This is a genomic window from Streptomyces sp. NPDC002138, from assembly GCF_040296485.1.
In the GTDB taxonomy this organism is placed as follows: Bacteria; Actinomycetota; Actinomycetes; order Streptomycetales; family Streptomycetaceae; genus Streptomyces.
Map to the genome: position 1 here is coordinate 113,104 of NZ_JBEOXE010000008.1, position 55,328 is coordinate 168,431.

The 55,328-nt window shown below is 74.1% G+C and carries 51 protein-coding genes, 1 tRNA gene, 2 pseudogenes and 2 riboswitches (2 of these 56 only partly in view); of the genes and pseudogenes, 22 read left to right on the forward strand and 32 right to left on the reverse strand.

Translation table 11 applies throughout. From position 1 onward, the window contains the following. Together ABT084_RS07570 and ABT084_RS07575 are read left to right on the forward strand one after the other, a co-directional pair. Positions 1-8, forward strand: the 3' end of a protein-coding gene (locus ABT084_RS07570; RefSeq protein ID WP_351039123.1) for a N,N-dimethylformamidase beta subunit family domain-containing protein. The gene continues 1,624 nt to the left of window position 1, outside the view; 8 of the gene's 1,632 nt are visible here — the last part of the coding sequence; the start codon falls outside the window, past its left edge; it ends in the stop codon at positions 6-8. A gap of 130 nt (positions 9-138) precedes the next feature. Beyond that, positions 139-534: a VOC family protein gene (locus tag ABT084_RS07575; protein ID WP_351039126.1), complete on the forward strand. Its 396-nt coding sequence runs from the start codon at positions 139-141 to the stop codon at positions 532-534. 9 nt (positions 535-543) lie between these two features. On the opposite strand, the gene ABT084_RS07580 is transcribed toward ABT084_RS07575, so the two are convergent. The 7 genes and pseudogenes from ABT084_RS07580 to ABT084_RS07605 all read right to left on the reverse strand — a co-directional run bounded on the left by ABT084_RS07580 (position 544) and on the right by ABT084_RS07605 (position 5,803). Further along, the gene (locus ABT084_RS07580; RefSeq protein ID WP_351039129.1) at positions 544-1,332 is read right to left on the reverse strand and encodes an ABC transporter ATP-binding protein; all 789 of its coding nucleotides are present in this window, start codon (positions 1,330-1,332) and stop codon (positions 544-546) included. Then, positions 1,329-2,357, reverse strand: a complete 1,029-nt coding sequence (locus tag ABT084_RS07585) for a FecCD family ABC transporter permease (RefSeq protein WP_351039132.1) — start codon at positions 2,355-2,357, stop codon at positions 1,329-1,331. The genes ABT084_RS07580 and ABT084_RS07585 overlap by 4 nt, the downstream gene beginning before the upstream one ends. Further along, positions 2,354-3,367, reverse strand: coding sequence for an ABC transporter substrate-binding protein (locus ABT084_RS07590; RefSeq protein ID WP_351039135.1), 1,014 nt, complete (start codon positions 3,365-3,367; stop codon positions 2,354-2,356). The genes ABT084_RS07585 and ABT084_RS07590 overlap by 4 nt, the downstream gene beginning before the upstream one ends. Before the next feature lie 36 nt (positions 3,368-3,403). Continuing rightward, a riboswitch (cobalamin riboswitch) is annotated at positions 3,404-3,542 on the reverse strand. A gap of 237 nt (positions 3,543-3,779) precedes the next feature. Further along, positions 3,780-3,852, reverse strand: a tRNA-Trp gene (locus ABT084_RS07595). Between the two features lie 58 nt (positions 3,853-3,910). Then, on the reverse strand, positions 3,911-4,312 hold the full coding sequence (locus tag ABT084_RS37960) for an ankyrin repeat domain-containing protein (RefSeq protein WP_502968864.1): 402 nt from the start codon (positions 4,310-4,312) through the stop codon (positions 3,911-3,913). A gap of 27 nt (positions 4,313-4,339) precedes the next feature. Beyond that, positions 4,340-4,807: pseudogene (locus tag ABT084_RS37965) on the reverse strand (hypothetical protein); the annotation flags it as partial. A 69-nt stretch (positions 4,808-4,876) separates the two neighbouring features. Continuing rightward, positions 4,877-5,803 carry an NADP-dependent oxidoreductase gene (locus tag ABT084_RS07605; RefSeq protein ID WP_351039140.1) on the reverse strand — a complete coding sequence of 309 codons (927 nt, stop codon included), beginning with the start codon at positions 5,801-5,803 and terminating at the stop codon, positions 4,877-4,879. Between the two features lie 256 nt (positions 5,804-6,059). Between ABT084_RS07605 and ABT084_RS07610 the strand changes: the two genes are divergently transcribed. The 3 genes from ABT084_RS07610 to ABT084_RS07620 all read left to right on the forward strand — a co-directional run bounded on the left by ABT084_RS07610 (position 6,060) and on the right by ABT084_RS07620 (position 9,421). Next, the gene (locus ABT084_RS07610) at positions 6,060-6,638 is read left to right on the forward strand and encodes a DUF4352 domain-containing protein (protein ID WP_351039142.1); all 579 of its coding nucleotides are present in this window, start codon (positions 6,060-6,062) and stop codon (positions 6,636-6,638) included. Positions 6,639-6,785: 147 nt separating this feature from the next. After that, positions 6,786-8,120: a glycoside hydrolase family 18 protein gene (locus ABT084_RS07615; RefSeq protein ID WP_351039144.1), complete on the forward strand. Its 1,335-nt coding sequence runs from the start codon at positions 6,786-6,788 to the stop codon at positions 8,118-8,120. Between the two features lie 86 nt (positions 8,121-8,206). Further along, on the forward strand, positions 8,207-9,421 hold the full coding sequence (locus tag ABT084_RS07620; RefSeq protein ID WP_351039146.1) for a serpin family protein: 1,215 nt from the start codon (positions 8,207-8,209) through the stop codon (positions 9,419-9,421). A gap of 54 nt (positions 9,422-9,475) precedes the next feature. On the opposite strand, the gene ABT084_RS07625 is transcribed toward ABT084_RS07620, so the two are convergent. After that, a complete protein-coding gene (locus tag ABT084_RS07625) occupies positions 9,476-10,531 on the reverse strand; it encodes a PfkB family carbohydrate kinase (protein ID WP_351039149.1) in 1,056 nt (351 codons plus the stop codon). A 1-nt stretch (position 10,532) separates the two neighbouring features. Next, positions 10,533-11,174 carry a bifunctional 4-hydroxy-2-oxoglutarate aldolase/2-dehydro-3-deoxy-phosphogluconate aldolase gene (locus ABT084_RS07630; RefSeq protein ID WP_351039152.1) on the reverse strand — a complete coding sequence of 214 codons (642 nt, stop codon included), beginning with the start codon at positions 11,172-11,174 and terminating at the stop codon, positions 10,533-10,535. A 115-nt stretch (positions 11,175-11,289) separates the two neighbouring features. Here ABT084_RS07630 and ABT084_RS07635 point away from each other — a divergent pair, with 115 nt between their 5' ends. The 3 genes from ABT084_RS07635 to ABT084_RS07645 all read left to right on the forward strand — a co-directional run bounded on the left by ABT084_RS07635 (position 11,290) and on the right by ABT084_RS07645 (position 16,543). Continuing rightward, complete coding sequence (locus ABT084_RS07635) at positions 11,290-12,090, forward strand: IclR family transcriptional regulator (protein WP_351039154.1); 801 nt, start codon at positions 11,290-11,292, stop codon at positions 12,088-12,090. Between the two features lie 162 nt (positions 12,091-12,252). Then, positions 12,253-13,893: a sigma-70 family RNA polymerase sigma factor gene (locus tag ABT084_RS07640; RefSeq protein WP_351039157.1), complete on the forward strand. Its 1,641-nt coding sequence runs from the start codon at positions 12,253-12,255 to the stop codon at positions 13,891-13,893. A 190-nt stretch (positions 13,894-14,083) separates the two neighbouring features. Continuing rightward, positions 14,084-16,543, forward strand: coding sequence for a DEAD/DEAH box helicase (locus ABT084_RS07645; protein WP_351039160.1), 2,460 nt, complete (start codon positions 14,084-14,086; stop codon positions 16,541-16,543). Between the two features lie 60 nt (positions 16,544-16,603). On the opposite strand, the gene ABT084_RS07650 is transcribed toward ABT084_RS07645, so the two are convergent. After that, positions 16,604-17,500, reverse strand: coding sequence for a DUF1906 domain-containing protein (locus tag ABT084_RS07650; RefSeq protein WP_351039162.1), 897 nt, complete (start codon positions 17,498-17,500; stop codon positions 16,604-16,606). A 111-nt stretch (positions 17,501-17,611) separates the two neighbouring features. Beyond that, positions 17,612-19,030 carry a glutamate decarboxylase gene (gene gad / locus ABT084_RS07655; protein WP_351039165.1) on the reverse strand — a complete coding sequence of 473 codons (1,419 nt, stop codon included), beginning with the start codon at positions 19,028-19,030 and terminating at the stop codon, positions 17,612-17,614. A 268-nt stretch (positions 19,031-19,298) separates the two neighbouring features. Here gad and melC1 point away from each other — a divergent pair, with 268 nt between their 5' ends. After that, positions 19,299-19,688, forward strand: coding sequence for an apotyrosinase chaperone MelC1 (melC1, locus tag ABT084_RS07660; protein WP_351039167.1), 390 nt, complete (start codon positions 19,299-19,301; stop codon positions 19,686-19,688). Continuing rightward, positions 19,688-20,524 carry a tyrosinase MelC2 gene (melC2, locus tag ABT084_RS07665; protein ID WP_351039170.1) on the forward strand — a complete coding sequence of 279 codons (837 nt, stop codon included), beginning with the start codon at positions 19,688-19,690 and terminating at the stop codon, positions 20,522-20,524. The genes melC1 and melC2 overlap by 1 nt, the downstream gene beginning before the upstream one ends. Here melC2 and ABT084_RS07670 read toward each other — a convergent pair. Further along, positions 20,491-21,213 carry a response regulator gene (locus tag ABT084_RS07670; RefSeq protein WP_351039172.1) on the reverse strand — a complete coding sequence of 241 codons (723 nt, stop codon included), beginning with the start codon at positions 21,211-21,213 and terminating at the stop codon, positions 20,491-20,493. The genes melC2 and ABT084_RS07670 overlap by 34 nt on opposite strands. Next, a complete protein-coding gene (locus ABT084_RS07675; protein WP_351039174.1) occupies positions 21,210-22,793 on the reverse strand; it encodes a sensor histidine kinase in 1,584 nt (527 codons plus the stop codon). The genes ABT084_RS07670 and ABT084_RS07675 overlap by 4 nt, the downstream gene beginning before the upstream one ends. A gap of 105 nt (positions 22,794-22,898) precedes the next feature. On the opposite strand from ABT084_RS07675, the gene ABT084_RS07680 reads away from it, so the two are divergent. Beyond that, entirely contained in the window at positions 22,899-24,317 is a 1,419-nt protein-coding gene (locus tag ABT084_RS07680) for a cation:dicarboxylate symporter family transporter (protein WP_351039177.1), read from the forward strand. A gap of 277 nt (positions 24,318-24,594) precedes the next feature. Continuing rightward, positions 24,595-26,352, forward strand: a complete 1,758-nt coding sequence (locus tag ABT084_RS07685; protein ID WP_351039179.1) for a S8 family serine peptidase — start codon at positions 24,595-24,597, stop codon at positions 26,350-26,352. 34 nt (positions 26,353-26,386) lie between these two features. Here the strand turns inward: ABT084_RS07685 and ABT084_RS07690 are convergent, their stop codons facing one another. The 3 genes from ABT084_RS07690 to ABT084_RS07700 form a co-directional block, all read right to left on the reverse strand. Beyond that, a complete protein-coding gene (locus tag ABT084_RS07690; RefSeq protein WP_351039181.1) occupies positions 26,387-27,844 on the reverse strand; it encodes an alpha/beta hydrolase family protein in 1,458 nt (485 codons plus the stop codon). A 128-nt stretch (positions 27,845-27,972) separates the two neighbouring features. Beyond that, on the reverse strand, positions 27,973-28,647 hold the full coding sequence (locus ABT084_RS07695; RefSeq protein ID WP_351039184.1) for a (2Fe-2S)-binding protein: 675 nt from the start codon (positions 28,645-28,647) through the stop codon (positions 27,973-27,975). Positions 28,648-28,689: 42 nt separating this feature from the next. Then, positions 28,690-29,751, reverse strand: a complete 1,062-nt coding sequence (locus ABT084_RS07700) for an SIS domain-containing protein (protein WP_351039187.1) — start codon at positions 29,749-29,751, stop codon at positions 28,690-28,692. 177 nt (positions 29,752-29,928) lie between these two features. Here ABT084_RS07700 and ABT084_RS07705 point away from each other — a divergent pair. Continuing rightward, positions 29,929-30,117: pseudogene (locus tag ABT084_RS07705) on the forward strand (UTRA domain-containing protein); the annotation flags it as partial. A gap of 105 nt (positions 30,118-30,222) precedes the next feature. On the opposite strand, the gene ABT084_RS07710 reads toward ABT084_RS07705, so the two are convergent. Continuing rightward, complete coding sequence (locus tag ABT084_RS07710; protein WP_351039190.1) at positions 30,223-31,467, reverse strand: MFS transporter; 1,245 nt, start codon at positions 31,465-31,467, stop codon at positions 30,223-30,225. A gap of 384 nt (positions 31,468-31,851) precedes the next feature. Between ABT084_RS07710 and ABT084_RS07715 the strand changes: the two genes are divergently transcribed. Further along, a complete protein-coding gene (locus ABT084_RS07715) occupies positions 31,852-32,544 on the forward strand; it encodes a GNAT family N-acetyltransferase (protein ID WP_351039192.1) in 693 nt (230 codons plus the stop codon). 39 nt (positions 32,545-32,583) lie between these two features. Here the strand turns inward: ABT084_RS07715 and ABT084_RS07720 are convergent, their stop codons facing one another. From ABT084_RS07720 to ABT084_RS07730, 3 genes are read right to left on the reverse strand one after another with little or no spacing between them, the layout of a single operon-like run. Beyond that, complete coding sequence (locus ABT084_RS07720) at positions 32,584-33,612, reverse strand: TolB family protein (RefSeq protein WP_351039195.1); 1,029 nt, start codon at positions 33,610-33,612, stop codon at positions 32,584-32,586. Between the two features lie 25 nt (positions 33,613-33,637). Beyond that, positions 33,638-34,963 carry an MFS transporter gene (locus tag ABT084_RS07725; protein WP_351039198.1) on the reverse strand — a complete coding sequence of 442 codons (1,326 nt, stop codon included), beginning with the start codon at positions 34,961-34,963 and terminating at the stop codon, positions 33,638-33,640. Positions 34,964-34,965: 2 nt separating this feature from the next. Continuing rightward, on the reverse strand, positions 34,966-35,847 hold the full coding sequence (locus ABT084_RS07730) for an alkaline phosphatase family protein (protein WP_351039200.1): 882 nt from the start codon (positions 35,845-35,847) through the stop codon (positions 34,966-34,968). Positions 35,848-36,113: 266 nt separating this feature from the next. Between ABT084_RS07730 and ABT084_RS07735 the strand changes: the two genes are divergently transcribed. Further along, a complete protein-coding gene (locus tag ABT084_RS07735) occupies positions 36,114-37,442 on the forward strand; it encodes an alpha/beta hydrolase (RefSeq protein WP_502968859.1) in 1,329 nt (442 codons plus the stop codon). Here the strand turns inward: ABT084_RS07735 and ABT084_RS07740 are convergent. Further along, complete coding sequence (locus ABT084_RS07740; RefSeq protein WP_351039202.1) at positions 37,420-38,886, reverse strand: carboxylesterase/lipase family protein; 1,467 nt, start codon at positions 38,884-38,886, stop codon at positions 37,420-37,422. The genes ABT084_RS07735 and ABT084_RS07740 overlap by 23 nt on opposite strands. A 170-nt stretch (positions 38,887-39,056) precedes the next feature. On the opposite strand from ABT084_RS07740, the gene ABT084_RS07745 reads away from it, so the two are divergent. Beyond that, positions 39,057-39,389, forward strand: coding sequence for a hypothetical protein (locus tag ABT084_RS07745; protein WP_351039205.1), 333 nt, complete (start codon positions 39,057-39,059; stop codon positions 39,387-39,389). 114 nt (positions 39,390-39,503) lie between these two features. Next, positions 39,504-39,785: a chaplin gene (locus ABT084_RS07750; RefSeq protein WP_351039208.1), complete on the forward strand. Its 282-nt coding sequence runs from the start codon at positions 39,504-39,506 to the stop codon at positions 39,783-39,785. A 126-nt stretch (positions 39,786-39,911) separates the two neighbouring features. On the opposite strand, the gene ABT084_RS07755 is transcribed toward ABT084_RS07750, so the two are convergent. Then, positions 39,912-40,778 (reverse strand): tyrosinase family protein, encoded by an 867-nt coding sequence (locus ABT084_RS07755; RefSeq protein WP_351039211.1) that lies wholly within the window; start codon positions 40,776-40,778, stop codon positions 39,912-39,914. 66 nt (positions 40,779-40,844) lie between these two features. After that, entirely contained in the window at positions 40,845-41,219 is a 375-nt protein-coding gene (locus ABT084_RS07760; RefSeq protein ID WP_351039213.1) for a tyrosinase family oxidase copper chaperone, read from the reverse strand. A gap of 399 nt (positions 41,220-41,618) precedes the next feature. Here ABT084_RS07760 and ABT084_RS07765 point away from each other — a divergent pair, with 399 nt between their 5' ends. Both ABT084_RS07765 and ABT084_RS07770 read left to right on the forward strand, forming a co-directional pair. After that, complete coding sequence (locus ABT084_RS07765; RefSeq protein ID WP_351039216.1) at positions 41,619-42,038, forward strand: SRPBCC family protein; 420 nt, start codon at positions 41,619-41,621, stop codon at positions 42,036-42,038. A gap of 4 nt (positions 42,039-42,042) precedes the next feature. Next, the gene (locus ABT084_RS07770) at positions 42,043-42,471 is read left to right on the forward strand and encodes a MarR family winged helix-turn-helix transcriptional regulator (RefSeq protein ID WP_351039219.1); all 429 of its coding nucleotides are present in this window, start codon (positions 42,043-42,045) and stop codon (positions 42,469-42,471) included. A 69-nt stretch (positions 42,472-42,540) separates the two neighbouring features. Here ABT084_RS07770 and ABT084_RS07775 read toward each other — a convergent pair whose 3' ends face one another. The 3 genes from ABT084_RS07775 to ABT084_RS07785 are packed head-to-tail and all read right to left on the reverse strand — an operon-like array spanning position 42,541 to position 45,802. After that, on the reverse strand, positions 42,541-43,653 hold the full coding sequence (locus tag ABT084_RS07775) for an acyl-CoA dehydrogenase family protein (RefSeq protein ID WP_351039222.1): 1,113 nt from the start codon (positions 43,651-43,653) through the stop codon (positions 42,541-42,543). Further along, entirely contained in the window at positions 43,650-44,831 is a 1,182-nt protein-coding gene (locus ABT084_RS07780) for an acyl-CoA dehydrogenase family protein (protein WP_351039224.1), read from the reverse strand. Before ABT084_RS07780 ends, ABT084_RS07775 begins: the two co-directional genes overlap by 4 nt. Then, complete coding sequence (locus tag ABT084_RS07785; protein WP_351039227.1) at positions 44,828-45,802, reverse strand: NADPH:quinone oxidoreductase family protein; 975 nt, start codon at positions 45,800-45,802, stop codon at positions 44,828-44,830. Before ABT084_RS07785 ends, ABT084_RS07780 begins: the two co-directional genes overlap by 4 nt. A gap of 149 nt (positions 45,803-45,951) precedes the next feature. Between ABT084_RS07785 and ABT084_RS07790 the strand changes: the two genes are divergently transcribed. Continuing rightward, positions 45,952-46,965 (forward strand): SDR family oxidoreductase, encoded by a 1,014-nt coding sequence (locus ABT084_RS07790; RefSeq protein WP_351039230.1) that lies wholly within the window; start codon positions 45,952-45,954, stop codon positions 46,963-46,965. A 141-nt stretch (positions 46,966-47,106) separates the two neighbouring features. Here the strand turns inward: ABT084_RS07790 and ABT084_RS07795 are convergent, their stop codons facing one another. The 3 genes from ABT084_RS07795 to ABT084_RS07805 form a co-directional block, all read right to left on the reverse strand. Next, on the reverse strand, positions 47,107-47,679 hold the full coding sequence (locus tag ABT084_RS07795) for a DUF1707 SHOCT-like domain-containing protein (protein ID WP_351039232.1): 573 nt from the start codon (positions 47,677-47,679) through the stop codon (positions 47,107-47,109). A gap of 79 nt (positions 47,680-47,758) precedes the next feature. Next, positions 47,759-48,592 (reverse strand): enoyl-CoA hydratase/isomerase family protein, encoded by an 834-nt coding sequence (locus ABT084_RS07800; protein ID WP_351039234.1) that lies wholly within the window; start codon positions 48,590-48,592, stop codon positions 47,759-47,761. Positions 48,593-48,657: 65 nt separating this feature from the next. Next, positions 48,658-49,413, reverse strand: coding sequence for a PIG-L deacetylase family protein (locus ABT084_RS07805; protein ID WP_351039237.1), 756 nt, complete (start codon positions 49,411-49,413; stop codon positions 48,658-48,660). Between the two features lie 112 nt (positions 49,414-49,525). Here ABT084_RS07805 and ABT084_RS07810 point away from each other — a divergent pair, with 112 nt between their 5' ends. Then, positions 49,526-50,083: an MBL fold metallo-hydrolase gene (locus ABT084_RS07810; protein WP_351039240.1), complete on the forward strand. Its 558-nt coding sequence runs from the start codon at positions 49,526-49,528 to the stop codon at positions 50,081-50,083. A gap of 171 nt (positions 50,084-50,254) precedes the next feature. Here the strand turns inward: ABT084_RS07810 and ABT084_RS07815 are convergent, their stop codons facing one another. The 3 genes from ABT084_RS07815 to ABT084_RS07825 form a co-directional block, all read right to left on the reverse strand. Then, positions 50,255-51,580: an alpha/beta fold hydrolase gene (locus ABT084_RS07815; protein ID WP_351039243.1), complete on the reverse strand. Its 1,326-nt coding sequence runs from the start codon at positions 51,578-51,580 to the stop codon at positions 50,255-50,257. Positions 51,581-51,748: 168 nt separating this feature from the next. Further along, positions 51,749-52,834 (reverse strand): S-(hydroxymethyl)mycothiol dehydrogenase, encoded by a 1,086-nt coding sequence (locus ABT084_RS07820; protein ID WP_351039246.1) that lies wholly within the window; start codon positions 52,832-52,834, stop codon positions 51,749-51,751. 137 nt (positions 52,835-52,971) lie between these two features. Continuing rightward, the gene (locus ABT084_RS07825) at positions 52,972-53,976 is read right to left on the reverse strand and encodes a LysR substrate-binding domain-containing protein (RefSeq protein ID WP_351039249.1); all 1,005 of its coding nucleotides are present in this window, start codon (positions 53,974-53,976) and stop codon (positions 52,972-52,974) included. 72 nt (positions 53,977-54,048) lie between these two features. Here ABT084_RS07825 and ABT084_RS07830 point away from each other — a divergent pair, with 72 nt between their 5' ends. Next, positions 54,049-55,032, forward strand: coding sequence for a dihydrodipicolinate synthase family protein (locus ABT084_RS07830; RefSeq protein ID WP_351039252.1), 984 nt, complete (start codon positions 54,049-54,051; stop codon positions 55,030-55,032). Positions 55,033-55,315: 283 nt separating this feature from the next. Continuing rightward, positions 55,316-55,328: riboswitch (cyclic di-AMP (ydaO/yuaA leader) on the forward strand (it continues 202 nt past the right edge of the window).

Here is a 55,328-nt window from a genome sequence, read left to right on the forward strand (position 1 = left end):
GTTCGTGACGACTACGGGTGGACCGGGGTGGACCCGGACGGAATCGGCCCTTAAGATCGCCTGCACGTCATCGCGTGCCGGTCACCGTCCGGGTGAGGCATGGAGGTGGCCGTGAGGTGCCTTGCGGAGGCATTCACCATGTCAGTCCAGTTGAACCACACGATCATTTTTTCCCGGAACAGCCGGGAGTCGGCCGAATTTCTGGCCCACATCCTCGGGCTCGAAGTAGGCACCGAATGGGGCCCGTTCATCCCCGTCGACACCGCCAACGGCGTCCAGTTGGACTTCGCCACCGTACCGACGGAGAGCATCACCGCACAGCACTACGCCTTCCTCATCTCCGAGGCGGAGTTCGACGCGTCTTTCGCCCGGATCCGGGCGGCGGGGGTCACCTACTTCGCGGACCCGCAGCAGAAGCAGCCCGGCGAGATCAACCACAACGACGGGGGCCGGGGCCTGTACTTCCTGGACCCGTCCGGGCACGGGATGGAGATCATCACCCGGCCCTACGGCAGTGGCGCCACGCCGCGATAGACCGCCCGCTCAGGGCAGGTAGACGAGGTGCGGTGCCCCTGTGGTGGGGTGGGCGCCGATCCGCGCGCGTACGCCGTACACCTCGGCCAGCAGTTCCTCCGTCAGGACCGCCCCCGGCGGTCCTGACGCCACCACCCGCCCGGCGTCCAGGACGTACAGCCGGTCGCAGAAGGAGGCGGCGAGGTTGAGGTCGTGCAGCACCAGCAGGGCAGTGGCGGTCAGGTCCTGGACCAGGCCCAGGACGTCCAGTTGGTGCCGGATGTCCAGGTGATTGGTCGGCTCGTCGAGGGCCAGCAGGCCGGGATCCTGGACGAGCGCGCGGGCCACGAGGGCACGCTGGCGCTCGCCGCCCGACAGTTCGTCGAAGCGGCGGGCGGCCAGCGCTGCCACGCCGACCGTCTCCAGCGCCCCGGCCACCCGCCGGGCGTCACCCGGCCCGTCCTGTTCCCAGAACCGTTTGTGCGGGCTGCGCCCCATGGCCACCACCTCGCGCACGGTCAGCCCGAAGGTGCCGCTCGCGTCCTGCGGCACGACCGCGACCCGCCGGGCCCGCTCCTTGACGCCCAGCGAGGCCGCGTCCACACCGTCCAGCACCACCCGCCCGGCGGTGGGCCGCAGGGTGCCGTAAACGCAGCGCAGCAAGGTGGTCTTGCCGCTGCCGTTCGGGCCGACGACGCCGACCGTCTCACCGGGGCGGGCGGTGAGGTCGACGCCGTGCAGCAAGGTGTTCCCGTCGATCTCGTAACGTACGGCCTCGGCCCGCAGTTCCACGGCGCCCGTCCTCTCCGGGGCGGTCATCCGGTCACTCCTTCGGTGCGGCCGGAACGCCTCAGCATCCACAGGAAGAACGGGCCGCCGACCAGCGCGGTGACCACTCCGACCGGAATCTCCTCGGGCGCGGCGGCGGTACGGGCGACCAGGTCCGCCAGCGTCAGGAACACGGCCCCGCCCAGCGCGGCCACGGGCAGCAGCGCCCGGTGTCCGGCGCCGACGACCATCCGGGCGGCGTGGGGAACCATCAGCCCGACGAAACCGATCGCACCGCTGTAGGCCACCAGCACCCCGATGACAAGCGATGCCAGCACGAAGCCCGCGGCCCGGAAGCGGCCGGTGTCGAGCCCGAGCGTGTGCGCGTCCTCCTCCCCCGCGAGCAGCAGGTCCAGCGGGCGTGCGAGGCCGAGCAGCAGCCCGGTCCCGACGGCCAGGACGGCGGCGGGCAGGGCCAGTTCGTCCCAGCGGGCCCCGCCGAGCCCGCCGAGCGTCCAGAAGAGGATGGAGCGGACCTGCTCGGCCCGCGCGGACAGGACCAGCACCAGGCTGGTCAGCGCGGACAGGACGTACTGGACCGCGACCCCGGCGAGGATCAGCCGCCCGGTGGTCATGGTGCCGCCGCGCCGGGCCAGGGCGTACACCGTCACCAGGGCGCCCAGCGATCCGGCGAAGGCGGCCAGGGGCAGGGTGACGCTCGTCGCGACGCCCGCGCCGACACCGAGCACGGTGACGGCCACGGCGCCCGCCGAGGCCCCGGAGGACGCGCCGAGCAGGAACGGATCGGCCAGTTGGTTGCGTACGAGGGCTTGCAGCACCGCGCCCGTCACGGCGAGCCCGGCCCCGACGACCGCGGCGAGCAGCACGCGCGGCATCCGCACCTCCCACACGATGGAGGCGAAGGCACCCGGGCGCGGGCCGTCCAGGACGATGTCCAGCACCTGGCCGGGGGCGATCCGCACCGGCCCCAGGGCCAGGCCCGCCACCGCGCCCGCGGCGAGCGCCGCGGTGAGCAGGGTGAGGACGAGCGGGGTCCGGCGGCGGTCCGCCCTCACGCGGCGTCGGGGTGCAGCTGGCGGGCGAGGGACTCGACGGCGTCGGCGACGCGGACCCCGAGGACGGCCGAGGACAGCGGCAGGACGACGAACCGCCGGTCCCTGATCGCGGGAACCCGGGCGAGCGCCGGGTCGTTCAACAGACGCTGCTTCTTGGCTTCGACGCCCGTCCCGCCGTAGTCGTAGATCAGCACGGTCTCCGGCTTGCGTTCGATGACCTTCTCCCAGGACACGTCGCCGAAGGTGTCCTTGAGGTCGGCGAACACGTTCGTCCCGCCCGCCAGCGAGACGATCTCGTTGCCGATGCCGTTGCCGCCCGAGGTGAAGGCCGCGGTCTCGCCGGAGTCGTAGACGAAGACGGCCGGACGGGGCTTGTCCTTGACGCGTGCGGTGACGGCGTCGATGCGGCGCTGCTCGTCCTCGATCAGCCGCGCACCGCGGTCGGGCACTCCGAAGGTGCGGGCGACCTCGGTGATCTCGGTCTTCAACTGGTCGATCCGGACCGGTCCGGGGGTGCAGTACTCCACGCTGAGGCGGGTGTTGATGCCGCTCTTGCGCAGCCCCTCGCGGTCGCGGCCCTGGGACGCGTCGAAGGCGCTGGAGTACCCGCCGTAGACGAAGTCGGGGTTGGCGCCGAGCAGCAGTTCCTTCGACGGGTACTCCTTGGCCAGCACCTTGATCTTGTCGTAGGCCGGCCGGTAGGCGGGCAGGACGGCGTCGTCGATGTAGGCGGTGCCCGCCATCCGGTCCCCGAGGCCGAGGGCGAGCAGTACCTCGGTGGCGTGCTGGTTCATGCTGACGGCGCGCCGGGGCGGGGCCTGGTACGTCGTGGTCACACCGCAGTTGGTCACGGTGTACGGGAATCCCGCGCCCCCGGCGTCGGCCGCCGGCCGGGCGGCGGCGTCCCGGGCGGGCTCGTCCGGGGTGGCGCCGCAGGAGGTCAGCGATAGCAGCAGGGGCAGGGAAGCGAGCGGGGCGAGCGCGCGCAGGGCGGCACGGAAACGCGGCATGGCGAAGCCTCTCCGGGGGATCCTCGTCCCCTGGTCGAAGTGAAGAGGCGGCGCGTCAGTGTCTGACTCCCGGGACCCGCGAGGGGAAACCGGTCACAGTGGCGGGACCGTACCGGTTTCACACCGGTTTCCTGGTTCGCGCCGCCTGGGGTAACCCGGACAAGTGTGCCAGATCGGCCGTGCCGGGCTCGCGGGGCGTGCCCGGCGGGCGTTGTCAGTGGGGGCGCCTACCGTGAACTCCGTTCCCATTCGCGCTCGCTGGCTGCGGCGCTACTCGGGTGCCGCCCGTCGGACCCCCCGGGGACAGCGACCGACGGGCGGATTCCGCGCGTACACGCGAAAACCCAGGGGGAGATGACTCCCACCTGGGTTTTCGACGGACCGTTCGCCGGGCGTCCGGCGGACTCTCTTGCAGGGGCGGCAGGACTCGAACCTACGACATTTGGTTTTGGAGACCAACGCTCTACCAACTGAGCTACGCCCCTCCGCTGTCACCAGTCTGGCATGCGGCGGACGGATGATCCAATCACTTCCAGCATGTGGTCACCCGATGAGATCAGCTGCCGCGTGCGCACCGCGTTCCCACAACCAGTCCGTCACCTCGCGGGCGCCGCCGGTGTCCTGGGAGCGCGCGATGTCCAGCGGGGTCATGCCGTCGTAGCCGATCCAGTCGAGGTCGGCGCCCCGGGCGAGCAGGTAGCGGGCCGTCTCCGGGCGACCGCCGTGGCAGGCGCCCCAGAAGGCGCTCGTGATCTCGTCCGGGCCGGGCGGGCGGGGCGCCGTGAGGAACTCCTCGACCCGGTCGAGGAGTCCGAGGGCGGCCGCGTCCTGGAAGTCGGCGCGGGCGCCGTGTTCCAGGAGGCGCCGGGCGGCCCGCCACTGACCGAAGGCGCGCGCGTCGGCGAGCGGGGTGCCGCCGCCGATGACCCCGCCCGTGGCATCCACCGCGGCACCGCAGGCGACGAGGGCGTCGACGGCGGCGACGTCGTCGTTACTGGCGGCCCAGTGCAGCGGGGTCTCCTCGTGCGCCCCGACGAACCGGGCCGCCGGTCGGCGCCCGCCTCGACGAGCAGCCGGATGACGTCGGGGCCGGCCGGGTGGTGGCCCGGCCAGTCCGTGGCGATGTGCAGCAGGCTCCGCCCGCCCGCGGCCCCGCCGGCCTTGACGATGGTTTCGCGGGCCAGAGCGGGATGCGCGGCCAGGAGTTCCCGCAGCCGCGGCAGGTCCCCGGAGCGGATGGCGGCCGTGACGGCCACCGCGATCGGGTCCTCGGAATCCATCGGGCCTGCCTTCCGCCGCGCGCCGCCGCCGTGCCGGGACCAGGCTAGCGAGTCGCCCGCCGGTCACACGAGCAGAGAACGGCCCGCCCGGGGCCCCGGTTCCGTCCACCCGGGCCGGACCGCGGCCAGGACCGGCGGACCGACGGACCGACGGGCGCACGGACCAGCGGGCGCACAGACCAGCCGGCGCACGGACAGACGTACCAGCCGGTCAGGCCGGTCAGGCCGGTCAGGGCACGAGGACGATGCGCCCGCGCAGGCCGCGTGCGGCCAGGGACTCGTGGGCCGCGGCGGCTTCCGCGAACGGCATCGTCCGGGCCACCCGCAGGGTGAGACCGCCGACGTCCGCGAGCGCGGTCAGCTCGGCGAGCCGCGCCGCGTCGCTGTGCACCCGGATCTGCGAGACCCGGATCCCGCGCTCCGCTCCCGGACCCGCGCCGAGAACGCTGACGAACGCACCGCCGTCCCGCACCGCACCGATCACCGACCCGCCCAGGGCGGCCGCGTCGATCAGCCCGTCGACTCCGCCGGGAACGGCCGCGCGGATCGCGGCAGTGGGGTTCTCGGAGCGCGCGACGAAGACGTCGGCCCCGAACTCGCGCACCAGCTCCTCGTCCTGCGGCGCGGCGACGGCGACGGCCCGCAGACCGCGCGCGACCGCCAGTTCCACGAGGTAGCCGCCCACGGCGCCCGCCGCACCGGTGATCGCCACCGTGGCGCCGTCGGCCGCGCCGAGCAGGTCCAGGGCCTGCCAGGCGGTGAGTCCGTTCAGCGGGAGGGTCGCCGCCTCGACCGGACGTGCGCGGCGGGGCGCGGCGGCGACCGCCGTGGCGGGCAGGACGACGTACTCGGCGTGCGTGCCCGCCTGGGTGTCCGGCCAGTCCGACAGGCCGATCACGGCGTCGCCGACCGCGAAGCCACTGACACCGGCGCCCAGGGCGTCGATGGTGCCCGCGACATCGAGACCGGGAATGTAGTAGTCCCGTACTGGGACGCGCGAGGCCAGGGCGCCGGACCGGATCAAGGCGTCGGCGGGGTTCAACGCGGCCGCCGCGACCCGGATGCGGATCTGACCGTCCCCCGGCTCGGGGACCGGCACTTCGGCGACGCGGAGCACCTCGGGGCCACCGTATTCGGACACGATGACAGCACGCATCTTGACGTCTTCTCTCTGAAGGTGGCCTGACCGGGCCGGTCCCGGAAGGCTGTCCCTGGAACCTGTCCGACCGGCTTCTCATTCCGTCGGAGCGGCATGAGAACCCGTCATCTCGGCACCGCGACGCCGGACCGGCTCATTCCGGGCCGGGGCCCCGCCCCCGCCCCCGCCGGTGGCGGGGCGGCGCCCGGAGGGGGATGGTGGGAGGAGCCCCGCGCGTGCGGGGGGCGTCCTGTGTGCCCCGGGAGGTGGAGGCATGCGTCGTCTCTGGGCTCCGCTGGCCACGCTCGTTCTCGTCGTACCCGCCGTCCTCGGCGCGGGAAGCGGCACCGCAGACCACACCGCAGACCGCACCGGAGGTGGCACCGCGGCCGGAACGCCCACCGCGCCGGCCGCGCCGGCCGAGCGGCGGTACGTCGCCGGGCCCACCGGAGAGACCATCTCCCTGCGCGGCGACCTGCCCGGCGAACTGCTCGACGTCACCCTCCTCGCCGTGGCCGATCCGGCGGCCCCGCGCGACGCCGCCGCCACGCCGGCCCCGGACGGGCGGCTGGTCGCGGTCGAGTTCCGCCTGGAGAACACCGGTACGGCCGCCTACGCCGACGCCCCGCGCAGCGGCTCGTACCTCCTGGACACCGGCGGGGAGCGGTACTCCGGCGTGGCCGTGGCGACGACGGCCGGGGCGGGCTTCCCGGACGGGCGCTCGCTGGCGCCCGGCGCTTCCTCCACCGGCTGGGTCACCTTCCAGCTGCCGGAGGACGCCCGTCCCACGGCCGTGCAGTTCGCGCTGAACAGCGGGTCGGCCGACGACATCGGCCAGTGGAACCTCTCCTGAACGGACCCTGCGGCCGGAGCCCCTGCCTGCCCGCCGCCCTCCCGCCGCCCCCTTGACCCCGCTGGTCCAGACCAATACCTTCCGGATGCACAGCACGCGCACAGCACGGCTCAGGAGCACCACTCCCCGCATCCGCAAAGGAAGCCCATGCGCCGCAGCACGCTCGGCAGGCTGGCCGTCGCCGCCTGTTCCTTCTCCCTGCTGGCGGCCTTCGCGCCCGCCGTCGGCGCCGCCACCGCCCGTTCCGACGGCGACCTCGGCCCCGGACGCGCGTACCACCGCGTCGGCTACTTCACCCAATGGGGCGTCTACGGCCGCGACTTCCAGGTCAAGAACCTCGAAACCAGCGGCGCCGCCGCCAAGCTCACCCACATCAACTACGCCTTCGGCAACATCGGCGCGGACGGCAAGTGCTTCACCGGCAACGTCCCCGGCGAAGCCGACGCCTGGGCCGACTACGCCCGGCCGCTCGACGCCGCGGGCTCCGTCGACGGGGTGGCCGACACCTGGGACCAGCCGCTCGCCGGAAACTTCAACCAGCTGCGCGAACTGAAGGCCGAACACCCCGGCCTCAAGGCACAGATATCGCTGGGTGGTTGGAGCTGGTCCACGCACTTCTCGGACGCGGCCCGCACCCCCGCCTCGCGCAAGGCCCTCGTCCAGTCCTGCATCGACCTCTACATCAAGGGCAATCTGCCGCAGGACGGGACCCGCGGCGGCGCCGGTTCGGCCGCGGGTCTCTTCGACGGCATCGACCTCGACTGGGAGTGGCCCGGTTCCCCCGGGGACACCGACACCACCTACCGGCCGGAGGACAAGCGCAACTTCACGGCCCTGGTGCAGGAGTTCCGCAGCCAGCTGGACGCCTACGGCCGGACCCAGAAGAAGAAGTACCAGCTGACGGCCTTCGTCCCGACCGCCCCCGCCAAGATCGACGCGGGCTTCGACGTCCGCAGGATCATGCGGGACCTGGACTTCGTCACGCTCCAGGGCTACGACTTCCACGTCTCCGGCGAGAAGACCACCGCCCAGCAGTCGGCCCTGTACGCGCGGGACGACTTCAGCGTCGACGGGACGGTGGACGCCTGGCTGCGGCGCGGGGCGCCGGCGGGCAAGCTCGTGATGGGCATGCCGTTCTACGGTCAGGGGTGGACCGGGGTCACGGGCGGCGGGACCGGCATGGGCCGCCCCGCGACGGGCCCGGCCCCCGCGACCTGGTCCCCGGGTTACGAGGACTACAAGGCGCTGAAGAAGCTCGCCGATTCGGGGGCGTACACGCTCCACCGGGACCGGCGGGCGGGCAGTGCCTGGCTGTTCGACGGGACGACCCTGTGGACGTACGACGACCCGCAGGTGCTGCGCGGGAAGACGGCGTACATCCGCGAACACGGCCTGGGCGGGGCGATGTTCTGGTCGCTGGACGGGGACACCGCGGACGGCGAGCTGATGACGGCCGTGGACCAGGGTCTGCGCGGCCACTGACCCCGGGCGCCCCCGCGCCGTCCCGCGCTCGCGCCGGCGCGGGGGCCACCCGGGCCACGCACCTTCCACGCGGGGAGAATCGGCCCATGGAAGATGCGCTCATGGACAACACGACGGTACGCGCGGTCAACCGGCTCACCGAACGCTGGGCCGCGGTGGTGCGCCCCGAGGCGCGGGGCACGGTGTTCACCGCCGCCGGGGTCTGGCCGCTGCTGGCCCTGCTCGCGGACGGCGCGGACGGACCCGCCCGCGAGGAGCTGGCGCAGGCCCTCGGCATACCCGCCGGGGACGCGGCCGTGACGGCTCGCGAAATGCTGGAGGCGCTCGGCCCGATCCGCGGCCTCGAAGCGGCGGTCGGCCTGTGGACCCGGGCCGGGCTGCCCCTGGAGGAGGGGTGGCTCTCCCGGCTGCCGCAGGGCGCTCGCGGGGTGCTCACGGGAGATCCGGGCACCGATGGTCCGGTGCTCGACGGGTGGGCGTCGGAGCACACCGCCGGGCTGATCGAGCGGATGCCGGCGACCGTCACGCCCGAGGTGCTGCTGGTCCTCGCCTCCGCGCTCGCCCTGCGGGTGACCTGGGCCCGGCCGTTCGAGCCGTTGCCGATGACCGTGGGCGAAGGCCCGTGGTCCGGGCGGACGTTGCTCGGCCTGTACCGGCACACCTCCCTGCTGGACCAGGTCGGGGTGGCGCAGTCGGCCGCCGGCGCCGTCACGCTGCTGGAGGTGGAGGGCACCGACGCCATCGACGTCCACCTGGTGCTCGGCGGTCCCGCCGCGACGCCCGGCGAGGTGCTGGGCGCGGGGATCGCGGCGGTCACCGGGGCCGTGGCCGCCGTGGCCGGCAGCGCGCTGCCCGAGGGAAGTCCCGGGCCCGGCCTGGACGTGCGTACCGTGGCGGCCACGCGCCCGGAGCCGTCCCTGACGGTGAAGACGATGGCCTTCGACGTGAGCGCCGAGCACGATCTCCTCGACCACCCGCACCTGTTCGGGCTGGACACCGCGTCCGACGCCGCCTTCGGGCACTTCCCCGGGATCAGCGCCTCCCCCCTGGCCGTCGGCTCGGCGCGGCAGTCCGCGCTGGCCCGGTTCCACGCGAAGGGGTTCGAGGCCGCCGCCGTCACCGCGGTCGCCATGGCGGCGGGCAGTGGGCCGCCCGCGACTCCGTACCGCGTGCGCCACGCCGAGGTCTCGTTCCTGCGGCCCTTCGGCTTCCTCGCCGTGCACCGCCCCTCCCGTCTCGTGCTCGCGGCGGGCTGGGTGAACGAGCCCCTCGCCTACGAGAGGCCCGAGCCCTCCTGGTGAGCGCCCCCCGGGCGCGGGGCCCCTCCAGTGGAGGCCCTTCGAACAAAGGGCTCTTCAGACGGAGGGCCCCGCGCTCCGGGAGGCGCCGCCGCCGCGGTGTGCGGCGGCCAGCGCCGCCGTCTCGGTGAAGGCCGGAACGCGGCCGGTGCCGCCCCGGCCGGACACCGAGAGGGACGCGGCCGCCGCGCCGTACGCGACGGCGGCCGCGAGGGTGTCCCCCAGGGCGAGCCGGGCGGTGGTGGTGCCGGTGAAGCAGTCCCCCGCGCCGGTCGCGTCGACCGGCCTCGGGTTGACGGGGACGGAGTGGTACGCGGCCCCCGTACCGTCGTGCAGCAGCAGCCGGTCCGCACCCGCGGTGACGGCCACCGCGCGGGCTCCCAGGGCGCGGTAGCGGTCGGCGGCGAGGAGCGGGTCGTCGGTGTCGACCAGGGCCCGCGCGTCGGCCGGGCAGGAGGTCTTGAGCAGCCCGGTCAGCGGGGCGATCCGGGCCAGCAGCTCCCGCGCCTCCCGCCGACCGGTCAGCCGGGAGCGGAAGTTGGGATCGTAGGAGACGTGCCCGCCCGCGCCGTGCACCGCCGCCGCGGCGGCCAGGACCGCGTCGCGGCTGCCGGGTGAGAGGGCGCCGGTGATCCCGCTGGTGATCAGGGACTTCGCACCGGTGAGCAGGGCGCGCCAGGAGTCGACGTGCCCCTCGGAGAGGGTGGATCCGGCGCTGTGGGTGCGCCAGTACACGAACTCCCGGTCGCCTTCGGTGTCGGCGGACAGCAGGTAGGCGCCGTTCGGCCGGGGCGCGCGCCGCACGTGGGCGGTGTCGATGCCGAGGGCCGCCGCCCGCTCCAGGAGGGGCACGCTCAGCTCGTCCTCACCGACGACGGCGAGCAGCGCCGTACGGGCTCCGGCGGCGACGGCGGCCGCCGCGGCGTTCAGGGCGTCGCCGGAGTAGGAGATACGGGCGCGCGTGCCGTCGGCCGCACCGCGCAGGGCGGTGTCCGCGTGGATCTCGACGAGGACCTCCCCGAGGACGAGGACGTCGTACCCGGCGCTCCCTGCGGGGGCCGCGGCGCCCGCGCCGGTGCCCGCGCCCGCGCCCGTGCCCGTGCCCGCGGCCATCTCAGCGCTCGCCTTCGCAGTCGGCGCACGGCACGGCCAGGTCGGCGAAGACGGCCGCCAGCTCCGCCGGGTCGTCCGGGAGCCCGCTCCCGATGCCGACGGCGGTCGCACCCGCGGCGAGCCACTCGCGCACCTCGGCGGGGGCGATGCCCCCGGTGGGGACGATCACCGCGTCCGGGAGGACCGCCGTGAGGGAGCGGAGGAAGCGCGTGCCGCCGACGTGGGCGGGGAAGACCTTGGCGGCGCCCGCGCGGCGGACGGCCGAGGCGATCTCCGCCGGGGTGAACCCTCCCTCGACGAAGGCGGCGCCGTGCCGGTCGGCGACCGCGCGGACCTCGGGGGCGGGATAGGGGGAGACGAGGAAGGCGGCGCCCGCCGCGAGGGCCGCCTCGGCCTGCCCGGCGGTGGTCACGGTGCCGACCCCGATCAGGGCGCGGCGGCCGCGGGCGTCGGCCAGCGGCGCGGTGCGGGCGACGGCCTCGGCCCAGCCCGGGGTGGTGGTGGTCAGTTCCACGACGCGGCAGCCCGCCGCGAGCAGGGCCCCGGTCCGCCGGACGGCTTCGTCCGCGCCGGCGTCGCGCAGCACCGGCAGCAGGCGCTGGGCGGCCATCGCCGCGTACGGATGGCAGGACGAGGGGGGCACGGGGGGCAGGGGGCGCACGGGATACAAAGGACCCTCCCATTTGTTCCACGTAGTGGAACGAGGTATCGTGTACCGGAACTTCCTGTCGCGGACTGTACACATTCCTGGAGATCGCTTGTCAACGTCGGCCCAAGGAACAGACGGACCGGCCCGCGGCGGCGTCGGCGGGCGCACCTCCGCCGCGGGCACGGCCCTGGAGAAGTCGATGCGCGTCCTGGAGGCCGTGGCGACCCCGGGCGGCCCGCACCGGCTCACCGACGTGATGGCGGCGGCCGCGGTCCCGAAGTCGAGCACGCACCGGATCCTGGCCTCGCTGATCGAGCAGGGCTTCGTCCGCGGGGAGGGCGACGGGCGCTACGGCGTGGGCCCGCGGCTGCGCGGCCTCGCCTCGATCGTCAGCGGCGGCGAACCGCCGAGCATCGGCCGCACCCTGGCCGAACTCCAGCGGGCCACCGGCGGCCACGCCGTCCACCTCGCCCTGCACAGCGGGGAGACGATCACCTACATCCGGAAGCTGGAGAGCGACCGTCCGTTCCGGACGGCCTCCCGCGTCGGCATGCGGATGCCGCTGCACACCACGGCCATCGGGAAGAGCATCCTGGCGGGGCTGCCCGCCGAGGAGGTGCGGGAGCTGATCGCGGCCACCGGTCTGCCGCGCCGCACCCCGCGCACCCTGACGACCCCCGAGGCGCTCGCGGCGGAGCTGGACGTGGTCCGCGCCCGGGGGTTCGCCCTGGACGACGAGGAGAACGAGCCCACCATCCGCTGCGTCGGGGCCGCGGTCCTGGACCCGGCGGGCCGCCCGGTCGGCGGGGTCAGCGTCACCACCGTGACCTTCCTCGTCACGCGCGAGGAGATCGAGGCGTACGCCCCGGCGCTGCGCGCCGCGACACTGGCCCTGGCCCCCCTGCTGTGAGCCGCCACCGGAGGACCGTTCGGGGGGGCCGGTGCGCCCCCCGCCCCCTTGTGCGAGAGAGTGCTCACGGATAAGTGTTCCGATAAGTGTTATCGGGGCCCCGCTCGGCGGTCTCCCAGGTATTGGGCACCATCGACCGCCGGTACGGACAGGGATCAACACATGAGTACTCAGCACACCGCAGAGCTGGTGTCGGCCGCCCGCGCGGGCGACGCCCGGGCGCAGGACGAGCTCGTCGGCGCGCACCTGCCGCTCGTCTACAACATCGTCGGGCGGGCGCTGAACGGCAGCGTGGACGTGGACGACGTGGTCCAGGACACCATGCTCCGCGCCCTCGACGGGCTGGACGGGCTGCGCTCCGACGACAGCTTCCGGTCGTGGCTGGTGGCCATCGCGATGAACCGGGTCCGGGCGCACTGGCAGGCCCGCAGCACCGGCCCCGACGCGAGCGGCCTGGAGGCGGCGCGGGAACTCGCCGACCCCGGCGCCGACTTCGTGGACCTGACCGTCGTCCAGCTGAACCTCACCGGCCAGCGGCGCGAGACGGCCCGGGCCACGCGCTGGCTGGAGCCGGACGACCGGGCGCTGCTGTCGCTGTGGTGGCTGGAGTGCGCCGGGGAGCTGACCCGGGCGGAGGTCGCGGCGGCGCTGGAGCTGTCCCCGCAGCACACCGCGGTGCGCGTGCAGCGGATGAAGGCGCAGCTGGAGTCGGCGCGGGTGGTCGAGCGGGCGCTGGACGCCCAGCCGCCCTGCGACGCGCTGCGGTCCGTGGCGGCCGGCTGGGACGGGCTGCCGTCGGCGCTGTGGCGCAAGCGAATAGCCCGGCACGCGCGCGAGTGCCTGCGCTGCGCCGGGCTGTGGAACGGTCTGGTCCCGGCCGAGGGGCTGCTGGCCGGGCTGGCCCTGGTCCCCGTCTCGGCAGCGGTCCTGGCCGCGGTCCACGAGGCGAGCGCGGCGCCGGCCGCCTTCGCGTACGACGCCCCCGCGCCCGGCGCCGGCAAGGCCCCCGGGGCCCACGCGGCCGGTGCCCACGCGGCCGGTGCCCGCGGTGACGCGGGCCGGGGTGCCTCGCGCAAGCGCCGGCGCACGCGCCGCAGGGTCATCGCGGGCGGCGTGGTCGTCGCGTGCATGGCCGGTGGCGGGGCGCTCTACCTCGGGATGCCGGGGTCGGGCGAGACCACGAGCACCGCCGCGGCTCCCGGAACGCCGCTGGCCGCGCTCTCCACGGCCGGGGCGGCCACCCCGTCCGCCTCCGGCTCGCCGTCGCCCTCCGCGTCGGCGTCCGCGTCGCCCTCGCCGTCGGCCTCCGCGTCGCCTTCCGCCTCCCCCTCGCCCTCCGCGTCGAAGTCCGCGAGCGCGGACGACGAGAGCGCGAAGCCCGCTCCGCGTTCCTCCGCTCCGCGTCCGGCGGCCGCCGCGCCCCAGGGGACCGTGGCCCAGGTGATCGCGCTGGTCAACAACGAGCGTTCGGCGGCCGGGTGCGGACCGCTCAAGGACAACTCCCAGCTGCGCGCCGCCGCCCAGAACCACTCCGACGACATGGCCGACCGGAACTTCTTCGCGCACACCAACCCGGACGGCGCCGACCCGGGGCAGCGGATCACCGCCGCCGGGTACAGCTGGTCGACGTACGGCGAGAACATCGCGATGGGCCAGCAGACGCCCGCCTCCGTCATGGACTCCTGGATGAAGAGCCCGGGGCACCGCGCGAACATCCTCAACTGCTCGTTCAAGGAGATCGGGGTGGGCGTGCGCCAGGGGGCGGGCGGACCGTGGTGGACCCAGGACTTCGGCGCCCGGTGACCCGTACGGCGTAGGACGGGAGCAGGACAGGCGCAGTACGGGCGCAGTACGGGCGCAGGACAGGAGCAGGACGCCGCTCGAAGACCGCTCGATGACACCCCCCGCGCGGGCACTGAATGCTTCAATCTCGGGGCAGGATAGTGACTGGAGCCAAATGGGCTGATCAGACGGGGCGAGTGGAGTAGAGCGGATGGCACGGAAGGTCCTGCGCCCGCATCAGCGCGAGGCCGTCGACGCCGTCGTGCGGGCGTTGGAGCTGCCCGCGGACGGGCCGGTGCCCGAGGCCGGGCTGCGCACCCAGGTCATCATGGCCACCGGTTCCGGGAAATCCCTCGTGGCCGTCCGCTCCGCCGAGGCGCTGGCGGCCGACCGGGTGCTGGTCCTGGTGCCCTCGCTCGACCTGCTGGTGCAGACCGTCGCGGCCTGGCGGGAGGGCGGTCGCACCGGGCGCTTCCTCGCGGTGTGTTCGCTGCGCGGGGCGGAGGCGGGCGTGCCCAGCACCACCGATCCGCGGCGGATCGCCGAATGGTGCCGGCCGGTGCGGCGCGTCACGGTCTTCGCCACCTACGCCTCCCTGGGGCTCGGCATCCTCGAACGGGCACATCTCGCCGGACTGCCGGCCTGGGACCTGATCGTGGTCGACGAGGCCCACCGTACGTCCGGACGGATCGGCAAACCGTGGGCCGTGGTGCACGACAACACCCGGATCCCGGCCGTCCGCAGGCTGTACATGACCGCGACGCCCCGGATCTGGCAGGACCCCGAGAGCGAGGGGGAGAGCGGGGAGGACGAGGGCACCGAGGGCGCGGCCGGGCCCCGGCGCGCCCGCGGCCGGGGGCCCGGCGGGGCGCTGGTCGCCTCGATGGAGGACGACCCGGACGGGCCGTTCGGCGCGCGCTGCCACACCCTGACCCTGTCCGAGGCCATCGACCGGGGCATCTGCGCCCCGTACCGGGTGGTGTGCGTCGACGTCAGCGATCCGCAGTTCCAGGCGGCGGTGCTGCTCGGGCCGCAGGGGCGCTCGGACGCGGTGCGCGGGGCCCGGCTGGCCGCGCTGCAGACCGCGCTGGTGAAGGCGGCCGCCGACCAGGGCTTCCGGCGGACCCTGGTCTTCCACCACCTGACCAAGGAGGCCGAGGCGTTCGCTGCGGGTCTGCCCGCGGTGGCGGCGCGGCTGCGGATGGCGAGCCGGGCCCCGCGCCCGGTGTACCCGCGGACCGTCTGGGCGGACTGGCTGGGCGGGCAGCACCCGGCGGCGCACCGGCGGCGGGTGCTCGACGCCTTCGCGGCGGACCGGATCGCGGAGAAGGCCTTCCTCGGCAGCGTCCGGGTGCTCGGCGAAGGGGTCGACACCAAGGAGTGCGACTCCGTGTACTGGGCGGACGTGCGCGACTCGATGCCGGACCTCGTGCAGGCGGTGGGGCGGGCGCTGCGGATCCGGCCGGGCGAGGGGAAGGTCGCCTCGCTGGTGGTGCCGGTGCTGCTGGGGCCGGACGAGACGCCGGAGACGATGCTGACCTCGCGGGCCTACGGGAGCCTGGCGCGGCTGCTGGAGGCGCTACGGGCCCACGACAGCAGGCTCGTGGAGGCGCTGGCCCAGCCGCAGCGGCCGAGCAGGGCGCCCGGCCCGGCGGGGACGGCCGCGGCGGGCGGGGCGGCGGGGGGCGGGGCCGCGGGGCTGCTGAGCTTCTCCACTCCCCGCGATCCGGCGCTGCTGGCCGCCTTCATCCGGCTGCGGGTGCTGCATCCCGAGCACGAGCACTGGCGGCGCGGGATCGCGGCCGCCGGGATCTACGCGGCTTCGACGGGCGACCTGAAGGTGCCGTTCGGGTTCAGGGCGCCGGCGGCCGGGGGCGAGTGGCCGCCGGGGCTCGCCCGCTTCCCGCTCGGGCAGTGGATCTCGGACGCGCGGCGCGCGTACCGCCGGGGCGCCCTGGGCAGGCAGCGGACCGCGGAGCTGGACGCGCTCGGGATGGTGTGGAGCGCCTTCGACGTGGCTTTCGAGGAGGGGCTGGCCGCGGCCCGCGCGTGGGCCGCGGCGCACGGCCATCTCCTGCCGCCGGTGGACGCCACCTGGGAGGGCTCCCCGGTCGGGGTCTGGGTCAAGAACCAGCGTGCCGCGGCCCGTCGCGAGGGGCCGGGCGCGCTGTCCGAGGAGCGCCGGGAGGCGCTGGAGGACATCGACCCGGGCTGGTGCCCTGACTGGGACATCTCCTGGCAGCGGGCCTACCGGCTGACCCGGATGCGGCTGGAGGCGGGCGGCTCGCTGCCGATGGCGCCCGGGGAGGCGCGGGTGCAGGGCGAGGACCTCGGGCTGTGGGTGCGGACCCAGCGCCTCGGCTGGGACCGGCTGACCGGGGCGCAGCGGTGGCTGCTGGAGCACACCCTGGGGACGGGCCCGGCCGATGAGTCCGAACGCCCCCGGCCGCGGCGGCCGCACGGCGACGCGTGGGCGGCGAACCTGGCCGCCGCCCGCCGGTTCCGCGAGCGGGAGGGCCACTTGCGGGTACCGCGCACCCATGTCGAGCCACTGGGCGGGGAGGCGGTGCGGCTGGGCTCGTGGATCGCCAACCAACGCTCCCGCGCGTCCTCCCTGACGCCGGAGCGCCGCTCGGCCCTGTCGGAACTGGGCATGCGCTGGGCGTCCTGAGCGGGGCCTGCCCCGGGCGCCCCCGAGTCCGGCCCGCGCCGCGCGCCCCGCGCCCGGTGGTCACCCCCGTGGTGGGGCCGCGACCGGGGCGTCCACCAGGTTCCGGTCGATGGTGAGGGTGACGCCGCCGTGCGTCTCGCGGACGTTGCCCCGGTACTGGTGGATCCGCCGGTGGCCCGGCCACAGGTCGCCGGCCAGTGCGCCGCTGTCCGCCGTGTCCGCCCGCAGGTCCCAGCGGGCGTACCAGACCGCGTCGGGCAGGGGCGAGGCGCCGGCCCGGGCCGCGGCGGCCAGGTCGGCCAGGCCGGAGCCGAGGCTGGAGTAGTACCCCGCCCGGTGCCCGGCCCGGTGGAGTTCCTGGGTCCAGCCGCCGGTGAAGTCGACCACGGCCCGCGCGCACCCCGGGTCCGCCGGCCGGTAGGCCTCCATGTCGAGGTAGACCGGGGCTCCGTCGCCCAGGCCCAGCGCCCGCAGCCCGGCCAGTGCCTCGTCCGCCTCGGCGCGGCCCTCCTCGACCGCCCGCGCCGGATCGATGCGGCGCGGCTTGTGCGCGTACGACGTGCACGGCGCCTGCCGTCCGATGTGGACCGGGATCAGCCGCCAGCCCATCGCCCGCACCCGGCGGACCCAGTCCGCCGTGAGCCGCGGCTGCGCGCAGTGCCGCTGGCTGCCGCTGGTGTAGATGCCCACGGCCCCGTACGGCGAGTGCTCCCACCAGGCCCGCATGGCCTCCACCGAAGGCGCGGCGCAGGCGTCGAATCCCTCGCCCCGGAACACCTCGGCCGCCCGCCGCGGCGGCCCGTGGTCGGGCAGCACCCGCGGGGCGAGCCGCCGGGGCGCGGCGGGCCCGGGGGCCGGCCCGGGGCCCCCGGCCGCCCCGGCCGGGGCCGCTCCCGGACCGGACAGCACGAGGGCGACGGCGAGGGCGGCGAGCGCGGTCACACGGAATCGGGTCACGCCTCCCACGGTCCGCGCGCGGCTCCCGCCTCCCGGGCAGCCCGCGCCGGGCGGCGGCCAAGTTCATCCGTGCGCGGGGTCCGTCAGGGGGAAACGCGCACGCGGGGGGCGTCAGTGGTGGAAGCCCGACTGCGGGGCGGCCGCGACGGGCGGCGGCGCCTTCGTCAGGTGCTCCACGGCCCGGCGCATGTCGGCCACCAGCAGGGCGATCTGATCCCGGGTCACCCCGTGCCGGATCAGGACGCGCTGGACGACGGTCTCGCCCCGGTCGGCGGGCAGCGGGTAGGACGGCACCTGCCAGCCCCGCATCCGCAGCCGGTCGGAGAGGTCGTACAGGGTGAAGTCCGTCGCCCCGGGGTCGGCGAGGGCGTAGCAGACGGCGGGGAGGCCGCCCTGGCCGTCGTACAGCAGGGTGAAGGGGCCCATGTCGGCGATCTGGCGGGCCAGGTAGCCCGCGGTGTCGGCGCAGGCCTGCTGGACCCGCCGGTAGCCGCCGCGGCCCAGGCGCAGGAACAGGTAGTACTGGGCGATGATCTCGCCGCCGGGGCGAGAGAAGTTGAGGGCGAAGGTCGGCATGTTGCCGCCGAGGTAGTCCACGTTGAAGACGAGTTCGTCGGGGAGCAGGTCGGCGGTGCGCCAGACGATCCAGCCGACGCCCAGCGGGGCGAGCCCGTACTTGTGGCCGGAGGTGTTGACCGAGGCCACCCGGGGGAGCCGGAAGTCCCAGACCACGTCGGGATGCAGGAAGGGGGCGACGAACCCGCCACTGGCCGCGTCCACGTGGAGGGGGACGTCCCAGCCGTGCTCGGCCTGGATCCGGTCGAGTTCGGCGGCGATGTCGGCGACCGGCTCGTAGTCGCAGGTGTAGGTGACGCCGAGGATCGCGACGACCCCGATGGTGTTCTCGTCGACGTACGCGGCCAGCTGGTCGGGGCGCAGGCCGGTGGCGCCCGCCTCCAGGGGCACCTGGCGCAGCTCCACGTCGAAGTACCGGGCGAACTTCTCCCAGCAGATCTGCACCGGTCCGCAGACCAGGTTGGGGCGGTCGGCGGGCTTGCCCTCGGCGCGGCGGCGGGCGCGCCAGCGCCACTTGAGGGCGAGGCCGCCCAGCATCGCGGCCTCGCTGGAGCCGGTGGTGGAACAGCCGGTCGCGGCGCCGCCGGGCGGGGCGTTCCAGAGGTCGGCGAGGATGTTGACGCAGCGTGCCTCGATCTCGGCGGTCTGCGGGTACTCGTCCTTGTCGATCATGTTCTTGTCGATGCACTCGTTCATCAGACGGCGGGCGCCGTCGTCCGACCAGGTGGTGCAGAAGGTGGCGAGGTTCTGGGCCGCGTTGCCGTCGAGCAGGAGCTCGTTGTGGAGCAGCGAGTAGACGACCTCGGTGGGCGAGTGCTCCTCCGGCATCCGGTACTTGGGGAGCACCTGGCCGCTGAGCGCGGACGCGAACACGTCCGTGGCGACGTCGTCGGCGTGCTGGTCCCCGGGGCGGGCGGCCGCGGTGCGTACGTCCTTCATCTCATGAAGTGCCATATCGGGACTATAGGCCGCAAGACTCCACTCGACGTCACCCTATGGGTTCCGGTCGAGTACACGGTGTGACGCTTTACATACCCACCCCCCTCCTCCGGAAATATTCCTGTCACATATGCTCCTGGCAGGTGATCTTCCTGTTCGGGCCATTGGAGACGGTTCGGACGGGAAGATCGCCGATCTGGTTTTCTGCACAACATATCCATAGATGTCCGGATCGCGGTCTGCCGGTTGAACGGGCCGCACCGCGGTGATGATCCTTCCTCCCATGAAGCAGATCACCCGCCGCCGGGCCCTCGGGACCACCGCCGGCGCACTCACCGTCCTCGGTCTCGCCGCCACCGCGCACGCGGCCACCCTGCCCGCCACCGCGGCCGTGCCCACCCCCCGCGCGGGCGACACCCTCGACGAGGTGTACCAGGGCCGCCGGATCCGGATAACCGCCGCGCAGGGCGGTGGCCACCACGGCGGCCACCACTCCCCCGGCACCCCGACCGTCCGCATAGACGACGCCGAACTGCACGTGATGCGCAATGCCGACACCAGCTGGATCAGCGTCGTGAACCACTACGAGACCTTCCCCGACCTGCCCTCCCTCGCCCGGGCCGCAGTGCGCGAACTCCAGGGCGCCGCCCTCGTCCCGATGGGCGGCATGTGATGACCGTGCGCAAGAACCAGGCGACCCTGACCCCCGCCGAGAAGCGCGCCTTCACCTCGGCGCTGGTGGAGCTCAAGCGGACCGGCGCCTACGACCGGTTCGTCACCACGCACAACGGTTTCATCATGGCCGACACGGACACCACCGACCGGGTGGGCCACCGCTCCCCCTCCTTCCTGCCCTGGCACCGCCGCTTCCTCGTCGAGTTCGAGACGGCCCTGCAGAGAATCGACCCGTCCGTGGCCCTGCCCTACTGGGACTGGACGGCGGACCGCACTTCCCGCTCCTCGCTGTGGGCCGCCGACTTCCTCGGCGGCACCGGCCGGGCCCGCGACGGCCAGGTCATGGACGGGCCCTTCGCCTACTCCGCCGGGAAGTGGCCGGTCAACGTCCGCGTCGACGGACGCAACTACCTGCGCCGCGCGCTCGGCACCGGCGTCGCCGAGCTGCCGACCAAGGCCGAGGTGGACTCCGTGCTGGCCCTGTCCGTCTACGACGCGGCCCCCTGGAACAGCTCCTCCAACGGCTTCCGCAACAACCTGGAGGGCTGGCGCGGCGTCAACCTGCACAACCGCGTGCACGTGTGGGTGGGCGGCCAGATGGGCACCGGGGTATCGCCCAACGACCCGGTGTTCTGGATGCACCACGCCTACGTCGACAAGCTCTGGGCCGAGTGGCAGGCCAAGCACCCGCAGTCCCCGTACCTGCCCGGCGCGGGCACCGCGGACGTGGTGGACCTGCACGACACCATGCGGCCGTGGAACGACGTGACCCCGGCCGACATGCTGGACCACCGGAAGTTCTACACCTTCGACACCGAGCCGGCCGCGGTCTGATCACCGGAGGCCAGCCAGCGGTAGTGCAGTTCGGGGCGGCCGACCTGGCCGTACCGGGGCGTGCGGGCCGCGCGCCCGGTGTCCACCAGGTGCTCCAGATAGCGCCGGGCGGTGATCCGGGAGGTGCCCGCCGCCTCGGCGGCCCCGGCCGCGGTCAGCCCCTCGGGGGCCGCCCGCAGCAGCGCGGCCAGCCGGTCCAGGGTGGCCGCGCTCAGCCCTTTGGGCAGCTCGGCGGGCCGGGGCGGGCGCAGGGTGGCGAGCGCCCGGTCCACGTCGTCCTGGCCGGCCGCCTCCCCGGCGGCGGCGCGGAAGTCGGCGTACCGCAGCAGCCGTTCGCGCAGCGTGGGGAAGGCGAAGGGCTTCAGGACGTACTGCACGACGCCGAGCGAGACGCTCTCGCGGACCACCGCGAGGTCCCGGGCCGAGGTCACCACGATCACGTCCACGGGGTGTCCCGCGGCGCGCAGGCCGCGGGCGAAGCGCAGTCCGTTCCCGTCGGGCAGGCCGAGGTCGAGCAGCAGCAGGTCGACCGGGGTCCGCTCCAGGGCCCGGGTGGCCTCCGCGAGGGAGTGGACGGCGGCGACGGCGGTGAAGCCGGGGACCCGGCCGACGTAGAGCGCGTGCGCGGCGGCGGCGACCGGGTCGTCCTCGACCACCAGGACCCGCACCGGCGCGGCGTCGCCGGTCATCTCCGCGCTCCCGCGGCGAGCGGCAGGCGTACGGTGAACTCCGCGCCCCCGCCCGGTACTTCGGCGGCGCTCACGCTGCCGCCGTGTCGGTGCGCCGCCTGGCGCACGAGGGCGAGGCCGAGCCCGCGCCCGGCGCCCTTGCCGGACCAGCCGCGCCGGAACACGTCGGCCCCGGCGGGCAGCCCCGGCCCGTTGTCGGCCACCCGCAGCAGCAGCTCGCCACCCTCGGGGCGGACGGTCACCCGAACCCGCCCGCCCGGGGTCCCCGTCAGCGCGTCCACGGCGTTGTCGATGAGGTTGCCCAGCACCGTGACCAGGTCCCGGGCCGGGGGCGCGGCGTCCGCGGCGGCGAGCGGCCCGCTGTCGGGGGTCATCACCAGTTCCACACCGCGTTCGTGCGCCTGGGCCGCCTTGCCCAGCAGCAGGGCGACCAGGACCGGCTCGCCGACGGCGGTGACCACCTCGTCGGTGAGGGCCTGGGCCAGCTCCAGTTCGGCGGTCGCGAAGTCCACCGCCTCCCCGGCGCGCCCGAGTTCGATCAGGGACACCACGGTGTGCAGGCGGTTGGCCGCCTCGTGGGCCTGCGAGCGCAGCGCCTCGGTGAAACCCCGTTCGTGGTCCAGCTCCCCGGTCAGCGACTGGAGTTCGGTGTGATCACGCAGGGTGACGACCGTGCCCCGGCGGCCGCCGCCCGCCACCGGTGAACTGTTGACGACGAGGACCCGGTCGGCGCTCAGGTGCACCTCGTCCACCCGCGGGCGGTCGGCGAGCAGGGCGCCGGTCAACGGCGCGGGCAATCCCAGCGCGTCCACCGCCCGGCCCCGCACCTCCCCGCGCAGGCCGAGGAGCTCCCGGCCCGCGTCGTTGATCAGGGTGACCCGGCGCTGCCCGTCGAGCATCAGCAGCCCCTCGCGGACCGCGTGCAGCGCCGCCTGGTGGTAGTCGTGCATCCGGCTCAGCTCGGCCGCGTTCATGCCGTGGGTGTGCCGGCGCAGCCGGGCGTTGACCACGTACGTTCCCGCGCCGCCGAGCGCCAGGGCGCCCGCCGCGACCCAGACGAGCGCGGCCAGCTGTCCGCCGAGCCGGTCGCTGATCGCGCGGACCGTGATCCCCGCGCTGACCAGGGCGGTCACCCGGCCGTCCGCCATGACCGGGGTGACCACCCGGATCGAGGGGCCGAGGGTTCCGGTGTAGGTCTCGCTGAAGGTCTCCCCGCGCAGGGCGGGGGCGGTGTTCCCGAGGAAGCGCTCGCCGATCCGGTGCGGATCGGGGTGGGTCCAGCGGCGCCCGTCCGGGGCCATGATCGTCACGAAGTCCACGCCCGTGTCGGCGCGCACCCGCTCCGCGTAGGGCTGGAGCGCGGCGGACGGATCGGGGCCGCGCACCGCCTCCCGCACCGAGGGCGAGTCGGCGACGGCCCGGGCCGCGGCGCCCGCCTGGCGTTCGGCCGCGTCCTCGGCCTGGCGGCGCGCGGTGGCGTACGCGAAGACCGCGCATCCGGCGACGACGAGCGCGACCAGCACCACCTGCATGGCGAAGAGCTGGCCCGCGAGGCTGCGCGGACGGGGGAAACGGAACATGACGCTCAGTGTGCACCCGGCCGTGAACTCAATGAACACAAGGGTGACCGGGGTCACAGGGTGGGCCATGGTCGGCGCGGGACGTATTCATCTTCAGGAGGCGACGTGGCCGCCAAGCGCGACAAGACCCATTATCTCTACATCGCGGTGATCATCGCGGTGCTGCTCGGCATCGCGACGGGCCTGGCCGCGCCCGGCACGGCCGTCGAGCTGAAGCCCCTCGGCACGGGCTTCGTGAATCTGATCAAAATGATGATCTCGCCGGTGATCTTCTGCACCATCGTGCTGGGCATCGGTTCGGTGCGCAAGGCCGCCAAGGTGGGCGCCGTGGGCGGCCTGGCCCTCGGCTACTTCATGGTCATGTCGACGGTCGCGCTCGCCATCGGGCTGCTCGTGGGCAACCTGCTGGAGCCCGGCAGCGGGCTGCACCTGACCGAGGCGGTCCGGGGCGCGGGCGAGGCGCAGGCGAAGGCGGGCGGGGCGCAGAGCACCGCGGACTTCCTGCTGGGGATCATCCCGAAGACGATGGTGTCGGCCTTCACCGGGGGCGAGGTGCTCCAGACGCTGCTGGTGGCCCTGCTGACCGGGTTCGCGCTCCAGGCCCTGGGCACGGCGGGCGAACCGGTGCTGCGCGGGATCGGGCACCTGCAGAAGCTGGTCTTCCGGGTACTGGCGATGATCATGTGGGCGGCGCCGGTGGGCGCGTTCGGCGCGATGGCGGCGGTGGTCGGCGCGACCGGCATCGACGCGCTGAAGTCCCTCGCGGTCATCATGATCGGCTTCTACACGACCTGCCTGCTCTTCGTGATCGTGGTCCTGGGCACCCTGCTGCGGGTGTGTACGGGCGTCAGCGTCTTCTCACTGCTGCGCTACCTGGGCCGCGAGTTCCTGCTGATCCTGTCCACCAGCTCCTCCGAGTCGGCGCTGCCGCGGCTGATCGCGAAGATGGAGCACCTGGGGGTGTCGCGGCCGGTGGTCGGCATCACGGTGCCGACGGGGTACTCCTTCAACCTCGACGGCACGGCGATCTATCTGACGATGTCCTCGCTCTTCATCGCCGAGGCGATGGGCAAGCCGCTGGCGCTGGGCGAGCAGATCTCGCTGCTGCTGTTCATGATCATCGCCTCGAAGGGCGCGGCCGGGGTGACGGGCGCGGGCCTGGCGACTCTGGCGGGCGGCCTCCAGTCCCACCGGCCCGAGCTGGTGGACGGGGTCGGCCTGATCGTGGGCATCGACCGGTTCATGAGCGAGGCGCGGGCGCTGACGAACTTCGCGGGGAACGCGGTGGCGACCGTACTCATCGGGACGTGGACCAAGGAGTTCGACCGCGAACGGGCCGGGGAGGTGCTCGCGGGGCGGCTGCCGTTCGACGAGGCGACGCTGATCGACGACGCGCACGGCGACGCACAAGACGACGCACAAGACGACGCGCCGGAAGGCGGCCGGGACGGCGGCCAGAAGGACACCCGGTCCGCCCCGATGCCGGGGCAGCCGGCCGGGGGCAAGGACGGCGTACCGGTATAGAACGGGCCACTCCGGTACGCGCGTCGGACCGGCCGGGCAGGGCTCTTCCCCCATGGTGCCCAGCCCGGTCGGGACCGACACCCGTGACCAGGGGCGATTTTCAGCCAACGCTCCGGGAACTCGCCTGCGGTAAAAGGTACTTCCGTATAGGGGCACGTGTCTGACATCTTGCGTCCACCACTCGTTTCGTACGGCCCGGTAGGTACCACCAGCACCACCGGGCCCTTCGGAGGACGCATTGATACCCCACATATCCAGCCGACCTCGACGTACCCTCGTGCTGGCCGCCGCCCTCGGCGCCGCACTGACCTTCGGGGCCCCCGCCGCGCTCGCCGGCACGGCCCCCGTCACCTCGTCCGGGGCCCCCGCCCCGGCTCCCCGGGCCGCGGCCCCGGCTTCCCAGAGTGCGACCTGGGCTGCCGGCACCCGTGCCTACCTCGTGATCACGGCTCCCGGTGACAGCTCGGCCGTCCGCTCGGCCGTCACGGCCAACGGCGGCACGGTGTTCTCGAACTTCGACGCCATCGGCGTGATCGTCGCCCACTCCGCCTCCGCCTCCTTCGCGTCCACCATGCGCGGGGTCAGCGGGGTCCAGCAGGTCGGCGCCACCCGTACCTCGGACGTTCCGGCCGATGCCTACAACCCGGCGCTGCCCGCCAACCCGGCGCAGGCCACGACCGCCGCGGGCGAGCCGGTCCGCGCGGACATGAGCCAGATCAAGGCGGACCAGGCCTGGGCCGTCAACCCCGGCTCGGCTTCGGTCAAGGTCGGCATCCTGGACACCGGTGTGGACGACCAGCACCAGGACCTGGCGCCGAACTTCAACGCGGCCGACTCGGTCTCCTGCGCCTACGGCAAGCCGGACACCCGCACGGGCGCCTGGCGTGACGTGGACACCCACGGCACCCACGTGGCGGGCACCATCGCCGCCGCCAAGAACGGCAAGGGCGTCGTCGGCGTGGCCCCGGGCGTGAAGATCTCCGCGGTCCGCGTCGCCGAGCCGGGCAACTCGTTCTTCTTCGCCGAGAACACCATCTGCGGCTTCGTGTGGGCCGGTGACCACGGCTTCAAGGTCACCAACAACAGCTACTACACGGACCCGTGGCAGTTCAACTGCCCGGACAACATCGACCAGGCCGCGATCATCGAGGGCGTCAAGCGCGCCCAGGAGTACGCGGAGGGCAAGGGCTCGCTCCAGGTCGCCGCGGCGGGCAACGAGGACTACGACCTCGCCCACAAGACCACGGACTCGGCGAGCCCGAACGACTCGACGCCCACCACCCGCACCATCACCAACGCCTGCCTCGACATCCCGACCGAGCTTCCGGGCGTGGTCACCGTCGCGGCGAACGGCACGGGCACCACGAAGGCCTCGTTCTCCAACTTCGGCGCGGGCGTCATCGACGTCGCGGCCCCGGGCAGCGACGTCTACTCCACCCTGCCGGGCGGCAAGTACGGCACCAAGAGCGGTACGTCGATGGCCACTCCGCACGTCGTGGGCGTGGCCGCGCTCCTCGCGAGCGCGAACCCCGGCATCACCCCGGCCCAGTTGCGCGACAAGCTGGCCACCCAGGCCAATGACGTGCCCTGCCCGTCGGACAGCCGGTGCACCGGGACCGCCGCGAACAACGCGTTCTTCGGCGAGGGCCAGGTCGACGCGCTGAAGGCGGTCGGCGGCTCCGTCCCGCCGACCGGCAAGTACTTCGAGAACCTCGCGGACTTCGCGATCAACGACAACGCGACGGTGGAGAGCCCGATCACCGTCAGCGGAGTCACCGGCAACGCGCCGGCCACCCTCAAGGTGGGCGTGGACATCAAGCACACCTACATCGGTGACCTGAAGGTCGACCTGGTCGCACCCGACGGAAGCGTCTACACCCTGTCCAACCGGGCCGGCGGCGGCACGGACAACATCATCCAGACCTTCACCGTCAACGCCTCCTCGGAGGTCGCGAACGGGGTCTGGAAGCTCCGTGTGAACGACAACGCCAGCGCCGACACCGGCAAGATCGACGCCTGGAACCTCACCTTCTAGCGGGTGCGCCGCCTTCCTGCCCGCGGCCCGGTGCCTAGCGGTGCAGGATGTCGGCGAGCCAGTCGAAGACGACGTCGCAGTGCTGTTGCGGGGCCATCGGGGAGCAGTGCAACTGCGCCCCGGTGGCCCCGGTCGGTTTCACGTATTCCCGCCGGGCCCGCAGCAGGTCGTACACCTGGCGGGGCTGGCCGGGGTAGAACTGCTCGCCCTCGTAGTCCAGGACCAGGGTCGGCGTCCTGATCTTCGCTACCAGCGCGGTGACGTCGAGGCCGATCACCCGCTGGGCCGGGGTCCACAGGTCCTTGAAGACCCGGCCCGCCCTGGCCTCGCGCAGCGCCTCGCGGGAGAAGATCTCGAACCGCTTCTTGACGGCGAAGGCGAGCTGCGGGGAGAGGTCCGGGACCACCTCCTCGTTCCAGTTCCGGTTCGTCTCCTCCTTGTCGGCGGTGACCACGTCCCGCAGGGTCTTGTCGAAGGCGAGCCAGGGACTGGCACAGCCCGGCATGCAGACCACGGCCGCCAGCCGGTGCTCGAAGGCGGCCGCCCGGGCCACCAGGTTGCCGCCCATGCTCAGACCGGTCAGCGCGATGCGGCCGCTGTCCACGTCCTTGCGGCGGTCCAGCCAGTCGATCAGCGGGGCGACCACCTGTTCCCAGCGGGTGGTGAAGGGGATCTCCTCCACGAACAGCAACTGCCCCTGGCCCGGCCCGTCGTAGACCAGCGCGTTCCAGCCCCGGTCGAGGGCCGCGGACACGCCGTAGGTCCACATGTCGACGTTCTGGCCGTCGCTGCCGTTGGTGAGGATGACGGTCGGCCGCGGTTCGACCGGGCCGTCGGGGCGGAAGAACCACACCGGCAGACGCGTCCGCTCGTACGGGACCCCCGCGCGCACGGCGGGCGGCGAGCACAGCGAGGTGAAGGTGTCCCAGGCCTCCCGTCCGGCCAGGTACACCGCCTTCTCGTCGGCCGGCTGGGCCGTGCCCAGGACGTAGAACAGGCTCTGGGCGTAGTACTGCGCGGCCCGCAGTGAGCGGAAGCGGCGGGTCTGCGAGGGGAGTTCGTGGCCGTGGCGCCCGGCGGGCGGGGGCGCGGCGAGCTTCCGGCCCCAGCCGCGGAAGGTGTCGCTGAAGGTCTGCTCGGAGAGCCCGGCGGTGTTGATGGCGTTCACGGCGGTCAGTACTTCGCCGACCTCCGAGGCCCCCATGCCCGCCGCGCCGAGCGCGAGGAGGCCGGCGAAGTTGAATCCGGGGTCGGTGAAGAGCTTCATCGCTCCGGGCGCCGGCTCCGGCTCCGCGGCGCCGGTGGCCTCCGCTGCCTCGACGGCCAGGGGCTCTCCGGCCGCGGCGCTCGCCGGGGCGGCGGCCAGGACGCCGCCGGCGGCGAGGGCGCCGGCCCCCGCCGCGATCCCGGCCAGGGCCGTGCGGCGCGAGAGGACGGACGGCGGCAGCGGCGCGGGGGGCCGCGGGTGCGGGGTCGTGCGAGCGTGCGTCATGGTCCGGACGGTAGGAGGCGCCCCGGGCGGGTCGCCCCGCGCCACACCCGCCACTGCTCCGAACGGAGCTGCTCCGGCGGGCCGCGGCCGCACCCCGCCCACCCCGGCCGCGGCCCGCCCCGGGCCCGCTACCGGGTGCGCAGCACGCAGTCCCCGCACAGGCCACCGCCGGGCGCCTTGTAGTACAGGCAGCAGCTACGCCGTACGAAGGCCACCCCGAGGCCCTCCTCGTGCACGAAGGTGCCGGTCCCGGCCAGCGGTCCGGCGTCGGCCAGCAGGTCCGCGGCCAGGGCGACCGCACGGTCGGCCGGGACCCGGTCGATGAGCACCCGCAGCGCTCCGACCAGCCCGGAAGCGGTGTTCCCGCGCAGCACCTTGGGTGAGAGCGCGAAGCGTTCCCGCAGCCCGGCGTCCAGCACGGCGAGGTTCCCGAGCACGGTGGCCCCGAGCTCCTCCCCCGGCAGGTCCACCGGCCCGGGCAGCCACAGCTCGAGCGACCCCGCCTCCGGCAGCCGCCACCACAGCCGGTCGGGGGCCAGGTCCGGCACCCGCCCGGACAGCGCCGCGCAGCCGAGCCCGAGGGACCACAGCCGCGAGGCGAGGCCGAGCTGCGCGGTGGAGGCGGCCACCCGCCCCGGGCCGGTGCCCATCCGGCGGCCCACCTCGCCGACGTACTCCCCGAGCCGGTCGCCGTACAACTCCGTCAGCGGCCGGAATCCCGGCCCGGGCGGTTCGACGGCGTACGGCACGGTGAAGAACGGTCCGACGGAGGCCAGCCGCCGCAGTACGTCGTCCAGATGCATGGCCCGATGATCCCAGGCGGCCCCCGGCGACCCGGGGCGGGGTCAGCCCTCCGGGGAGAACGCGGCCACCTCGAAGTCGGCCATGTCGAGTCCGCCTTCCTTGGTGTCGTCGTTGGCGAAGACGAAGGACTCGATGGGCACGCCGCGTTCGGCGCTGAGCTGGGCCACCAGTTCCTGCAGGACCACGGTCTCCAGGACGACCCGGACGGCGTCCGCGCACCGCGGCAGGCGGACCACGGCCAGCTGCCCGGCCGCCTCGACGTCGGCGGTGGTGAGCAGCAGGGTCAGGTGACCGGCCCCGGACAGGGAGCGGGCCAGCTCGATCTCGCGCCCGTCGCCGAAGACGAGGTGGAGGGTGTTGCCCGCCGACTCCATCTCGCCGTGCAGGTAGTTGCGGGTCACCGAGGCGGCCGCGGTCATCCGGACGACCTCGCGCAGCAGCAGCGCGCCTTCCTCGGCGGAGGCCCGGGACGCGCCGGCGGCCACGGCGTCGGCGGCGATGCAGCGGGCGCCGCGCTCCCGCAGACCGGCGATGACCTCGATGGCCTGCCGGTGGACCGCGGTGGTCCGCTCGGCGATCCGCCGCCAGGGGTCCTCGGTGTCCGGCCGTCCGGTGAGGGCGCCCGCGATCAGGTCTAGGGCGACGACGGTGCCGGTGTAACCGATGGTCGAGGCGTAGGAGTCGGGCTCGCCGCCCAGGTCCACGGTGAGGTCGGCGAGGTCGCCCAGCGGGGAGGCCGCGACGTTGAGCAGCGCGGTCTTCGTGGTGCCGGGGGTGGCGCGCTGGAAGGCGGCGAGGGTCTCGCAGCTGCGGCCGCCCTGGGAGACGGCGATCAGGCAGTCCGTGTCGAATCCGGTGGTGCCGGTCTCGATCTCGCTGGAGAGCACCCGCTGGGTGACCACCCCGGCCGCGCGCAGGTGCTGCACGGGGACGGCGAGGGCCGCGTAGGAGGCGCCGATGCCGGTGAAGAGGGGGCGGCGGGCGGTGCGCAGGGCGGCCGGCTCGGGGCCGGCGAGCCGGGTGCGGACGCGGGCGGCGATGCGCTCCAGCGCCGCGCCCTGGCCGGCCTGGCCCTCGAGGAAGGTGATGCGGGATCCGGACATGGTGGGGTGCCTCTGCTTTCTGGGTGCGGTGGGCCGGTCAGGCGTCGGTCGTGGCGCGGGCGGGGCCGTCGGGCGCAGCGTCCGCTTCCGGGTCCCGTTCCCGGCCGGGGGTGGGCAGGTCGAACCTGACGATGGCCCAGCGGAAGACGACGTAGTAGAGGGCGGGACGCCTCCCTCTTCGAGGAGCTGCGCCGCTGGGGCGTCGAGCCCGACCGCGCGGAGGCGACCATCGAGGTGCGCTCGGCGGACGCGGAGCTCGCCGGGCACCTGGGCATCGCCGAGGGAGCGCCCGTCCTGGTCCTCGACCGGACCGTCTACGCGCGGGACCAGCGGCCGCTGCTGCTGTCCACGGTCGAGTACAGCGGGGACCGGTACCGGCTGCGCACGACCCTCCAGACAGACCGACACGCGCGCGGGGGCCGCCCCCGCGGCATCGGACCCCCGTGGGGGCGACCAAAGACCCGCCGTGTGTCAGGTCGCCCGTACGACGGCCGGCGCGTCCCCGTCGGCCCGCTCGGCGGTGCCCGCCGCCCAGCGCACGGCCGGGCCCATCGCCCAGGAGGCCGCCAGCAGCACGGCCGCCAGCAGCAGCCAGCCCGGGATCCCCCACAACAGCAGCAGCGAGGTCAGCAGCAGCGGGCCCAGGGTGCGCGCGACCGGCACCCCGGTGCCGAAGAAGCCCTGGTACTGGCCGATCCGCTCGGGCGGCGCCAGCGAGAAGCTGATCTGCCAGGACCCGGCGGACTGGCGCATCTCCGCGTGCACCTGGAGCACGGCGCCGAGCACCAGCAGCCCGGCCGCGGCCCAGGCGCCGGCGGGCAGCGCCGACAGCGCGAAGACCACGCACGAGGCGGCCATCATCAGACCCGAGGAGCGCACGGCGGTCCGCGCGCTGCCCAGGTCGCTCACCGGGCGGGCCATCCGGACCTGGAACAGCATGACGGCCACGGTGTTGAGCACGAACAGCGCTGACACCAGCCAGCCCGGCGCGTGCGTGCGCTCCACGATCCACAGCGGGATGGCCAGGCTCAGCAGCGGCATCCGCAGCAGCAGGACCGCGTTCAGCAGGGTGACCAGCGCGTAGGGCCGGTCCCGGAGCACCGCGAGCCGCGGCTCCCCGGCGCCGCGCCCGGGCAGCGGCGCCACCACGGGCAGCCGCAGCAGCACCCCCGCGCAGACCAGGAAGCTCACCGCGTCCAGCACGAAGACCAGGCGGTACGCCGGCCCGGTGTCCGCGCTCAGCGCGAGCCCGCCGACGGCCGCGCCGAGCGCCAGCCCGCCGTTGAGCATCGACTGGAGGTGGGCCAGCACCCCGGTGCGCTCCCCCGGGGCCACGAGCCCGGCGAGCAGCGCCTGCCGGGCCGCGGCGAGCCCGCACTGGGCGGTCGCGTACACGCAGGCGGCCAGCAGGAACGGCCAGAACGAGGAGATCAGCAGGAACGAGGCGACCGCGGCGGCGGTGGCCAGGGCCAGCAGCACCGAGGTGCCGCGCGGGCCCCGCCGGTCGGCCAGCGCCCCGATGGGCACCCCCGCCACCGACCCGACCGCCCAGGCGAGGGTGAGACCGAGGCCGATCTGCGCGGGCGACAGACCGACCACTCGGGTGAAGTAGAGCGCCGAACACACGTAGTAGGCGCCGTCACCGACGGAATTGCTCAGCTGGGCGGCGGCCAGGCGGCGCGGCGCGCCCGGCGGCGGCAGGATCCGTATGTTCATCCGACCATTTGATCAGTGATCCGCTCCCGGCGGAGGCCTCAATTGACGACAGGCCCGGTGGGCCGCTTGTCACCACCAACAGATCCGGCGGTTTCAGGCCTCCCGGGGCGCTCCGGCAGCGCCCCGCCCAGGGGCTCCGGGAGCCCTGGAACGGGTGTCCGCGGGCCCCGGAAACGGGTGCTCCGGGGCGGCGGCGCGGGCCCTCGGAAATCGGTGTCGCGCCGTTGCCGAAAGGGGGGTTCATATAGGGACTTTAAGGAGCTACATTGAGCCACTCGCGTTCACCTGACAGCCCGTTGCCTTTCACTCGCGTTTTGCGCGGGGGGTGACGTCAGGAGCGCAGACTGTGCAACCACCCCACCGCCTAGAAGGACCGAAGGCTCCGTGCCCGTACCCGTACTCCTCGCCGGCCGCACCGTGCGGCTCGAGCCCCTCGCCCCCCGCCACACCGAGGCCCTGGCCGTGGCCGGGGCCGAGGATCGTACGACTTACGCCTTCACCCCCGTACCCCACGGGCTGCAGGCGTCCCACGAGTACATCGACCGTGCCCTCGCCGATCAGGCGGCGGGTCGATCCCTCCCGTTCGCGGTGGTCAGAGCCACCGACGGCCGGGTGGTGGGATCGACCCGGTTCCTGGAACTCGACTACTGGCAGGGCCCCCTGGTGTGGCCCGCTGTGCCGGGAGTCCCCTACGGCGACCCGGCCACGGCGATCCCGGATGCCGCGGAGATCGGGAACACCTGGCTGTCGCCGGGTGCCCAGGGAACCGGCATCAACACCGAGGCGAAGCTGCTCATGCTCCGCCACGCCTTCGAGACCTGGGGGGTCCGCCGGATCTCGCTGCGCGCCGACGCCCGCAATACCCGCTCCCGCGCGGCCATGGAGCGGCTCGGGCTGACCTGCGAAGGGGTCCGCCGGGCCCATTCGCGGGGGCTGGACGGAGCGGTGCGCAGTACGGCCTTCTATTCGGTGCTCGACGAGGAGTGGCCCGCCGTGCGCTCCGTCATCGAGCTGCGGATCTCGGGCCGGCGGCCGCGCCGGTCCCGGCGCCCCGCCGGGTCGCTGATCCCGGCGTAAGGATCCTGCGCTCCCCCGCCCCGCCCTCCTCGACGGCGCTCAGCCGAGGAAGGCCGGGGCGAGGGCCGAGGACATGAGCCGGGCCGGGGCGCCGCCGCCGTCGGCCGGAACCGCGTACAGGTCGGCGCCGAAGTCGCCGGGCAGGGAGTAGACGACCGTGTGGTCGTCCGTCCACACCGCCTGGTCGTCGACGCTGCGCGTCTCGGCGAGCGCCGTCTCGGTGCCGGAGGCCAGGTCGAGGGCGTAGAGCCGCCAGGGCGCGTCCGCGGGCGCTCCCGGTACGCGCTTCTTGAAGACGACGCGGGTGCCGTCGGGCGAGAGCGAGGGGCATTCGACGTTCTCGTGGACCGTGGTGAGGGTGCGCGCGGTGAGGTCGCCGTGGACCAGGTAGGTCGCGCCCCCGGTGGCGAGGGTCGCGTAGAAGTACCGCTCGTCCGCCGCGAAGGTCACGCCCCAGAAGTTCACGTCGGCCGCGTGGTACGCACGCCCGTCCTTGAGGAGGGTGAAGTCCTCCAGGGAGGCGTCGTACCTCCCGGTGCGGGTGTCGAGCACCGAGGTCCGGGTGGAGAAGTTGGTCCCGGCGTAGGAGTCCCCGCCGACGAACACCGTCCAGGCGACCAGGTGTCCCCCGGGCGAGACCCGGGCCCGGGTCGGGATGCCGGCCAGCGGGTGGCTGGAGACCTCCTTGAGGCGGGAGTCCAGCACGACCGCGCGGTAGCTGTCCTGCACCCCGCCCTTGACCGAGCGCAGGCAGATCCCGGTGCCGGCGGCGGCGTGGAAGCGCAGGCAGGAGACCCCGGAGGCGGTGCGCTCGCCCTCCGGCGCTCCGGCGGGCACGGTGGCCAGCTCGTCGCGGTGCGGCCCCCAGGCCATGTTGCGGAACACGATCCGCCGCCCTCCGTCGCCCGGGGTCAGCGAGACGTGGCCGGGGGTGATCCGCGGGCCGCCCGCCTGTTCCCGGTTCTTCTCGTCCGCGCGGGAGGAGGCCCGTACGACGGCGGCGACCCCCACTCCCGCGAGCAGGAGCACGGCGGTGAGCAGGATCAGGATCCGGCGCTGGAGGGTCATGGGCGGGGGCCTTTCGCGGGGGGCTTCAGAGCGTGGCCGTGGCGGCGGGTGCGGTCTCGTCGTCTTCGGTCTCTTCGTCGGGGCGCAGGCGGGCGCACACGGCGGTGGAGACGGCGAGCAGGACGGCGGCGGTGATCAGCGCGGGCCGGGCGCCCCAGGCGGTCCAGGCCGCGCCGAAGGCGAGGGAGCAGAGGAAGCGGGCGAGGGCCTGGCCGGTCTGGACGAGGGCGAGGCCGGCGCCGCGCTGCTCCTCGGGGACGGTGCCCGCGGCGGCGGCCATGAGCACCCCGTCGGTGGCGGCGTAGAACGCGCCGTGCAGGAGGAGGACCGCGTAGGGCAGGGCGGGCTGACCGCCGCCGGTCAGCAGGAGTCCGTAGGCCGCCAGCAGGGCCACGTGCCCGCCGAGGAAGACGCGACGGCGCCCGGTCCGGTCGGCGAGCCGGCCCAGGGGCAGGGCGAGCAGGAAGAACGCGGCGGCGGTGCCGAGCGGCAGCAGCGCGAACCAGCGGTCGGCGATCCCGGTCGTGCGCTGGAGGAGCAGGAAGACGAAGGCGTCGCTGACGGTGCACAGGCCCAGCAGCAGGGCGCAGACGCTGATCCGGCGCAGTGCGGGGCGGCGCAGCAGGTGGACGGAGGCGCGCAGCGAGGGCCGCCCGGCGGGGGCGTCGCCCTTCCCCGCCGCGGCGGCGGGGGCGGAGGGGGCGTGCCGCGGCACGAACAGCACCAGGACGAGGACGCCGAGGGCGGCGACGCAGGAGCTGACGGTGAAGACGGCGTCGTAGCCGTCGGCGGCGCCGCGCAGGATCACGAAGGCGAGCACCGGTCCGATCAGCGCGCCCGCGGTGTCCATGGCCCGGTGGGCGCCGAAGGCCCGGCCGCGGTTCTCGGGCGTGCTGGCCAGTGAGATCAGCGCGTCGCGCGGGGCGGTGCGCAGGCCCTTGCCGGTCCGGTCGAGCGCGAGGACCGCGCCGATGGCGGGGAGGGTGTGCGCGAGGAGGAGCAGCGGCTTGCACAGCGCGGAGAGGCCGTAGCCGAGTCCGGCGAGCAGTTTGTGACGGCGGAAGCGGTCGCCGAGGTGGCCGCCGGTGAGCCGTACGAGGGCGCTGACCCCGTTGTAGAGGCCGTCGAGCAGGCCGAACCCGAGCGGGGAGAGACCGAGTCCGGCGACGAGGTAGAGGGGCAGCACGGCCGTGACCATCTCCGAGGAGACGTCGGTGATCAGGCTGACCGTGCCGAGGGCGAGGACCGTGGGGGCGAGCGCGGCGCGCCGCCCCGGGCGGATGCCCGGGGCGACGGCCGGTTCGGTGGTCACGGCGGGCGCGGGGGTACCGCGGCTGTCCGCAACGTACATCGTCAGCTCGCCCAGATCCCCGTGATGTCGTGGGCGGTGGCGGCGTTGCCCGCGTGGGTGGTCAGGCCCGCCAGGCCCTCCAGGGTGCGCAGCACGTCGTAGTGGTTGTAGGTGGTGGCGGAGGAGGAACCGGGGGTCACGGACTGGCCGTAGAGCACGGTCGGGATCTTGTTGCCCGCGAGCCGGTTGTCCTCGTCGAAGGTGACGACGAGCAGGCTGTTGTGGGTCTTGGCCCAGTCGGCGTAGGCCTTGAGGTTGGTCTTGAGCCAGGTGTCACCGGTGCCGACCGAGCAGTCGTGCATGTCGCTGCACAGGTTCGGGACGACGAAGGAGACCTGGGGCAGGGTGGTGTAGTCCGTCGGGAACTGGGCCATGGTCTTGGCCGAGCTCGTCGGGACGTTGGAGAAGCCGAACCAGGGGTTGTGCTTGCGGGCGTACTTGCCGCTGCTGCAGGTGGTGGAGCCCTGGCTGGGCAGGGTCTCGTTGTAGCTGCCCCAGGTCTTGCCCGCGGCGATCAGCTCGGAGGCCAGGTTGGGCGCGGAGCTGAAGCCGGGGGTGTAGCAGCTGTCGTCGGTGATCCCCTGGTTGGAGCCCGAGAAGAGCTGCATGTAGTTGGGCTGGCTCGGGTGGGTGACGCCGAAGGACTGGGTGAGGTTGGCACCACCCGTCTTGAGCGAGTTGATGTAGGGGGCGCTGGAGCTGCCGATGACCTGGTTGTAGGCGTGGTTCTCGAACACCACGACGACCACGTGGTCGGGGGCGGGCAGCGACGCCGCGTGGGCGGGCTGGGCAGCGCCGAGCGAAGTCCAGAGGGCGGCGAAGGCGGCGGTGAGGCCGATCGCGGACGCGAGGGCGGTGGTGCGGCGGGGCCGTGACAAGGGCATGCCGAACACGGGATGTACCTCCGACTGAGTGGGGGGGTTCTGGGGCGGCGCGGACGCACCATACCGACGGGCATGTGCAGGGGCCAGAGACCGTGGGCCAACGGAAGGAGAACGCGCGCTGCACGCTGGGAGCCGGGTAAGGAAGTGCCCTGGCGGAGATCAAGAAAAGGAAAAATTAGGAACCTGGGGGCTCTGTCGTTCATCCTTCGAACGGAAGAGGACCATCCCGCACGAGCGGGACCGCAACAATTCGGAGAGCTCCGCACATGTCGTATTCGCCCGACGGGCAGTACCAGCCGTACCAGCCGTACCCGCCCGAGGGCCAGCGACCCGACGGGCCCTACCGGCAGCAGCAGCAGGAGTCGCAGCACACCCAGCAGCTGCCGCGCCAGCAGTACCAGGGCCAGGCCGCGTACCAGGGTCAGGTCCCGAGCCAGTACCCCGGCCAGCGCCAGGGCCCGGGCCAGGACCGTCACCAGGGCGTGCAGCCCGGCGAACTGTGCCCGACCTGCGGGCACGTGGCTCCGGAGGCGGACGGCGGAGGGCGCCGCCCCTCGCGGGTCAAGCGCTGGGTCATCGGCGGTGGCACGGTGCTCGCGCTCGCGGGCATCGCGGCCGTCGTGATGTACCACTTCGAGATACCCCCGTTCACGGACAAGGGCAGCGCGGTCTCCTTCGGCAAGCCCGCGGGCGGCGAGGCGGGCGCCGCGCAGCAGGCGGCCAACTCCAAGGCCCTGATGCCGACGGGCCCCAAGGCCGACTTCAAGAACTCCATGACCCTGGACGACGGCACGCACGTGGCCGTCACCACCATCGAGGGCAAGAAGTCCGGGTTCAAGGGCAAGGTCTGGGTCTGGGCCCCGAAGGAGTACTTCGACCCGAAGTACGCCAAGAGCGGCTTCCCGGTGATGATCGCCCTGCCCGGCGGCGCCGGATTCCCGAACAACTACTGGATGGGCACCGACCTCGGCCTCCAGACCAGCATCAGCAAGTGGTCCGCCGAGGGCAAGGGCAAGCCCTTCATCCTCGCCATGCCCGTGCTGAACCCGGAGCCCGACGACAAGGGCATCTACTGGGACGGGTCCGACATTCCGGGCCAGCCCAAGATGGGCACCTGGCTCACCGACGACGTCCCCGACCTGATGCGCGAGAACTTCCGCACGATCAAATCGCGTGACGGCTGGGCCTTCATGGGCTCCTCCACCGGCGGCTTCGCCGGCCTCAAGGCCGTGCTGAAGTACCCGGAGAAGTTCAAGGCCGTGATCGCCTCGGGCCCGGACGTCGTGCCGGACTCGCCGCTGTGGAAGGGCCACGACCAGGAGAAGGCCGCGAACAACCCGGAACTCCTGGCCAAGGAGCTCATCGCCAAGAAGGGCCCGGACGTCTACCTGGCCTTCCAGGTGGGTGACAACGAGAGCAACAAGAAGACCCTGCCGGACGTGCAGAAGTTCATCGCGAACTACACCAAGGGACCGATCCACACGAGCCTGCGGGTCATCCCGGGCGGCCAGCACAACGCCAAGACCTACGTGCCGAACATGGGCGAGGGCCCGATCCAGTACATCAGCAAGGTCATGGAAGGACCAGTGGAGTAGCGGCCTCCCGCCGCGCTTCCCCCGCTTCTTCCGGCTCCGGCCCGCCGAACGTCCTCGGCGGGCCGTTGCCGTCCCAGGGCTCCCAGCCCGGGCTGCCGGTGACCGCGAAGCGGACCCAGGCCGCGTGCATCTCGTCGGCGAGCGCCTGCGGGGCGTCCGGTCCGGCCAGCCAGGTGCTCTCGGGCACGCCGAGGGTGTCGAACACGAAGCCCAGCTCCAGCGCGTGGCAGGCGCCGAGCCCGGGCACCCCGGACGGCCAGCCGAACTCGTACAGGTAGCTCGGCGCCTCCCGCCGGGTACCCGCCAGCCGGCGCAGCGGCTCGCGCAGCAGCTGGTCGGTGAGGAGCCGCCCGACCAGGTCCGCCGGGCTCACCCCGGGCAGGGCCTCGCGCAGTTCCCGCACCGCGAGCCGGTCCTTGCCGCTGCGGTGCCGGGCCAGCGCCACGGCCAGCGGGCCCAGCTGGTCGAAGAGCCGCATCGCCCCGCTGGGCGCGAGCCACAGCCGGTGCTCCTGCGTGGTCCAGCCCACCAGTAGGGGTATCTCCCGCGCCGCCCGCCCGTCCGCGACCGCGTCCAGGGGGTCCTCGGGCAGCGATTCCGGGTCGGTGACCAGGGCGAAGGCGGGCCCGCCGAGCAGCGGTCCCGAGCGGCGCAGTACGGAGGCCTGGGCGGCGAGCAGGGCCCCGGGCTCCACGGCGGCGAAGGCCGCGGCGGTGGCGGGCACCTTCAGCAGCGAGGCCATCCGGCGGACCATGGGGCGCACCCGGTCGCGGGGGTAGACCTCGGGGGCGCCGCTCTGCAGGACCGCCCGCGCGAAGAGCCCGGCGGCGCGGGGCGCGGCCAGCAGGGCGCCGACGCTGATGGCCCCGGCCGATTCGCCGAAGAGCGTGACCCGCTCCGGGTCGCCGCCGAACTCCGCGATGTTGTCCCGTACCCACTCCAGGACGGCGATCTGGTCGAGCAGACCCCGGTTGGCGGGGGCGTCGGGGAAGAGCCCGTAGCCGAGTACGCCGAGCCGGTAGTTGGCCGAGACCAGGACCACGCCGTCGCGGGCGAAGGCGGAGCCGTCGTAGACGGGCACGGCGGCGGAGCCGCGGGTCAGCGCGCCGCCGTGCAGCCACACCATGACGGGCAGCCGGTCGCCGGGACCGGAGCCGGGGGTCCAGACGTTGAGGTTCAGGCAGTCGTCGCCGGGGATCTCGGGGTCCGGGAGCAGCGCGGCGAACCGCTGCGGGTAGGGGACCTTGGGCGCCGTCGGTCCGTACGCCCCCGCGTCCCGTACGCCCTCCCAGGCATCCGGGGGCGCGGGCGCGGCGAACCGCAGCGCGCCGACGGGCGGAGCGGCGTACGGGATGCCCCGGAAGACCGAGAGGCGCCCCTCGGCCCGTCCTTCGACCACGCCGTGCCTGGTCGTGGCCCTGGGGCGGGCTTCCGCAGCGCTCATCGCATCCTCCTGGTTCCGCCTGTTTCCGCTCCTGGGCGCACGGTCGCACAGCCACCTACGGGTGACAAGGCGTGACCCCGGGCGGGTCCGGGCCGGTTGGACCCCGGGCAGGTGCGTCCGCACCGGCCGTTCACACCCGTTCCAGACGTTCCCCGAGGGGCGAGACCTCCATGCGCATCCACCACACCATCCGGGCTGCCATCGCGCCTGCCCTGCTGCTGGCCGGGGCCGCCGCCGCGGCGGCGGGAGCAGCGGGCCCGGCGCAGGCCGCCGGAGCCGGCTTCCAGTACGTCGGCCAGGACGACAAGCCCCACGCCGTTCCGGCGGTCCAGGGGTGCCACGCGGCGGAGGGCGGCGGGTCCCGGGGCGTGGTGAACCAGACGGACCTGCGGGCCGCGCTGTACCGCGACCCGGGCTGCAAGGGGGAGCCCGTCGCCTACGTACTGCGCCGGACGAGTGCCCCCGTAACCGCCTATTTCGCCTCCGTACGGCTGTCCGGGTAGTACGGACCCCACCAGGTGGGCGCAACGGCCGTGACTCCGGAGCGGTCCCGGCGTTGTACGCCATGTCAAATGCCGCAGATTCTGCGGCGCCCCCCTTTTCTCGAGGAGATCTTGATGTCGCGTATCGCGAAGGCACTCGTCGTCACCGCTGCCGCCGGTAGCGCCCTGGCCGCCGGCGCCGGTCTGGCCGCGGCCGATGCCGATGCGCACGGTGCGGCGGTCGGCTCCCCCGGTGTCCTCTCGGGCAACCTGCTCCAGGTTCCGGTCCACATCCCGGTCAACGTCTGCGGCAACACCGTCAACGTGATCGGTCTGCTGAACCCGGCGTTCGGCACCACGTGCGTCAACGCGTCGGGCCACGGCGAGCACCACACCGAGGGTGGCTACGGCGGCTGATCGCTGCCCCGCACATGACCGAGGCGCCGTGAGGGCCGAGGTTTGTGAGGAAGGCCCCCGCCGGTCGGCGGGGGCCTTTCCGTGTGTCCGGCGCGCGTGTCCGGACCTGTCCGGACCAGGTGCCCGTCAGGTCTCGTAGCGGTAGATCCCCTCGTGGCCCAGCATCGCGCGCGGCGGGATGCCCCAGGGCGGCATCGGCTCGTCCAGGGCGATCACCCGGCCGTGCTGGAGGTCGTACTCCGGCGGCGGGGTCGCGGGCAGGTAGCCGGACGCCGGGTGGCGCTGCTGCCAGCGGTCCCAGACGAGGTCGATGAAGGCGTGGTGCAGCCAGAACACCGGGTCGTTGGGGGCCGTGCCGCCCGTCATGTGGCCGCCGACCCACTGGTGGACCTTGTTGTGGTTGCGCCAGCGCTCGCTCTTGGGCGCGGCCCAGCCCTCCAGCTTGTTGCGGAAGCCGCCCGCCCGGGCCGTGGAGTCCCAGGGGTCCGTGTCGTAGACCGGGTCGTCGAGCGCCGTCCGCAGTTCGGCGGCGGTGGGCAGCTTGATGGGGTTCTGCGGTCGGCCGAGGTTGCGGGTGAGGAAGCGGGACTCGGTGAGGCCGACGGTGACCGTCCAGTTGCCGTGCCCGTACGCGAAGGGGCCGGTCATCACCTGGTGGTCGCCGTCGCGGCCGGTACCGCCGAGGAAGTCCTCCGCCCAGAGCGAGGAGACCGGGCTGTTGTCGGTGGTCCAGTCCCAGTACGGGATGGAGACGCCGGGGTCCAGGGCGCGCAGTTCCTTCTCGAATTCCAGCAGGTAGCGCCGGTGCCACGGGAAGAACGACGGTGACATGTGACCGACCCGCAGTTTGCGGTCCCGGTCCGGCACGAAGTACTTGTCGTGGGTCCGCACGAACGCGTCGTAGGTGCCATTGCGCTTGAGCTCCAGCACGGCGGCCGTGAACCGCTTCTTCTGCGTGCTGGTGAGGTTCTTCTGGTTCTGCCGGGTGTACACGCCGGTTTCCTCCCCTTTCCCGTGGTCCCGTCGGGTGCCGGCCGTCCGGTCCGGCCCCGCCGGGCGTCAGCCGTGGTGCGGGACGCCCGCGGCGAGCGCCAGTTGGGCGGTGCCCAGTTCGTCGACGGCCGCGCGGGCCAGTTCGAGGGGCGTCGCGAAGGACTCGAAGTGGTTGATCCCGCTGAGGTAGCTGCCGTCGGCCCGCCGCATGACGTGCAGGGGCCGGCCGTCGATGTGGATCCCGGCCCGTGTCACGGCGATGTGCCGCCCGCGGTACGTCTCCTCCGCGAGCGGGGCCGGGGTCAGCGTCTGCACGGGGCGCCGGGCCCGCAGTACGGGCGTCAGCGCCGCGCCGGTGACGGCGAGCACGGCGGCCGTGAAGACCGTACGGAGCGCCGTACGGCGGGTCGGTGGGGCGGTGGGGCCGGTGGCCGCGTGCATGCGTTCTCCCTCGCTCGGTGGCAGCGCTACGGGGTCTAACGCCCCGCGGCGGGCGAGGTCACCGCCGAGGGACCGGCCGGGGCGGGGGGAGGTGGAGCATGGCGGCCACTGCGGCCGGTCGGGGGTCCGGTAGAGGGGGTGTCCGCCGAGGATCAGGTCGCGTAGGGTGCCGCCCGGGACGGCGGGCGAAGGGGAGCGCGGGGCCGCCGGACGGGTCCCTGGTGGCGCGGTGCGCGGCGAGGACGCCGGCGGGGCCCACGGGCCCGCATCGGCCGGTCGGCCACGGCTCCCCCGCCTCGCGGCTCCCCGGATCCTGCCGTCGGCAGGCTTCTGGACAGATAGTCTGCGCGCAGATAATCTGTCCACAGATAACACGCGACGCCGATCGAGGAGATCCTCATGTGGGACTACGAGCACACCGTGGAGACCGACGCCCCCGCCACGGCGATCTGGGCGCTCTGGGCGGACGTACCGAACTGGGGCGCCTGGAACGGGGAGATCGAGCGGATCGACTTCCAGGGCCCCTTCGCCGTGGGCGCCGGGATCACCATGACCCCGCCCGGGGACTGCCCGGTGGAGCTGCGCGTGACCGATCTGGTCCAGGGCGAGTCCTTCACCGACGAGGCCCGGGTGGGCGGTCTCGTCCTGCGGACCGCGCACACCCTCACCCCGCTTCCCGAGGGCCGGACGCGTATCGTCTACCGGATGGAGATCACCGGTACGGGCGCCGACGAGGTCGGCCCGCAGATCGGTCCCGGCATCACCGCGGACTGGCCCGAGACGATGGCGTCGCTCACCGCCCTCGCCGCCCGGAGCTGAGGCGGTGCAGCCCGGCGAGAGCCCCGGATTCCTGCTCTGGCACGCCACGCTGCGCTGGCAGCGCAGCGTGGCGGCGGCCCTGGCCCCGCTGGGCCTGACGCACGTCCAGTTCGTCCTGCTCGCCTGCACCTGGTGGATGAACGAGCAGGGCGAGCACCCCAACCAGCAGGCCCTCGCCCGCCAGGCGGGGACCGACGTGAAGATGACCTCGCAGGTGCTGCGCACCCTGGAGCAGAAGGACCTGATCGCCCGGGAGGTCGACCCGGCCGACACCCGCGCCAAGCGGCTGCGCGTCACCGGCTCGGGCGCCGAGCTGGCCCCGCGCGCGATGGCCGCCGTCGAGGAGGCGGACGCCGCCTTCTTCGGCCCGGTCCCGCTGGGCGACGCCCTCACCCTGCTGGGCCGCCTCGCCCACCCGGCGGACGCGTCCTAGGCCCTGTCGCCCGCCGGCGCCCCGCAGCCGCCGGGCCCGGTGGGCGCGGCGGCTGCGGGGCGGGCGGTGTCAGGGTGCGGGGAGTTCGGCGAAGTCGGCGACCAGGGCGCGGTGGTGGCCCGCCGTGCCGAGGGCCAGCGAATCGGCCTTGGCCCGCTTGAGGTAGAGGTGGGCGGGGTGTTCCCAGGTCATGCCGATGCCACCGTGCAGCTGGACGCACTCCTCGGCGGCGCGGACGGCGACCCCCGAGCAGTAGGCCTGGGCGACGGCCACCGCGAGGGGCGCGTCCGGGGCGGAGGTGGCCAGGGCGTCGGCGGCGGCCCGGGCCGCCGCGCGGGCCGAGGCGACATCGAGCCACAGCTGCGCGAGGCGGTGCTTGAGCGCCTGGAACGAGCCGATGGGCCGGTTGAACTGGTGCCGGGTGCGGACATGGGCCACGGTCTCCGACAGGCACCACTGCGCCAGCCCGAGCTGCTCCGAGGCCAGCAGTCCCGCTCCTGCGAGCAGCGCCCCGGCGATCGCGGCGCGGGCGGTGGCCGGGTCGGCCAGCCGGGTGCCGCGGGCCCCGTCCAGGGTGACGGCGGCCAGCGGCCGGGTCAGGTCCAGCGGCACCTGCGGGGCGATCCGGACCTCCGCGGCCGGGACGGCGTACAGGCCGGTGTCGGCCAGCACCAGCAGCACGTCGGCGGCGGCCGCGTCCGCGACGGCCGTGACGGTGCCGCTGAGCACCCCGTCCCCGGCGTCCCGCACCACGACGGCGAGCGGCGCCCCGGGGGCGAGGGTGAGCGGCAGGACCGGTACGGACACCAGGGTCCCGGCGGCCAGTTCGGCGAGCAGCCCGGCGACGGCCGCGTGCTGGCAGTCGCAGTCGAGCAGGATCGCGGTCGCCAGTACGGAGCTGGTCAGGTACGGCACCGGGGCGACGGCCCGGCCCAGCTCCTCCAGGACGACGGCGGCCTCGCGGTGGCTCGCGCCCTGGCCGCCGAGCTTCTCCGGGACGAGCAGTCCGGCCGCGCCGATGCCCGAGGCGAGGGTGTTCCACAGCGCCGGGTCGTGCGGGGTGCCGCTCTCGATGCGCGCGAGCAGGGCCGCGGGGGCGCAGCGGTCGGCGAGCAACGCCCGTACCGCCGAGCGGAGTTCTTCCTCGGTCTCGGAGTACAGCAGGTCGAGGGAGGAGGTCATCGGGCCAGGTCCTTCCAGGCGAGGTCCTTGTCGTCGCGCGGCTCGGCGGGCAGGCCCAGGACGCGTTCGGCGACGATGTTGAGGAGGACCTCGCTGGTCCCGCCCTCGATGCTGTTGCCCTTGGCGCGCAGATAGCGGTATCCGGCGTCGCGGCCGGTGAAGTCGACGAGCTCGGGCCGGCGCATGGTCCAGTCCTCGTACAACAGGCCTTCTTCGCGGAGGAGTTCCACCTCCAGTCCGCTGATCTCCTGGTTGAGGCGGGCGAAGGTGAGCTTCATGCCCGAGCCCTCCGGGCCGGGCACCCCGGCGGCGAGCTGCTGGCGCAGCCGCTCGCCCGTGAGGCGGGCCACCTCGGCCTCGACCCACAGCTCCAGCAGCCGCTGGTGCAGGGCGTGGGTGCGGAGCTCGGGGCGCTCGCGCCAGGCGGCGGCGACGGGCGCGATCATGCCGCCCTCGCGCGGGATCCGCATCCCGCCGATGGAGACGCGTTCGTTCATGAGGGTGGTGCGGGCCACCTCCCAGCCCTGGCCGACCTCGCCGAGGCGGTGGGCGTCGGGGATCCGCACGCCGGTGAGGAAGACCTCGTTGAACTCGGCCTCGCCGGTGATCTGGCGCAGCGGCCGGACCTCGACGCCGGGGGCGCTCATGTCGCACAGGAAGTAGGTGATGCCCCGGTGCTTGGGCACGGCCGGGTCGGTGCGGGCGATCAGGATGGCCCAGCGGGCGGTGTGCGCGCTGGATGTCCACACCTTCTGGCCGTCGACGACCCAGTCGTCGCCGTCGCGCACCGCGCGGGTGCCGAGGGCCGCGAGGTCCGATCCGGCGCCGGGCTCGCTGAAGAGCTGGCACCAGACTTCCTCGCCCACCCACAGGGGGCGCAGGAAGCGGCGCTTCTGCTCCTCGGTGCCGTAGGCGAGGATCGTGGGCGCGGCCATGCCGAGGCCGATGCCGATGCGCCGCGGGTCGTTGTCGGGGGCCCCGGCGGCCTCGAGTTCGCCGTCCACGGCGGCCTGCAGGGTCCGGGAGGCGCCGAGGCCGCCGAGGCCCTCGGGGTAGTGCACCCAGGCGAGTCCGGCGTCGAAACGGGCGCGCAGGAAGTCGCCGCGGGAGGTGGCGCCGGGCGGGTGGGCGGCGAGCAGGTCGCGGACGCGGTCGAGGAGTTCCTCGGCGGTGATCACCGGGCGCCTCCGTCCAGGGCCGGTACGACGACCAGGCGGCCGGTGGTGACTCCGTCGGCGACGCGCTGGACGGCGTCGGCCGCCCCGGCGAGCGGGACCCGTTCGCTGATGAGGGGGGCGATCGCGCCGTCCGCCGCGAGCCGGGTGAGTTCGGTGTGGCAGGCGAGGATGGACGCCGGGTCCCGCTGCGCGTACAGCCCCCAGTGGAGTCCGACGACGGAGTAGTTCTTCACCAGCGCGTGGTTGAGCGCGGGGGCCGGGATCGTGCCGCTGGCGAAACCGACGACCAGGATGCGGCCCTCGAAGGCGACGCACTTGGCGGAGGCCGTGTAGGCGTCCCCGCCGACCGGGTCGTAGACCACGTCGGCGCCGTGGCCGCCGGTGAACTCCTTGACCCGCGCGACCAGGTCCTCGGAGCGGCGGTCGATGACCAGGTCGCAGCCCAGCGCCTCGGCGGCGGCCGCCTTGGCCTTGCCGCCGACGACTCCGATGACGGTGGCTCCGGCGGCCTTGCCGAGCTGGACGGCGGCGCTGCCGACACCGCCCGCGGCGGCGTGGACGAGGAGGGTCTCGCCGGGCTGGAGCCGGGCCCTGCGGTGCAGGCCGAACCAGCCGGTCTGGTAGCCGATGTGCAGGGCCGCGGCCGCGGCGTCGTCGAGGCTGTCGGGCGCGGGCAGCAGGGCGCGCGCGTCGGCGGTGACGTATTCGGCGAAACCGCCGTGCGGCAGGCTCGGGTTGGCGATGACGCGGCGACCGTCCTTGGTCTCGCCGCAGATCTCGACGCCCGGGGTGAAGGGCAGGGGCGGCCTGATCTGGTACTGGCCCCGGCAGAGGAGTGCGTCGGGGAAGTTGACGTTGGCCGCGAGCACCTTGAGCTTCACCTCGCCCTCACCGGGTACCGGTTCGGGAATCTCCTCGAGGCGCATGGCCTCACGGGGCTCACCCGGGGTATGTACTCGCCATGCCTGCATCCGGGGCCTCCAGCCGCCGTCGAGGAACCACGCTCCGCGGGCATACTAAGCGGTCGCTTGCCATGTTGGGAACCAGTTCGTCCGGACCGGACCAACGGGATCGGGCGCACCCATGGTGATCTGAGCCCCCGCGCGCTATCGATGCCCCCATGGAGCCCTTGGAGTCCCACGAGAACGCCCCGTCCGGACCGGACGGCCCGCACGCGTCCGGCGGTCCGCGCGCATCCAGCGGTCCGCGCGCGCCCGGGGGACCGCGCGCGTCCGGCGGTCCGCGCGCGCCCGGGGGTCTGCCCGGGCCGCCGCCCCTCGGCACCGCCGCCCTGCCGCCCGGTACGTACGCCGGCCAGGTGGTCCTGGTGACCGGCGGCGGCACCGGGCTGGGCAAGGCGATCGCGGCCGAGTTCGCCCGGCTGGGCGCGGACCTGGTGATCGCGGGCCGCCGCGCCGAGCAGCTGAAGGCGGCGCGGGAGGAGCTGGCCGCCGTCCCCGGAGCGGGCCGGGTGACGGCGGCGGTCTGTGACATCCGGGATCCGGAGCGGATCGCGGAGGTGTTCGACGCGGCCGAGGGGGCGCTCGGGCTGCCGGACGTGCTCGTCAACAACGCGGCCGCCAATTTCCCCTGCCCGGCGGAGGACCTCTCCCCCAACGCCTGGCGGGCGGTCGTCGACATCACGCTGACCGGGACCTGGTTCATGACCCGCGAGTTCGGCCGCCGGCACCTGGCCGCCGGTACGCCGGGGTCGATCGTCAGCATCGGGGCCTCGTACGCCTGGACCGGCGGCCCCGGCTTCGCGCACAGCGCGGCGGCCAAGGCGGGGGTGAAGAACCTGGTGGAGACCCTCGCGGTCGAGTGGGGACCGTACGGGATCCAGATCAACGGCCTGGTCCCGGGCCTGTTCCCGCACGCCGACATGACCGGGGACATCCGGGACGGCCTCGACCGGGCCGGCCCCGACGCCAAGGACGCCCGCCAGCCCGCGCTGCGGGTCGGCCGGCCCCGCGAGATCGGCTGGGCCGCGACCTTCCTCGCCTCCCCCTACGCCCGCTTCGTCACGGGCCACACGCTGGTGGTGGACGGCGCGAACTGGCAGCGCCGCTCCCTGGTCAACCCGGAGGTCGTCCCGGTCCGGGAGCAGCTGCGCCGGGGACCCTTCGGGTCGTGACGCGGTGAGCCCGGCGCGGCCTCGCCTCGGCGTACGGGATCGCGGACGCGGACACGGACGTGGAGGAACTGATGGCCACCCGGGAGTGGTGAGGAGGCCCGCCCCGTGCCGGCACGTCCGGGGCGGGCCTCGGGGGGTGACCTAACGACGCGCCTGCTTGATCTTGATCTGACCGGTCCGCGGGTGTCCCACGACCGTCAGGATCGGGGCGGTGGGATCCACGGGTCCGACCGCCTTGTTCGTGATGCGGCCGCTGTTCGTGCTGGACGGGTCGATCCGCACGTCCCATCCCGCGGGGACCACGACCTGCACGGTTCCCATCCCGCAGGAGACCTCCAGCGTCACTTCACGGTGCCGGCAGCTCGCCTGCGTGAAGTCGATCAGGATGTTCAGCATCTTGCACTCGGCCACGATCCGCGGCGGCACCACCCACGGGCCGGTCTGTTTGATCGCGGCCATGTGTGTCTTCAGCAACAGCGTCTCGGCCCCCGCCCCCTTGACGGCCGGCAGATCCGCGACCAGCGCGTCCAACTCCGCGTACGTCTTCGACGCGTACACCTGCTCCAGCCGCTCCTCCAGCTCGGCCAGATCGATCCGCCCGTCCCCGGCGGCCACTCGCAACCGCTCCGCCGCCGCGTCCCGGTCGCTGTCCGCCGCCCTGGTGTTCGTCCGGTCCTCGGACGCGGAGAGCCCCTGCCCATACGATTGAGTCATACAACGAATTTTGCCGCAGCCGTCACCCACGCGTCACCGCCGGTGGGGGCGAGCCCTTTTGGCGGCGGTTCTCACACGCCTAGCGGCCTTCGAAGCGGGCCGGGCGGCGGGCGGCCTTCGCCGTGTAGCCCTCGCGGCTGTCTTCCGAGGTCAGGGTCAGGGCGGCCGTCATCGCGACCCGGTCCAGGGCGCCCGGCAGGGCCGCGTCGGCGTAGGCGTCGACCGCCCGCTTGATGCCCTGGACGGCGAGCGGGGCGTTGGCCGCGATCTCCGCCGCCAGTGCCCGCGCCTCGGTGTCCAAGGCCTCCCGGGTGGTGACCAGTTGGACCAGGTGCAGCCGCTCGGCCGTCGCGGCGTCGATCCGGCGGCCGGTCAGCGCCAGCATCTTGGCCCAGCCCGCGCCCGCCTCGCGGGCGATCCGCAGATCGCCGCCCGCGTCCACCGCCACGCCCAGCGCGGCTTCCGGCAGCGCGAAGACGGCGTCGTCAGCCGCGACCCGGATGTCCGCCATCAGAGCCAGCTCGAAGCCGAAGCCGAGGCAGTAGCCCTGGACGGCGGCCACCACGGGCTGCGGGAGCCGGGCCAGGACGGCGAAGCGTTCGTGCACCCAGCGGATGCCCTCGTAGTAGTTGCGGGTGCGTTCGGCGGCCGAGGCCCCGGTGATCGCTCCGCCGGGGGCGGTGACGTCGATGCCCGCGCAGAAGGCCCGCCCCTCGGCCCGCAGCAGGACCGCCCGTACGGAGCCGTCGAAGCGGATCCGGTCGGCGAGCAGGCCGAGTTGGCGGGTCGATTCCCAGCTCCAGCCGTTGAGCTTCTCCGGACGGCACAGGGTGAGGACCGCGAGTCCGTCCGCGACCTCCAGACGGATGCGTTCCCCACCCTTCGCGATCTCCGTGGACAGCGTGTCGATCACGCCCGACCCCTCCCTCATGTCTGACGATGCGTCAGAATAGGTCGAGTGCTCCGCCGGGGGAAGGGTCAGCGCGGGAACACCTCGAACGCGACCGCGGGACGGCCGCCGAACCGGGCCGCCGTCCGCTCGACGTTCGCGGTCAGGAAGCCGCGCGCGTAGGCCTCGGGGTCCTCGTCCGTCAGGCCCTCGATGTACGCGCGGTGCTCCAGCAGCGACGCGACCGACCGCTCGAACCCGGGCCCGGCGTCCGCCGCGTGCGTCGGCGTGGCGGTACCGGCCACCGCCACCCAGCGCACCCCGCCCCAGGGCTCCAGGCCCTGCTCGCTGATGAGTTCGGGGAAGATCCAGCGGTTCCCCGCGTCGCCGGCGGCGTCCAGCGTGGCCCGGCCGACCGCCCGGTGGTCGGGGGTGTTCCAGTAACCGCCGCCGCCCTCGCCGCCCCAGGTGTCCCGGTGGTTCAGCGTGACGACCAGTTCGGGGCGGTGGCGGCGGATCGCGGCCGCGATGTCGCGGCGCAGGCGGGGGCCGTATTCGACCACCCCGTCGCGGTGGTCCAGGAACTCCACCGTCGATACGCCGACGACGGCCGCGCTGGCCCGCTGTTCGGCCTCCCGCAGCGAGGCGCACGCCGCGGGCTGGATCCCGTCGATCCCGGCCTCGCCGCGCGTGGCCAGCACGTAGACGACCTCGCGGCCGCCGTCCGTCCAGTCCGCGATCGCGGCCGCGCCGCCGTACTCCAGGTCGTCCGGGTGGGCGACGACGGCCAGCGCCCGCTGCCAGTCGGTGGGCATGGGTTCCAGCTGATTCGGTTCATCGGTCATGATGCGCACGATAGGCGACGGACCGAGCGGACGGACCGTCAATCTGACGGACACGGGAGCGGTATGACGGGCGGGGCATGACGGGCGCGACGGCGGCGCCGACGGGCGCGATGTGACAGCCGCGGCGACGCCGCTGACGGAGCGGTACGGGCGGGTCACGGCCCTGCTGGACGCCTCCGGCACCTTCTTCGAGTCCGCGCGGCAGGCCTTCCCGGACGCCGCGGGCGAGCCGCTCTTCCCCGCCGCGCGGTACGTCGTCCAGCGCGCCGAGGTCGCCGCCCTGCCCGCGGCGGATCCGGTGCGCCACTGGGCCGTGGATCCCCTGCGGGCCGCCGGACAGCTGCACGAGGTGGAGGGGCGCCACCGGCTCGGCGACGGCCTGACCCTGCTGCCGACCCCGGGGCACACCCCCGGTCACCAGTCGGTGCTGGTGGCGGCGGCCGACGGGCGGGGGCGGGACGTGGTGGTCACCGGGGACGCGCTGGTGCACGCCGTCCAGCTGGCGGACCCGGCGATCGCGTACTCCCGCGAACGCGACCCCGCGACGGCCCGCGCCTCCCGTGCGGAGCTGCTGGCGCGGGCCGCCGGGCGGGGTGCGCTGCTGGCCACCGCGCACCTGACCCGCGCCTTCGTCGACCCGCCGGAGGGCGGGGCCCGGCCCGTCTCCTAGGGGGTGTCTGACGGATGTGCGTGGGGAAGGAGGGGTGTCCGGTGCGTGCTCTCGGTGCGCCGACCGGAGGCCCGTGTACTGGACGTACTCGGGTTTTCGGTCGGTGCGGCGAGAGCGCGTGCCGGGCGCCGCGACGCCGCGGACATCCGTCAGACACCCCCTAGGGCCGCTTCAGGCCTCGTCGCGGACCAGGGCGAGCAGCCGGTCCAGGACGCGCGGGCCGCCCGCGCGGACCCCGTCGTGCTCGAACTCGTCCGTCACCCAGGTGCGCAGGCCCCGGATCGCCCCGGCGGTGGCCAGGGAGTGGGCGGTGTCCACGTACATGTCGTCGTGGTAGACGGCGGCGGCGACCGGCACCTCGTTCTCCGCGAGCCGCGCCGGGTCGTAGAGGGGCTGCCAGCCGGTGCGGGCCGCGAGGACCTCGGCGGTCGCGCGCAGCGGTACCAGGGACGGGTCCGTGGTGAAGTGCCAGGGGTGGATGCTCTCGCCGCTGAAGAGCAGCGGTTCGTCGCCGGCCAGGGTCTTGGCGGCGTCGAAGCGGGGGTGCGCGGCGCGGACCCGCTCGGCGGCCCAGTCGGTGGGGGTGGTGGGGTCCTGGGCGTAGATCGCCTCGTGCAGCAGCGCGTACAGCGGGTGCCCGGCGAAGGACAGCAGCGGCCGTACGCCGTCCAGGAAGGCGTCCGAGAGGGCCGGACCGGCGGGGGTGCGGACGAAGGCGTCCTCCAGAAGGTAGTGCAGCTGGTGGCTGCCGTCGCCGCCGCCGAGGAGGATGCCGAGGGACTGGAAGGCCTCGGGGGTGAGCCGGTGGCCGCCGGGGAGTTCGGTGGGGTGCTCGGCGAGGTGGGCGGCGATGGCGCGGGCACGTTCGACGTCCATCGGGTAACGGGCGTAGTGCGCCCGGTTCTTGCGCTCGATGCGCGGGACCGCCGCGGAGTAGACCTCGTCGGCGGAGGCCTCGAGGCCGGGCAGACCGCCGGTGATCAGGGCCGCGGCCAGGCCCTCGGGAGCGGTGGAGAGGTAGCGCGTGACGCAGAACCCGCCGAAGCTCTGGCCGAGTACGGTCCAGGGCGCGCCGCCGGTCAGGGCGGGACGGATGGCCTCGCAGTCGCGGACGATCGCGTCGGAACGCAGGTGCGCGAGGTACTCGGCCTGCTCGGCGGGGCCGCCGCGCAGCGGGAGGGTCTGCCGGTTCGCGGGGGTGGAGCGGCCGGTGCCGCGCTGGTCCAGGAAGAGCACCCGGAATTCGTCCAGGGCCCGCTCCAGCCAGGCCTGACGGCCGGTGAAGCGGCGGGCGCCGAAGCCAGGGCCGCCCTCCAGGTAGAGCAGCCACGGCAGGGAGGCCGGGTCCTTGCCGGTGGCCACGGCCTCGCGGGCGTACAGCTCGATGTGCTCGCCGTCCGGGCGGTCGTGGTCCAGCGGGACCGTGAAGTGGTGGTCGGTGAGGACGACGCCGGGCTGACGGTAGCTCTGGCCCGGGCGGTGGCTGGTGTTGGTCACGTACGGATCCCAAGGTCGGTGCGGTGGATTGCGTCCCGGGTGGGCGTTCCCGTGCCTCCGGCGGCGCCTAGAACGCCGGCGGGGCTGATGTCTGCCGCGCGGAGCCGGCCGGTCTCCCGTGGTCGGACCGGCCGGTCTCCCGTGGTCGGACCGGCCGGTCTCCCGTGGTCAGAACTGGACGACCGAGCGCAGTACTTCGCCGCGTTCCATCCGGGCGAAGGCCTCTTCCACCCCGTCGAGCGGGATGGTCTCGGAGACGAAGGCGTCGAGGTCGAGGCGGCCCTGCAGGTAGAGGTCGATCAGCAGGGGGAAGTCACGCTCGGGCAGACAGTCCCCGTACCAGGAGGACTTGAGGGCGCCGCCGCGGCCGAAGACGTCGAGCAGCGGGAGTTCGAGCGTCATCTCCGGTGTCGGGACGCCGACGAGGACCACGGTCCCGGCCAGGTCACGGGCGTAGAAGGCCTGCCGGTAGGTCTCCGGGCGGCCGACCGCGTCGATGACGACGTCCGCGCCGTTTCCGCCGGTCAGCGCCTGGACGGCCTTGACCACGTCCTCGGTGCGGCCGTTGACGGTGTGGGTGGCGCCCAGTCCCCTGGCCAGTTCGAGCTTGCGGTCGTCCAGGTCCACCGCGATGATCCGGCCCGCACCGGCCAGAGCGGCCCCGGCGACGGCCGCGTTGCCCACGCCCCCGCAGCCGATGACGGCCACCGAGTCGCCGCGGCCGACGTTGCCGGTGTTGATGGCCGCGCCCAGGCCCGCCATCACGCCGCAGCCCAGCAGTCCGGCGGCGGCGGCCGAGGCCGCCGGGTCGACCTTGGTGCACTGCCCGGCGGCGACCAGGGTCTTCTCGGCGAAGGCGCCGATGCCCAGGGCCGGGGAGAGCGGGGTGCCGTCCTCGAGGGTCATGGGCTGGGTGGCGTTGTGGGTGTCGAAGCAGTACCAGGGGCGGCCGCGCTTGCAGGCCCGGCAACGGCCGCACACGGCCCGCCAGTTGAGGATCACGAAGTCACCGGGGGCGACCCCGGTGACATCGGGCCCGACGGCTTCGACCACTCCGGCCGCCTCGTGGCCGAGGAGGAAGGGGTACGCGTCGTTGATGCCGCCCTCGCGGTAGTGCAGGTCGGTGTGGCAGACCCCGCAGGCCTGCACCTGTACGAGCGCCTCACCGGGTCCCGGGTCGGGCACGAGGATCGTTGTCGTCTCCACCGGTGCGCCCTTGCTCCGTGCGATGACCCCTCGTACGCGATGCGTCACGTCATACCCCGCTCTCATGTGATCCGTCCCGTACCGCGAACGTACACGGCGGGGCCCGCACGGGTGGCCCGGTGCGGGAGTTGTGTCACGTTTTCGACGAGGGCCGGGGCTCGGCTCGGCTGCGGCGATCACCACCTCTACGGCGCGAGGTCCGGTGGTACGGCCGCGCGCAGGGCGGCGGCGAAGGCGGCCACGGCCGGGTGGGCCGCGGCCCCGCTCCGGAAGGCGATCTTCGTACGCCGCTCCATCGGCAACCGGGTGAGGCGCACCCCGGGCACGGCGGGCATCCCGGACTCACCCGGCGCCCCGGACACCGCGGGCCCGACGGACCCGACGGACCCGGTCACGCCGAGCTGCGGTACGACGGCCACCCCCTGCCCGGCCGCGACCAGGGCGAGCACGGTCGCGAAGTCGTCCACCCGGTGGCGCTCCCGCGGGGTGAAGCCGGCGGCCTGGCAGGCCCGGACGGTCATGGCGTGGCAGAGGGTGCCGGGGGTCGCGGTGATCCAGGGCGCGCGGCGGTGGGCCCGCAGCAGCGCGCCCTGATCGGGCCCCGCGGCAGGGGTGGAGGCAGGGGCCGGTTCGGGACCGGGGGCCGCGGGGCCGGGCGGGGCCGGTTCCGCGAGGTACATCGCCTCACGGAACAGCGGCTCGGCCGTCAGGCCCGGCTCCTCGGGCGCGGGAACGAAGTCGTACTCGTGGACCAGCGCCACATCCAGGTCACCGGCCCGCAGGGCGTCCGCGACGGCGGCGGGGTCGGTCTCCGAGACCATCGCCTCGAGGGCCGGGTGGCGCCGGGCGAGGGTGACGAGGGCCGCGGGCACGATGGCCCGGGTCGCGGTCGGGAAGGCACCGACGCGCAGGGCCCCGGCCGGCCCGCCCCGGGCTTCGGCGAGATCCGCCTCGGCCTGTTCCAGGCGCTCCAGCACCGCTTCCGCGTGGCCGACCAGATGGTGACCGGCGGGGGTGAGCCGGACCCGGCGGCCGGTGCGCTCCAGCAGGGGCAGACCCGCCTCGCGCTCGAGGACGGAGAGCTGCTGGGAGACGGCCGAGGGGCTGAAGGCCAGCGCCTCGGCGACGGCGGCGATGGTGCCGCGGCGGGCGAGTTCGCGCAGCAGGCGCAGGCGGCGTAGGTCGAGCATCGGCTCAGCTTACGGGTAGGGAAAGAAATGCGAACTGGACCCGATGCTCGGGGTCCGGCCACCCTCGTACCCATGGCGCAGAAGCAGCAGACGGCACAGGACACGGTGGCCGGACCCGCCCACCCCACGACCCCCGCCCACCCCACGACCACCTCCCACCCCACAACCCCCTTCCTGCACGGCATCCACGTACCGCTCATCACCCCCTTCGACGCGTCCGGCGGCGTCGCCCTGGACGCCCTGGAGGCCCTGGCCCACGAGGTGCTCACGGCGGGCGCGACCGGCATCGCCGCCCTCGGCACGACCGCCGAGGCCGCGAGCCTGGACGAGGCGGAACGCGACGCGGTCACCGAGGTGTGCGCCCGGGTCTGCCGGGAGCGCGGGGCGTTCCTGAGCGTGGGGGCGGGGAGCAGCGGCACCCGGGCGAGCGAGGCCGCGCTGGAGCGGCTGCGGCGGTGGCCGGAGGCCCGGGCCGCGCTGGTGACCGTCCCGTCGTTCGTGCGGCCCTCGGCGGCGGGGGTGCTGGCGCACTTCGAGCGGCTGGCGGCGCTCGCTCCCGTACCGCTGATCGTCTACCACATCCCCTACCGGACCGGTCAGCCCCTGCACGCCCGGGCGCTGCGGGCGCTCGGGGCACTGCCCGGGGTCGCGGGGGTCAAGTACGCCGTGGGCGGCATCGACGAGGACACGGTGGCACTGCTGGGCGAACTGCCGGACGGGTTCACGGTGATGGCGGGCGACGACGCGTACGTCTCGCCCCTGCTCGCCCTCGGGGCCGGCGGCGGGATCCTGGCCTCGGCACATCTGGCCACGGACCGGTTCGCCGCGCTCGACGCGGCGTGGCGGGCGGGTGACGCGGTGGGGGCCCGGGCGCTGGGGCACGCGCTGGCCCGGCTGTCGGCGGCCGTGTTCACCGAGCCGAATCCGGTGGTGCTGAAGGGGGTGCTGCACGCGCAGGGGCGGATCCCGACGCCCGATGTGCGGCTGCCGCTGCTGCCGGCCGGCCGGACCTCGGTGCGAGAGGCTTTGCGCCGGCTCGCGGAGCTGCCTGAATAAGTATGTATGGGTGATTTGCCCTTGAATGCGGTAGGGGCGGGCCTCCGGTGATGTGAGTCACGCCGGACGGCCCCCCTCCAAGTCCCCCGCGAGGCCTGCGGAACGCGTAATTCCGGGCGCCGCAATGAAATTCGGCATTCCCCGCCCGGCACGGCCGGGATGAATTCCACCGGCCGGTATCGATATACCGATCACCGCGTGGAATTCAAGTCCTTGCTCCCTGCCTCCCCCCTCGCTTACGGTCACCGCAATCCGGGTGGACCGCCAAATCCTGCCGCCACCCGGGAACCCATCCC

What these genes read in the sequence shown, in the direction of transcription:
- ABT084_RS07670 (WP_351039172.1), bottom strand. Translation starts at nt 21,213, where the DNA reads ATGACCGGCGACGCCGCGCCGGTGCGGGTCCTGGTGGTCGAGGACGAC.
- ABT084_RS07830 (WP_351039252.1), top strand. Translation starts at nt 54,049, where the DNA reads ATGGCGCAGAAGCAGCAGACGGCACAGGACACGGTGGCCGGACCCGCC.
- ABT084_RS07695 (WP_351039184.1), bottom strand. Translation starts at nt 28,647, where the DNA reads ATGCATCTGGACGACGTACTGCGGCGGCTGGCCTCCGTCGGACCGTTC.
- ABT084_RS07615 (WP_351039144.1), top strand. Translation starts at nt 6,786, where the DNA reads ATGCGCCGCAGCACGCTCGGCAGGCTGGCCGTCGCCGCCTGTTCCTTC.
- ABT084_RS07590 (WP_351039135.1), bottom strand. Translation starts at nt 3,367, where the DNA reads ATGCCGCGTTTCCGTGCCGCCCTGCGCGCGCTCGCCCCGCTCGCTTCC.
- ABT084_RS07640 (WP_351039157.1), top strand. Translation starts at nt 12,253, where the DNA reads ATGAGTACTCAGCACACCGCAGAGCTGGTGTCGGCCGCCCGCGCGGGC.
- ABT084_RS07730 (WP_351039200.1), bottom strand. Translation starts at nt 35,847, where the DNA reads ATGCCCTTGTCACGGCCCCGCCGCACCACCGCCCTCGCGTCCGCGATC.
- ABT084_RS07710 (WP_351039190.1), bottom strand. Translation starts at nt 31,467, where the DNA reads ATGAACATACGGATCCTGCCGCCGCCGGGCGCGCCGCGCCGCCTGGCC.
- ABT084_RS07785 (WP_351039227.1), bottom strand. Translation starts at nt 45,802, where the DNA reads ATGCAGGCATGGCGAGTACATACCCCGGGTGAGCCCCGTGAGGCCATG.
- ABT084_RS07825 (WP_351039249.1), bottom strand. Translation starts at nt 53,976, where the DNA reads ATGCTCGACCTACGCCGCCTGCGCCTGCTGCGCGAACTCGCCCGCCGC.
- ABT084_RS07610 (WP_351039142.1), top strand. Translation starts at nt 6,060, where the DNA reads ATGCGTCGTCTCTGGGCTCCGCTGGCCACGCTCGTTCTCGTCGTACCC.
- ABT084_RS07575 (WP_351039126.1), top strand. Translation starts at nt 139, where the DNA reads ATGTCAGTCCAGTTGAACCACACGATCATTTTTTCCCGGAACAGCCGG.
- ABT084_RS07725 (WP_351039198.1), bottom strand. Translation starts at nt 34,963, where the DNA reads ATGTACGTTGCGGACAGCCGCGGTACCCCCGCGCCCGCCGTGACCACC.
- ABT084_RS07580 (WP_351039129.1), bottom strand. Translation starts at nt 1,332, where the DNA reads ATGACCGCCCCGGAGAGGACGGGCGCCGTGGAACTGCGGGCCGAGGCC.
- ABT084_RS07675 (WP_351039174.1), bottom strand. Translation starts at nt 22,793, where the DNA reads ATGTTCCGTTTCCCCCGTCCGCGCAGCCTCGCGGGCCAGCTCTTCGCC.
- ABT084_RS07750 (WP_351039208.1), top strand. Translation starts at nt 39,504, where the DNA reads ATGTCGCGTATCGCGAAGGCACTCGTCGTCACCGCTGCCGCCGGTAGC.
- melC1 (WP_351039167.1), top strand. Translation starts at nt 19,299, where the DNA reads ATGAAGCAGATCACCCGCCGCCGGGCCCTCGGGACCACCGCCGGCGCA.
- ABT084_RS07745 (WP_351039205.1), top strand. Translation starts at nt 39,057, where the DNA reads ATGCGCATCCACCACACCATCCGGGCTGCCATCGCGCCTGCCCTGCTG.
- ABT084_RS07625 (WP_351039149.1), bottom strand. Translation starts at nt 10,531, where the DNA reads ATGGCCGCGGGCACGGGCACGGGCGCGGGCGCGGGCACCGGCGCGGGC.
- ABT084_RS07795 (WP_351039232.1), bottom strand. Translation starts at nt 47,679, where the DNA reads ATGACTCAATCGTATGGGCAGGGGCTCTCCGCGTCCGAGGACCGGACG.
- ABT084_RS07740 (WP_351039202.1), bottom strand. Translation starts at nt 38,886, where the DNA reads ATGAGCGCTGCGGAAGCCCGCCCCAGGGCCACGACCAGGCACGGCGTG.
- ABT084_RS07760 (WP_351039213.1), bottom strand. Translation starts at nt 41,219, where the DNA reads ATGCACGCGGCCACCGGCCCCACCGCCCCACCGACCCGCCGTACGGCG.
- ABT084_RS07700 (WP_351039187.1), bottom strand. Translation starts at nt 29,751, where the DNA reads ATGTCCGGATCCCGCATCACCTTCCTCGAGGGCCAGGCCGGCCAGGGC.
- ABT084_RS07775 (WP_351039222.1), bottom strand. Translation starts at nt 43,653, where the DNA reads ATGACCTCCTCCCTCGACCTGCTGTACTCCGAGACCGAGGAAGAACTC.
- ABT084_RS07735 (WP_502968859.1), top strand. Translation starts at nt 36,114, where the DNA reads ATGTCGTATTCGCCCGACGGGCAGTACCAGCCGTACCAGCCGTACCCG.
- gad (WP_351039165.1), bottom strand. Translation starts at nt 19,030, where the DNA reads ATGGCACTTCATGAGATGAAGGACGTACGCACCGCGGCCGCCCGCCCC.
- ABT084_RS07690 (WP_351039181.1), bottom strand. Translation starts at nt 27,844, where the DNA reads ATGACGCACGCTCGCACGACCCCGCACCCGCGGCCCCCCGCGCCGCTG.
- ABT084_RS07645 (WP_351039160.1), top strand. Translation starts at nt 14,084, where the DNA reads ATGGCACGGAAGGTCCTGCGCCCGCATCAGCGCGAGGCCGTCGACGCC.
- ABT084_RS07605 (WP_351039140.1), bottom strand. Translation starts at nt 5,803, where the DNA reads ATGCGTGCTGTCATCGTGTCCGAATACGGTGGCCCCGAGGTGCTCCGC.
- ABT084_RS07720 (WP_351039195.1), bottom strand. Translation starts at nt 33,612, where the DNA reads ATGACCCTCCAGCGCCGGATCCTGATCCTGCTCACCGCCGTGCTCCTG.
- melC2 (WP_351039170.1), top strand. Translation starts at nt 19,688, where the DNA reads ATGACCGTGCGCAAGAACCAGGCGACCCTGACCCCCGCCGAGAAGCGC.
- ABT084_RS07790 (WP_351039230.1), top strand. Translation starts at nt 45,952, where the DNA reads ATGGAGCCCTTGGAGTCCCACGAGAACGCCCCGTCCGGACCGGACGGC.
- ABT084_RS07765 (WP_351039216.1), top strand. Translation starts at nt 41,619, where the DNA reads ATGTGGGACTACGAGCACACCGTGGAGACCGACGCCCCCGCCACGGCG.
- ABT084_RS07620 (WP_351039146.1), top strand. Translation starts at nt 8,207, where the DNA reads ATGGAAGATGCGCTCATGGACAACACGACGGTACGCGCGGTCAACCGG.
- ABT084_RS07805 (WP_351039237.1), bottom strand. Translation starts at nt 49,413, where the DNA reads ATGACCGATGAACCGAATCAGCTGGAACCCATGCCCACCGACTGGCAG.